The sequence below is a fragment of the Halomonas kalidii genome, assembly GCF_030010475.1.
GTDB classification, from domain to species: domain Bacteria; phylum Pseudomonadota; class Gammaproteobacteria; order Pseudomonadales; family Halomonadaceae; genus Halomonas; species Halomonas heilongjiangensis.
This window is the reverse complement of record NZ_JASCQN010000021.1, coordinates 1-57038: the sequence shown is the minus strand read 5'-3', so window position 1 is coordinate 57038 and position 57038 is coordinate 1. Positions and strand designations below refer to the sequence as shown.

Below are 57038 nucleotides of genomic sequence, written 5' to 3'. Positions count from 1 at the left end.
TTCGACGAGTTCGCTGAGCACGTCGCCGACTTCACCCTGGAGCGCGCGGCCCGGGAGTCCGGGGTTCCGGAGAGCCGCCTGGAGCGGCTCGCCGAGCTCTACGCCGATCCCGACGTCAAGGTGATGAGTTTCTGGACCATGGGGGTCAACCAGCACACCCGCGGGGTCTGGGTGAACAACCTGATCTACAATCTGCACCTTCTCACCGGCAAGATCTCCGAGCCCGGCAACAGTCCCTTCTCGCTGACCGGCCAGCCCTCGGCCTGCGGCACCGCCCGCGAGGTGGGCACCTTCGCCCACCGCCTGCCCGCCGATCGGGTGGTCACCAACCCCGAGCATCGCCGCTTCGCCGAGGAGGTCTGGAAGCTGCCCGAAGGCACCATCCCCGAGAGGGTCGGCTTCCATGCGGTGGAGCAGAGCCGGCGGCTCAAGGATGGCGACATCAAGGTCTACTGGACCCAGGTCTGCAACAACATGCAGGCGGGCCCCAACACCCAGCAGGAGACCCTGCCGGGCTGGCGCAATCCCGAGGCCTTCGTGATCGTCTCGGATATCTATCCCACGGTATCGGCCCAGTCCGCCGACCTGATCCTGCCGGCGGCGGGCTGGGTGGAGAAGGAGGGGGCCTTCGGCAACTCCGAGCGCCGCACCCAGTTCTTCCACCAACTGGTCGAGGCCCCCGGCGAGGCGCGCTCCGACCTCTGGCAACTGGTGGAGTTCTCCAAGCGTATCCGCGTCGATGAGGTGTGGCCCGTGGAGCTGCTGGAGCGAGCCCCGGAGTATCGCAACAAGACCCTGTTCGAGCTGCTCTACGCCAACGGCCAGGTGGACCGCTTCCCGCTCGCCGACATGGAGGAGGGCTATGCCAACCGGGAGGCGGAGGACTTCGGTTTCTATATCCAGAAGGGGCTGTTCGAGGAGTACGCCCGCTTCGGCCGCGGCAAGGGCAAGGACCTGGATGATTTCGACGTCTACCACCGGGTGCGCGGCAAGCGCTGGCCGGTGGTCAATGGCGAGGAGACCCTGTGGCGCTATCGCGAGGGGTTCGATCCCTATGTCCAGCCCGGCGCCGGGGTGCAGTTCTATGCCAAGCCCGACGGTCGGGCCCTGATCTTCGCCGTGCCAGACGAGCCCGCCCCCGAGCGGCCCGATGACGACTATCCCTTCTGGCTCTGCACCGGGCGGGTGCTGGAGCACTGGCATACTGGCTCCATGACGCGCCGGGTGCCGGAGCTGCACCGGGCGGTGCCCGAGGCGCTGCTCTACCTCCACCCGGAGGACGCCCGGGAGCAGGGCATCCGGCGTGGCAGCGAGGTGCGGGTGCTGAGCCGGCGCGGCGAGGTGCGCCTGCGTGCCGAGACGCGGGGGCGCGTCAGGCCGCCTCGGGGGTTGGTCTACGTGCCCTTCTTCGATGCCAACCGGCTGATCAACAACCTGGTACTGGACGCCACCGATCCGATCTCCAAGCAGACGGACTTCAAGAAATGCGCGGTACGGCTGGAGCTGGTCAGCCTGGCCTGAGGCCGGGATGCAAGGAGAAATGCGATGAAATGGCTCACTATCCTCAGTCTCTCGTTGGCGCTGGTCATTGCCGGCCTCGTGGCGGCTCAGGAGCGCCAGGACGCCTCGGCGCCGGACGGCCTGCGCCCCGGCGGCACCGTCGGCCAGAGCCTGCCGGCGCCGCCGATGGCCGGGCAGTCCCGGGAGTCCGGGCGCGAGGTGCTCAACTATCCCGAGCAGCCGCCGGTGATTCCGCACAACATCCGCGACTACCAGGTGGACCTGCGCAGCAACCGCTGCCTGACCTGCCACAGTCGCGAGAACGCCGTGGACGCAGGGGCGCCCATGGTCAGCACTACTCACTTCATGGACCGCGACAAGCAGGTGCTGGCGGCGGTCTCGCCGGATCGCTACTTCTGTACCCAGTGCCATGTGCCCCAGACCGACGCCTCGCCGATCGTGGGCAACACCTTCCGCACGGTGGACGAGGTGCTCACCGAGGCGCTGGAGCGTGAGGGAGGTGGGCAATGAAGCGTTGGCTCTGGCGCTACTGGAGGCTCCTGACCCGCCCCAGCCTGCATTTCAGCCTTGGGTTTCTGACCCTGGGCGGCTTCATCGCCGGGGTGCTGTTCTGGGGCGGCTTCAACACCGCGCTGGAGGCCACCAACACCCAGCAGTTCTGCGTCTCCTGCCACGAGATGGAGCGTAACCCGCTGCAGGAGATGCAGGACACCATCCACTACAGCAACCGCTCCGGCGTGCGGGCCCAGTGCGCCGACTGCCACGTGCCCCACGACTGGACCCACAAGATGGCGCGCAAGATGGAGGCCTCCAAGGAGGTGTGGGGCTGGGTCTTTGGCTCGATCCGCACCGAGGAGCAGTTCGAGGCCAAGCGTCGCGTGCTGGCCGAGCGGGAGTGGGCGCGGCTCAAGGCCAACGACTCCCTGGAGTGCCGCAACTGTCACGAGTTCGAGCACATGGACTTCACCCAGCAGAGCTCGCGGGCCGCCAGGGCCCACTCCACCAGCCTGGCCAGCGGCGAGGCGACCTGCATCGATTGTCACAAGGGCATCGCTCACGAGCTGCCCGACATGGGGCCGGACTTCCAGGCCGGCAGCCCGGGGCTGCCGGGGGTCGACTCCTGGGTGGCTCACCTCGAGCGCGATTGACGAGGCGGGCTGAAGCCGTCGTTAGCCGCGCCGGGTGGCGAGGAAGATCCCGGCGCCGATGATCAGTACGGCACCGAGATAGGTCTCGAGCAGCGGTACGTCGCCGAAGACGAGGTAGCCCGAAACGGTGGCCCAGACGATCTGCAGGTAGAGGAAGGGGGAGACCAGGGACGCGGGAGCGCAGCGCATGGCCATGATCAGGCCGAGCTGGCTGACGGCGCCCAGGGTGCCGACCACCAGGAACAGGGGGATGTCGCCGAGGGCGATGGGCGACCAGAAGAAGGGCACGGCCAGGGAGCTGACCAGGGCGCCGGCCAGGCCGGCATAGAACAGCGACGCCAGCGGGTGGTCGTTGCGCCCGAAGCGGCGCGTGGCAAGCTGGTAGAGCGCAAAGCAGAAGGCCATGCCGAAGGGCAGCAGCGCCGCCGGCTGGGCGCGCCAGTCCACCGGCCCCACGGCGATCACCACGCCGACAAAGCCCACCGCTACAGCCAGGCCTCGTGCCGGGGTCACCCGCTCCCTGAGCAGCGGGATGGCCAGCAGGGTTACCAGCAACGGTGCGCTGAAGTTGATCACATAGACCTGCAATAGCGGAAGCTCGCGGAAGGCCAGGAAGGCGAAGGTGCTGGCGGCGAGCAACAGCAGGCCGCGCACGAACTGCCCGGGCAGCGACTCGACGGAGGCCATGATCGCCCGACAGCGGGGCCAGCCGAGCATCAGCAGGTAGGCGCCCAGCACCAGCATGTGGCCCGTATAGCGTGCCCACACCACCTGCACGGGGGAATAGCTCTGGGTGAGCCACTTCACGCCGGTGTCGAGCAGGGTGAACAGCAGGCCGGCGGCGAGCATGAAGGTGATGCCGAGGAGCGGTCGATCCGCGGGTAGTGCAGGCGCCAGGGTTGGAGAGGTGGCCATGGGGCTCCAGGGACGTGGGCGAGGATACAATACTAGCAGGCTAATGATGTTCGCGTTAAGTGCCGGCGATCAGGCCCCCACCACTCGTCGTGCTTTCTGCAGTGCCAGACAGGCGCGCTCCAGCGCGCTGATACCCTGGCGGCGAAGCCCCTCGGCGGGAATCTCCAGGCTCAGTGGCAGGTCTCGGGGTAACGTCGTCAGCAGGGCCGACAGGTCGATATCACCGTCACCTGGGAAACAGCGCTCCTGACGTGCCTCGCGAAGGATCTCCGCCATGTCGCCGGGGATCGGGCCGGCCACGTCGCATAGCTGCATATAGCGCATCCACTTCCGGGGAACCTGGGCCAGGTCCTTCAGGCGGCTGGCGGAACGGTTGAAGTGGAAGGCATCGACCAGCAGGCAGGCGTTGTCGTGGCCGGCCTCGCGCACGGCCCCGACGATATGGTGTGCCTCGACGAGGTTCTTCACGCCAGTCCAGGGCATGAACTCCAGATGAGGGTTAAGCCCGAGTGGTTTGGCCAGTTCACACAGGCCGGCGAAGTTGTCGATGGTCCGTGCCGTATCGTCATCGTTGCCAGCCACCAGTACCTCGCTGGCGCCCAACTCGGCGCCGATCTCGAGCACCCGGCGGAAGTCCCGGGCCACTTCGGTCTCCGGCTTGAGACGCAGGATCTCGATATCCACGACCTTCAGGCCGGTAGCGGCGAGGCGCTGGCGGGTTTGCGCCAGCAGGCCGGCATCGTTGGCCAGGGGGAAGTGATGCTCCTCCGAGGTGGCGGGAATCAGGCGCAGGCCGACACCGTCGTAGCCTGCCCGGGCGGCCACCTCGACCATCGCGGGGGGAGATAATTCCAGCACGGTCAGGGCAGCCAGGGAGAAGGTGCGGTCATGCATCGGCGTTCTCACTGCGAGTCTCGGGTGAGCCGGTATCGCGCTGGCCGGCGGCGTGCAAGCCGGCGATATGGCCGAAGGTCATGGCCGGGCCGAGGTTGATGCCGCCGGCCGGGTAGTAGCCGCCCATGATGCTGGCCATATCGGTGCCGGCGGCGTAAAGGCCGGGGATCGGTGTGCCGTCGCCATCGAGCACCTGGGCGTGCTCGTTGGTCTTGAGGCCGGCGAAGGTGCCGAAGCAGCCGGGCACCACCTTCACCGCGTAGAAGGGGCCCTGGTCCAGGGGGGCCACGCAGGGGTTGGGGCCATGGGCCGGGTCGCCGTTCTTGCGGTTGTAGGGGGTGGCGCCGCGGCCGAACTCGGGGTCCTCGCCCCGGGCGGCGTGGCGGTTGTAGTCGGCCACGGTGGCCGCTAGCCCGTCCCGGTCGATACCGCACTCTTGCGCCAACTCGGCGAGCGTCCTGCCATGCTTGAGATAGCCCTTCTTGATCCAGTGCTTGAAGGGCAGCGGTGCCGGGCGGGTGATGCCGATGCCGTAGCGGCGCTGGAAGCGGTGGGTGCAGACCAGCCAAGAGCAGACCTCCTCGCCCTCCGGTACTGCCTTGACCATGGCATCCACGTAGTCGTAGTAGCCTCCGGCCTCGTTGACGAAGCGCCTGCCGTTGCTCAGCACGCCGATGAGGCCCGGCTTGCCGCGATCGATGATATGCGGGAAGTGACCGACCCGGCCGTCCCGGTAGGGCACCAGCGACACCGGCGCCCAGGCCACCGGGGAGTAGAGGCTGGTGTCGACCTCGCCGCCTGCCGATTCGCCCAGCCGCAGGCCGTCGCCGCTGGCCGAGGGTGGCGGCAGCGGCCAGTGTTCCTCGCCGGTCGGGGTGCGGGGAAAGAGCTCCCGGCGGCGCTCGATGTCCCAGGGGAAGCCGCCGGCGGCCAGCACCACGCCGCGCCGCGCATTGAGGGTCACCTCGCCGTCCCGGGTTTCCACCACCACGCCGGTGACCCGCTCGCCTTCCTTGATCAGGCGTTTCGCCGGCGAGGAGACCCGGGTCTCGACGCCCAGGTCGTCGGCGGCCTTGGCCAGCCGGCCGGTCAGGGCCACGCCGTTGACCAGCTGCATGGCACGGCCGTAACGGGCCAGGTCATAGAGGTGCCGGGTGAAGCGCTTCGTTACATGGAGGAAAGACTGGAAGGAACGGGTGACGGTCAGGAAGGCCATAAGGTCCGGCCCGGCCTGGATCGGCATGCCCAGGAAGGCGGTCCCGGGCATGGTCGTGCGCAGCTTCTTCAGGGTGCGGCGATCCAGCTCGCGGGCGTCGAAGGGCGCGGCGATCACCGAGCGGCCGCCGGTGCCGGCGCCGGGGGTGTCGCCGTGAATGTCGGCGATGGCATTGCCGTCGGCGAACCGCAACGCGGTCTTCTCGTGGAAGAAGGCGACCATCCTGGGGGCGGCATCGAGGAAGGCGTCGATCTTGGCCGGATCGTAGCGCTCGCCCAGCTCGTGGCGCAGGTAGGTGCGCACCGTCTCCGGGTCCTCGTCGATGCCGGCGGCCTTGGCCAGGGGATTCAGCGGCGTCCACATCCAGCCGCCGGACCAGGCGGTGGCGCCGCCCAGCGTCTCTGATTTCTCCATCACCGCCACCTCGAGGCCCTGGTAGGCGGCGGTGACGGCGGCGGAGAGGCCGGCGGCGCCGGAGCCCACCACCACCAGGTCGTAGTCGTGCTGCATGTCGGCCAAGTCGAGCCTCACTGGAACTGTGTTCCAGAACAATCTAGAACATGGTTCCAGTTTTTTCAATGGCCAGGCGAATATATCGCCACGTCGCTGGAGGGGACGCGCCAGGGAGATCCGCGGTCATGTCCGATACGTCGGCGAGCTAGCCGGTCGGCAGCAGGCCGTAGCTCTTCATCAGGCCGATGGCCAGGTTCAGGGTCACGAAGGCGGCCAGGGTGGCGACCATCAAGGCGGCGGCGCTGACACCGGCCATGCCGTAGCGCTGGCCGAGCAGCGGGTAGACGCTGATCATGGGCGCGCAGGCGAACAGCAGGGCCCCGGCCAGCAGCATCGGGTCCGTCTGGGGCATCAGCAGGAAGAAGCCGAGCACCGCCAGGGGGTGCAGGATCAGCTTGCCGCCGACGATCTGCCCCACGTCCCCCAGCATGCCGCGCACCTGGAGCCCGAACAGGGTGCCGCCGATCACGAACAGCGCCGCGGGGCCGGCGGCGTTGGCCAGCATGTCGACGACCTGGGCCAGGGGGCGGGGCATGGCGATCTCGGTCACGGCCAGCAGCAGGCCCAGTGCCAGGCCGATCAGGATGGGATTGCGCGCCAGCCGCACGAAGGTCTTGCGGGCGGCGGTGACGATCCCGGCGCCGCTTTGGCGCCCCGCCTCGGCGAGGATCAGCGCCGTCGGGATGATCAGCAGGTTCTCGATCAGCATGTTGAGGGCCAGGAAGACCGCGGCCGGCGAGGTGCCGAGCACCATGGCGGCCAGGGGGTAGCCGACGAAGCCGCTGTTGGAGGCGGCCATGCCCAGGGCGTGGATGGCACCCTCGCTGAGCGGCTTGCGCTGCAGGGCCAGGGTCAGCAGCAAGGCGAAGGCGAACACCGCCACCGAGCCGAGGCCATAGGCCAGCAGGTAGTGGGGCTGGAAGACCTCGTCCAGGGGATTCTGGGTCAGGGCCCGGATCACCAGGGCCGGCAGGGCGAAGTAGAGCACGAAGGTGGCCACGCCCTGCATCTGCTCGCGATTGATCAGGCGGGTGCCCATGGCCAGGTAGCCGGCACCGATCAGCAGGAAGATCGGCGTGGTGATGGCGAGTATCTCGAACATGGGGGCCTCCTTGCCACGGGAGCCGGGCCGGGACGAGGAGGGGATCCTGTGGCCCGGCCGTGCTCAGCGGGGTTGGCGATTCAGGTGAAGAGTCGAGAGGTGGGGGTGGCCTGGGAGAGCTCCTCGGCGGCGGTCACCAGCGCCGGCCCCAGTGTCATCACCCGCTCGGCGTCGAGGCGCACGCTGGGGCCGGCGATGCTCAGCACACCCTGGGGATGGCCATCCAGGGGATGGCGCACCAGGGCCGCCATGGCGGCGGTGCCGGGCCCCATACTGTCGTGGGTCCAGCTGTAGCCGCGCTCACGGGCCTGGCGCAGGTGTTCGAGAAGTGATTCCTTGCTGCGCGGGGCATTGGGCCCCAGCGGGTGGTCGGTCTCCATGCCCTGGGTATCCACCAGGGCCAGGGCCTCCTCGTCGCTCAGGTCGGCCAGCCAGGCGTGGCCGCTGGCGGTACAGAACAGCGGCGCCTCCTTGCCCATGTCGGGGTCGTAGCGCAGGCCGCTGCGCGCTCCCTGGGCCTTGGCGATCCAGGTCAGTCGGTTGCCCTCGATCACCGAGAGCCGCACCAGTTCACCGCTCTGCTCGGCCAGGCGGTCGAGGATCGGCTGGATGATGTCGCTGGTGCCGGTGCTGGCCAGGTAGCGAAAGCTCATGGCCACCAGCCGCGTGGTCAACTGGTAGCGCTGGCTGACCGGATCCTGGCGCACGTGGCCCAGGCGGATCAGCTCGTTGCAGATGCGGTGTGCCGCACTCTTGGGGATCCCCAGTCGCTCGGCGATGACCAGCAGTGGCAGGCCGCCGGCGTCTGCGGAGAGGGCTTCCAGCACCCCCAGGGTGCGTTCGATCAGGCTGCCCGCCATGGTGACGTCTCGCTATCCAAAATTGTTATTCTAGAATCTTGTTCAAAAAAAATCAGCGTGCGCGTCGGACGCTCAGCTGATGGTGGCGCGGATCTCGCGGGCCTTCCGCTGCAGCAGCGGCAGGTACTCCTTCATCAGGGTGTCGAGATCGACCCGGGCGGCGTTGGTGCTGATGTTGATGGCGCCGAGCAGCTTGCCGTTGGCGTCGAAGGCGGGAACCGCCAGGGAGCGCAGGCCGGAGTCCAGTTCCTGGTCGGCGATCGAGTAGCCCTGCTGGCGCACCTTGAGGATGCACTTCTTCAGCTCGGCCTTGTCGGTGACGGTCTTGTCGGTATAGGCCTCGAGCACCACCCGCTCGAGATAGGCCTCGAGGTCGGCATCGCTCAGCTGGGCCAGCAGCACCCTGCCCATGGAGGTGTGCGCGGCGGGCAGGCGGGTGCCCACCGACAGGGTGATGGCCATCAGCCGGTGGCGCGAGGAGGAGCGGGCGACGTAGATGACATCGTCGCCGTCCAGTACCCCCAGCGATGAGGACTCGCCGCTCTCGGCGGTGATGTCCTCCAGCACCTGCTGGATCACGCTACGATAGTTGTTGGCGGAGAGAAACGCATAGCCGAGCTGCAATACCCGGGGCGCCAGTTCGAACGACCGGCCCTGCTTGCGCACGTAGCCGAGTGCATGCAGGGTCAGCAGGAAACGCCGCGCCCGGGCGCGGTTCATGCCGGTGCGGGTGGCCACCTCGCTCAGTGTCATGCGTGGGTGGGCCTCGTCGAAGGCCAGGACCACCTCGAGGCCGCTGGCCAGCGCGGTGACGAAGTCACGGTCGTCCGGGCTGAGAACCTCTTCCTGTGCTGCATCCATCCCGTCTTGTCCTTGGTCGAGTTGCTCGTGATCTGGCCTACAATCTAGCATAGTGTTCGAATTGCGAACACTTGTGCGACTATTGGAGGGGGCGTCGAGCCGCCTCCCGAGGCCCATCAGGAGAGACCCATGCCCGCCGCCCTGATCCAGCACCCCTTCATGAGTCAACCGGCCCTGGCCCAGTGCAACGCCCAGGCCATGGTCGATGCCATGCTGGCCTTCGAGCTGGCCCTGGCCGAGGTCCAGGAGGCCAGGGGGGCGGTGCCCGAGGGGGCCAGCCGCACCATGCGCGCGACCCTGGAAGCCTACCCCTTCGATTGTGACGCCATCGCCGCCGGCATCGCCAGCGGCGGCAACGCCGCCATTCCCTTCGTCAAGCAGGGGCGGGCCGCCCTGCCGGAGGCGTTGAAGCGCTACTGGCACCAGGGCGCCACCAGCCAGGACGTGGTCGACAGTGCCCTGATGCTGCTGCTGGGGCCGCGGCTGGCCTCCCTCGACGCCCTGCTGGTGCGCTGCCGGGCCGCGGCGATCGACCTGATGGCCGCCCATGAGGGTACCGTGATGGTGGGCCGCACCCTGATGCAGCAGGCGCTGCCGATCACCTTCGGCGTCAAGGTCGCCCACTGGGCGCTGGGCCTGGAGCAGGCGCGCCAACGGCTGGCGGCGCTGGCCGAGACCGGCCTGCCGGTGCAGTTCGGCGGCGCCGTGGGGGTGCACTCCGGCTGGGACGACCTGGGGCTCGACTTCATGGACGCGTTGGCCGAACGGCTCGGCTTGGGTCGTCCTGTGCTGCCCTGGCATACCGATCGCCAGCCGGTTCACGCCCTGGGTACCGCCCTGGATGCGGTGGCCGGTGCCGCCGAGAAGCTGGCCCTGGATATCGCCCTGCTGACCCAGACCGAGCTGGGCGAGGTGGCCGAACCGGCGGCTCCCGGCATGGGCGAGTCCTCGTCGATGCCCCACAAGCGCAACCCGGTGCGCTGTGCGCTGATCCGCGGCGCGGCCCGTCAGGTCCATGGCCACACCACGGTACTGCTCAACGCCGCCGCCCAGCCGCTGGAGCGGGGGCTCGGCGAGTGGCACGCCGAGTGGGCGCCACTGATCGACAGCGCCCTGCTGCTCGAGGGGGCGCTGGAGCAGGCGGCGGTGCTGCTCGAGGGGCTGGAGGTGCACCCCGAGGCGATGCGGCGCAACCTGGCGGTGACCGGTGGCGGCATCATGGCCGAGCCGGTGTCGCGGCTGCTGGCGCCGGTGGTCGGCCCGGACGCGGCCAAGCGCATCAGCGCCGAGGCCGCGGAGACGGCCCGCCGCAGTGGTCGCGGCTATGCCGAGGTATTGAACGAGCATGCCGAGGTGCAGGGGCGTCTCGACCCCGCCGCCGTGCACCGCGCCACGGATCCGGCCTTATACCTTGGTAGTAGCAGGGCCCAGGTGAAACGCACGGCCGAGTGGCTCAGACGATGTTAATCAATTGATTTGACTGATACATCGCTCCGCGATGCATGAAAGGGAAGGCTCTGCCTTCCCTTTTTCGTGGATTTGACGGTAGCGTGCCAAGGGATTAGTTTGTTCGTATCACAAACCTATGTTCACATAGCGAACTATCGATGATCGGCTCTTCCGGCATCGGCTTGAACCCCCAGGAGGCGAACCAAGATGGCCGAGTTTCTCAGCCTGCATGATGCGGTCGCGCGCTACGTCGAGGACGGCGCCACCGTGGCCATGGAAGGCTTTACCCACCTGATCCCCTTTGCCGCGGGTCACGAGGTGATCCGCCAGGGCAAACGCGACCTGACCCTGATTCGCATGACCCCCGACCTGGTCTACGACCAGCTGATCGGTGCGGGCTGCGCGAAGAAGGTGATCTTCTCCTGGGGCGGCAACCCCGGCGTGGGCTCGCTGCATCGCCTGCGCGATGCCGTGGAGAAGGGCTGGCCGCACCGGGTCGAGATCCTCGAGCACAGCCACGCCGCCATGGCCTGTGCCTTCGAGGCCGGTGCCGCCGGCCTGCCGCTGGCCGTGCTGCGGGGCTATGTGGGCAGCGAGCTGCCCAACGTCAACGACCAGATCAAGTTCATCGAGTGCCCCTTCACCGGCGAGCGCCTGGCGGCGGTGCCCGCGGTGCGCCCGGACGTCTCCATCGTTCACGCCCAGAAGGCCGACCGGAAGGGCAACGTGCTGGTGGAAGGCATCGTCGGCGTGCAGAAGGAAGCGGTGCTGGCGGCCAGGCACAGCATCGTCACCGTCGAGGAGATCGTCGACGACCTGAGCACCGAGCCGGACTATCACCCCAACGCCTGCGTGATCCCGGGCTGGGCGATCAGCGCCGTGGCCGTGGCCGAGAAGGGCTCCTATCCCTCCTACACCCACGGCTACTACCCGCGCGACAACCGCTTCTACAAGGAGTGGGACACCATCGCCCGTGACCGCGACGCCTTCAGCCAATGGCTCGACGAGAACGTCTACCAGCAAGTTGCCAACCCGGCAGGAGGAGCATCCTGATGAGCCTCGACTACACCTCCTCGGAGATGATGACCGTGACCGCCGCCCGGGCGCTGGAGAACGGCATGACCTGCTTCGTCGGCATCGGCCTGCCCAGCGAGGCGGCCAACCTGGCGCGCCTGACCCATGCCCCGGACGTGGTGCTGATCTACGAATCCGGCACCCTGCAGACCAAGCCGGACGTGTTGCCGCTCTCCATCGGCGACGGCGAGCTGTGCGAGTCGGCGCTGACCACCGTTTCGGTGCCGGAGATGTTTCGCTACTGGCTGCAGGGCGGCAAGGTCAGCGTCGGCTTCCTGGGCACCGCCCAGATCGACCGCTTCGCCAACCTCAACACCACCCTGATCGGCGACTACCATGATCCCAAGGTGCGCCTGCCGGGCGGCGGCGGCGCCCCCGAGATCGCCACCAACGCCGGTGAGGTGTTCATCACCCTCAAGCACTCCAGGCGCGCCTTCGTCAAGGACGTGGACTTCGTCACCACCCTGGGCTTCGGCCGCGACGGCAAGGGCCGCGACGGCGTGCCCAATATCGGCAAGGGCCCCACTCGCGTCATCACCGACCTCTGCGTGATGAAGCCCGATCCCGAGACCCGGGAGCTCACCGTGGTCTCGCTGCACCCGGGCGTGACCCGCGAGGATGTGGTCGAGGCCACCGGCTGGGAGATCCGCTTCGCCGAGCACCTCGAGTCCACCCCGGAGCCCTCGGCCCATGAGCTCGAGATCCTGCGCGATTTGAAAGCGCGTACCGATCGCAAGCACGCGGGTGAATGAACCAGGAGTTGTTATGACCGACGTCTACCTTTGTCATCCGCGGCGCACCGCCGTGGGCCGCTTCGGCGGCACCCTTTCCGGCGTGCGCCCCGACGACTTCGCCGCCGCCATCTTCAAGGCGGTGCTGGCCGAAGCGCCGCAGCTCGACCCGGCCGCCATCGACGAAGTCTTCATGGGCTGCGCCAACCAGGCCGGCGAGGACAACCGCAACGTGGCTCGCATGTCGGCGCTGCTGGCCGGCCTGCCGGTATCCATACCCGGCACCACGATGAACCGCCTGTGCGGCTCCGGCATGGACGCGGTGGGCACCGCCTTCCGTGCCATCAAGGCCGGCGAGATGGACCTGGCGCTGGCCGGCGGCGTGGAGTCCATGTCCCGCGCCCCCTTCGTGATGGGCAAGGCCGAGAGCGCCTTCTCTCGCACCCAGAAGATCGAGGACACCACCATCGGCTGGCGCTTCGTCAACCCGCTGATGAAGAAGGCCTATGGCGTCGACGCCATGCCCGAGACCGCCGAGAACGTGGCCGAGCAGTACAATATCTCCCGCGAGGACCAGGACGCTTTCGCCCTGCGCTCCCAGCAGAAGGCCGCCGCCGCCCAGCAGGCGGGCCGCTTCGCCATCGAGATCACCCCGATCGAGATCCCGCGGCGCAAGCAGGCGCCGCTGCTCTTCGACCGGGACGAGCACCTGCGCGAGACCACGCTCGAGAAGCTCGCCGGCCTGCCGACGCCGTTCCGTGAGGGCGGCAGCGTCACCGCCGGCAACGCCTCGGGGGTCAACGACGGCGCGGCCGCCATGCTGGTGGCCAGCCGGGCCGCGGTGGAGCAGCACGGCCTCACGCCCATGGCCAGGATCCTCGGCATGGCCACCGCCGGCGTCGAGCCGCGCATCATGGGCTACGGCCCGGTGCCGGCGGTGAACAAGCTGCTCGAGCGCACCGGGGTGTCCCTCGACGAGATCGACGTGATCGAGCTCAACGAGGCCTTCGCCGCCCAGGCGCTCGCTTGCCTGCGCGACCTGGGACTCGAGGACGACGACCCGCGGGTCAACCCCAACGGCGGCGCCATCGCCCTGGGGCATCCGCTGGGCATGTCCGGCGCGCGCCTGTTGATGACCGCCGCCCACGAGCTGCAGAAGAGCGGCAAGCGCTATGCTTTGTGCACCATGTGCGTGGGCGTGGGGCAGGGCATCGCGACCCTGATCGAGCGGGCGTAAGCGCCCGCGGTACCGGCCTCGTGACGCATCCATGACCGCCGAACGAGTCCTTAAGCTTTGTCCGAAAAGTCGTCGAGCGATGGTCAGACAAGGCAACAATCGGCGAAAAGACGGAGTTTACGCGGTGTAAATGAGTACTTTGAGCCGATTTTTAACGCCGTATGACCGAGCGCAGGCAGTTTTCAGACAAAGCGTAGGCATTACGCGAGGTTCCCATGTCAAATCCCTGCATTATCTGCGTTGCCATCACCGGCAGCCTGCCACGCAAAGAGAACAACCCGGCGGTTCCGATCACCATCGAGGAGCAGATCGAGAGCACCCAGGCGGCCTTCGAGGCCGGGGCGACCATTGCGCACTGCCATGTCCGCAACGAGGATCAGACCCCGACCTCGGATCCCGAGAAGTTTGCCCGTTTGCTGGAAGGACTGCGCAAGCACTGCCCGGGCATGATCGTCCAGCTGTCCACCGGCGGCCGCTCTGGTGCCGACCGTGAGCGCGGCGGCATGCTACCGCTGAAGCCCGACATGGCCAGTCTGTCGGTGGGGTCCAACAACTTCCCTACGCGCGTCTACGAGAATTCCCCCGACCTGGTGGACTGGCTCGCCTCCGAGATGCTGACCTATGACATCAAGCCCGAGATCGAGGCCTTTGACCTGTCGCATATCCATCAGGCGGTGAACCTGATGAAGCAGGGCAAGATCAAGGCGCCGCTGTACGTCCAGTTCGTGATGGGCGTGAAGAACGCCATGCCGGTCGACAAGCCGACCTTCGACTTCTACATCGAGACCCTCGAGCGACTGGCGCCGGGTTCCCAGTGGTGCGGGGCCGGTGTCGGCGCCAACCAGTTAGTGCTCAACGAATGGTCGATCGCCGCCGGAGGCCACACTCGCACTGGCCTCGAGGACAATGTCCGCTGGGACAAGGAGCGCTTGGCACCCTCGAATGCCGCCTTGGTCGAGCGGGTGGCGGAGCTTTGCGAGAAATACGAGCGTCCGGTGGCTACCTGGCAACAGGCTCGCGAGATCCTGGGGCTCAAGGCGGTTTAACGACTCTCCATCGGGTCCATTTCGGGGGCCACTAACGGACGGTACGGACCGCCGTCGAGGGGGAAAACATTGAATTTTGACGTTAGGCGTCAGGAGAGACTTCCATGGCATTTCTGAACATCAACGGCCGCAGCGTGGCCTATCGCCTGCTCGGAGCCGAGGCGCTGCCGCTGGTGGTGCTGGCCCATCCGCTGGGCATGAGCCAGGCGGTGTGGGACGACCTGCTGCCGGCGCTGCTGCCACGCTACCGCGTGCTGACCTGGGACCTGCCCGGCCATGGCGCCAGCCAGGCCTGGGGCGAGGGAGCGATCACCCCGGCCGACCTGGCAAGCGAGGCCCTGGCCCTGGCCGATCATGCCGGCGCCGGCCGCTTCCACTTCGCCGGCACCTCCATCGGCGGCGTGGTGGGCCAGCAACTGCTGGCCGAGCACGCCGAGCGGCTCTACTCCGTCACCCTGACCAACACCGGGGCGGTGATCGGCACCACGGAGCTCTGGACCACCCGCGCCGGCCGGGTGCGTAGCGAGGGCCTGGGAGCGATCAGCGACGAGATCGTGCCGCGCTGGTTCTCCGCCGGTCGCATCGAGGCCAATCCGGCGCTCAAGAACGGCTGGATGACCCAGATGGGGCGTGGCGACGACGAGTCCTATGCGCGCCTGTGCGAGATGCTGGGCAGCCACGCCTTTACCGGCAAGCTGACCAGGAAGGGAGTGAAGGTGCAGTTGCTGGGCGGCAGCGAGGACCTGGCAACCCCGCCGGCGACGCTGGAGGCCCTGGCGGCCGAGTGCGACGGCGCGCCGCTGGAGATCCTCGACGCTGTCGGCCATGTGCCTTCCGTGGAGGTGCCGGCCCTGTTCGCCGAGAAGCTGCTGGCGGTGCTGGCGGTGGACCTGGGCGACGTGGGTGAGCGGGGCGTCGACTACGCCACCGGCCTGACGACCCGCAAGCAGGTGCTGGGCGAGGAGCACGTGGCTCGCTCCACCGAGAACGCCACCAGCCTGGATGCCCCCTTCCAGCAGATGATCACCCGCCTGGCCTGGGGCGAGCTGTGGAGCAACGACGACCTGACCCGTCGCGAGCGCAGCATGATCACCACTGGCATCCTGGCCGCCCTGGGCCGCGATGGCGAACTTGCGCTGCACCTCAAGACGGCGAAGCGTATCGGCCTCACCGAGGCGGAGCTGCGCCAGGTGCTGATGCACGTGGCCATCTATGGTGGCGTACCGGCGGCCAATCACGCCTTTGGGTTGGCCAAGCAGCTGGGCTGGGGCGGGGAGCAGGCCTAGATCCACGCCAGCGATTTCCCGGAGCATTGCTGAGAAATCAGCGGGTTGAAAGTGCTCTGGCGGTGAGCTGCCGGCGCTGGGAGGCCCTAGGGGCGGGCCTCGGTGCCGTTGAGGGGCGATCCGCTTGGACCTTTTGTTAGGGTGCTAAGAAGGTGTGCCTCATGGCATGATGCCGAACCGGCCTGCGGGCCGGTTTCGGCTTTCGGGAGACGGGGGAGGGGCATGAACCAGGACGCGGCGACCATGGCATCCTCGGACAGGCTGCGCCAGGCCCTGCTGGCCTATGGCCTGCTGTGGTGCCTGGGGCTCTATCTGCGCCTGACCGTGCTGGTGGTGCCGCCGCTGATCCCCCAGCTCAAGGCGGTGCTGGGCTTCACCGGCGGCGAGGTGGCCATCGCCACCAGCCTGCCGCTGGTGACCCTGGCGGTGGGCGGCCTGGCGACGGGCTGGCTGCTGGCTCGGCTCGGGGTGCGCCACTGCATGCTGGGCGGCCTGGGAGTGATGGCTTTGGGCAGCGGCCTGCGCAGCCTGCCGGAGGGTTTCCCGCCCTTTATGCTGGCGACCCTGCTGATGGGCGCCGGCATCGCCCTGATGCAGGCGGCGATGCCGGTGCTGGCCAAGCTCTGGGCGCCCGAGCGCATCGGCCGCGCCTCGGCGGTCTACACCAACGGCCTGTTGGTGGGCGAACTGCTGGCCGCCGGGGCCACCGGGCCCCTGGTGGCCGCCTGGCTCGGCGCCCAGTGGCAGTGGGCCTTCGCCCTCTGGGTCGCGCCGGTGCCGCTGCTGATGCTGGCCCTGGTGGTGGGCGGCCGACGCCTGCCGGCCATGACGAGCGGTTCCCGGGCCGCCGGCCTGATCCTGCCGGATATTCGCGACGGTCGCATGTGGCGCCTGGTGGCGCTGCTCGGCGCGGCGGCGGCGCTCTACTTCACCGGCAACGTCTTCCTGCCGCCGCTGCTCGAGGAAAGCGACCGCCTGGCACTGCTGGCGCCCAGCCTGACGGCGCTCAACGGCGCCCAGATGGTCTCCTCGGCGCTGCTGATCCTCTACGCCGACCGCCTGATGGGGCGGCCGCGGCCCTTGATCGCCATCACCGCCCTGGCCCTGCTGGCGCTGCCGCTGATGCTCTGGCTGCCGGGCAGCGGGGTGGTGTGGGCCGCCGGGGTGTTCGGCTTCTTCACCAGCGCGCTGTTCATCTTCGTGCTGGCGCTGCCGGCCTGGCTGGTACGCCTCGAGGCGCTGCCGCGACTGATGGCCGGCATGCTCTGCTTCGGCTATCTTCTGGTCTTCGCCATCACCGTGGTCGGCGGCTGGTTCAATGATCTCTCGGGGACCGTGGCGCTGGCCTTCCTGCCGACCCTGCTGATCAGTCTGGTGGCCATGGCGAGCACCCGCCGACTGCTCGCCTCCCGCCAGCAGGAGACCTGAATGCTCAATGCCCGGATCAAGCTGCGCCACCTGCAGGCCTTCCTCGAGGTGGCCCGGCAGCGCAGCTTCGCCCGAGCCGCCGAGCGGCTGGCGATCACCCAGCCGGGCATGTCCAAGACCATCCGCGAGCTCGAGGAGGTCCTCGACACCAGCCTGTTCGAGCGCACGCCCCAGGGCGTGGCCCTGACCCAGGCGGGCCTCACCCTGCTGCGCCACGCCGGGCCGGCACTGCGGGCCCTGGAGGAGGGCGTGGGGGCGATCGGGGATACCCATCAGGGGACGCGCTGGCTGCGGGTGGGGGCGCTCTCCACCGTGGAGAGTCGGCTCTTGCCCAAGGCGCTGCGCCGCTGGCACGCCGAAGGCTCGACGCACGGCGAGGTGGGCGTCAACGTGGTCACCGGCCCCAGCGCCTTCCTGCTCTCGCGGCTGCGCCGCGGCGAGCTGGACCTGGTGGTGGGGCGCATGACCGAGGCCCGCGAGATCCAGGACCTGGCCTTCGAACACCTCTACTACGAGCGACTGCTGCTGGTGGTGCGGGCCGGCCACCCCCTGGACGGCGTGGATCCCCTGCCGCCCGAGGCGCTGACCGATCACCCCTGGGTGTTGCCACCGCCCCAGACCACCCTGCGCCAGCAGGTGGACAGCTTCTGCGTGCGCCACGCCCTGAGCCTGCCGTCGCGCCTGCTGGAGACCCTCTCGCTGCCCCTCAGCCGCCACTATACCCTCGAGAGCGAAGCGATCTGGGTCGCCCCGGAGGAGGCCGTCGCCGAGGATCTCGCCGCGGGCCGGCTGTGCCGACTGAGCCTGGATCTCGAGTCCCACGGCGGCTCGGTGGGGCTGTGCACCAACGCCAGCATGCAGCCCTCGCTGGCCCTGGAGGCCTTCTGCGAGATCCTGCGCCAGGTAGCGACGGGATCCCTCAGGGTATAACCACTGGGTTATGAGCGTGGCGCGAGACGTCAATTGGCAGCCCTGCGACAAGCCGCCACACTGATCCCGATCAACTCCAGCCCAGAGACGACTCGATATGCAGCAGGATAACAAGCGCTACGTAGAGCGCGACCGTGACTGGCACCCCGCCGCCTATACGCCCGGCTACAAGACCTCAGTGGCCCGTTCGCCCAGCCAGGCGCTGGTCAGCCTGCAGACGCCCAGCGTCTCCGAGCTGACCGGCCCGGACTTCCGCCAGCTGCGCATGGGACCCCACGACAACGACCTGCTGCTCAACTATCGTGAAGACCACGCGTTGGCAGGGGCGGCTGGCCTGCCGGTCGGCGAGCGCATCATCATGTTCGGCCGGGTCATCGACCAGTTCGGCAAGCCGGTGCCGCACACCCTGGTGGAGATGTGGCAGGCCAATGCCGGCGGTCGCTATCGCCACAAGAAGGACGCCTACCTGGCACCGCTGGACCCCAACTTCGGCGGGGTGGGGCGCTGCCTCACCGACGACCAGGGCTGGTATCGCTTCCGCACCATCAAGCCCGGCCCCTACCCTTGGGGCAACGGCATCAACACCTGGCGCCCGGCGCATATCCATGTCTCGGTGATGGGGCCGGCGATCTCCACCCGCCTGGTGACCCAGATGTACTTCGAGGGCGACCCGCTGATCCCGATCTGCCCCATCGTGCAGACCCTCAACGACCCGGAGGCCGTCGAGACCATGATCGGGCGCCTCGACATGGCGCGCAGCCGCCCCATGGACTGCCTGGCCTACCGCTTCGACCTGGTGGTGCGCGGCGAACTGCAGACCTATTTCGACAATCAGTAACCGCTTCGAAAACCAGTGACAGGATGGGGTAACCAGACCATGCAACAGCCGAATTCCCGACCCTGCAGCGAGTTGATGCTGCGCGAGACCGCCTCCCAGACCGCCGGCCCCTACGTGCATATCGGCCTGGCCCTGCACGTGGCCGGCCTGCCCGAGCGCGACGAGGAGATCTGGAGCCGGATGGCCAGACCCGAGGCCGAGGGCGAGTCCATCGAGGTGGTCGGCACCGTGATCGACGGCAACGGCGACCTGGTGCGCGACGCCCTGCTCGAGGCCTGGCAGGCCGACGCCCAGGGCCAGTACCGGCCCGAGTACGACCTGCACAAGCCCTTCAACGGCTTCGGCCGCACCGCCACCACCGCCGAGGGTGGCAGCGAGTGGTCGCTGACCACCATCAAGCCCGGCGCGGTGACGCGCGGCGACGGCAAGGTGATGGCACCGCACATCAACCTGGCGGTCTTCGCCCGGGGCATCAACATCCACCTGCAGACCCGCCTCTACTTCGAGGACGAGGCGGAGGCCAACGCCGCCTGCCCGGTGCTCAATGCCATCGAGTCGCCGGCCCGCCGCCAGACCCTGATCGCCAAGCGCGAGGAGGCCGACGGCAAGGTGCGCTACCGCTTCGATATCCGCCTGCAGGGCGAAGGTGAGACCGTGTTCTTTGATTTCTAAACGCTTCGATTTCTGATTGGTCGTCACGACGGTGACGTCAGCCCCGCCTTGGCGGGGCCTTTTCATTTGTTCTGACGGGCCGCGATGATGCGATCGAGGATGTCGAGCAGCCACTCCCGCTCCCCCTCCTTCATGAAGGTGTCGAAGGCTTCCTCGCCCGCGACCGACTTGCGGTTGAGGCGCTCGGTGAAGGTCTTGCCCTTTTCCGTCAGATAGAGGGCGTAGGAACGGCGATCGTTCTTCGACTTGCGGCGTTCCACCACCTCCATGCTCTCCAGCTTGTCGATGGCGGCCACCATGGCCGAGCGGTCGACGTCCAGGGCCGCCGAGACCGCCGACTGGGTGAGCCCCGGGTTGTGGTAGATGATGGCGAGGATACTGAACAGGCCCGGCGTGATGCCTTCCTGGGCGCAGGCCTCGAAGAAGACATCGAAGTAGACGAGCTGGGCGCGTCTCAGCTTGTAGCCGAGGCGCGATTGCAGCATCGAGTAGTCGATTCCATTCCTGTCGTCGCTGTTCATGTGTCTGCCTGCCCCTCATAGACCAATGTTTAACACGCATAATGTTTTGTGGTTAAACAGTTTGTGAAAGTATTGAGGTGCATGCTATCAAGGCGCCGCTGTCTAGGGTAGCGCACGCCATCACCGATCCTGACAACGATCACAACCCGCAGGAGCGCCCATGTCCCACCCCTTCCGCGATGTCCGTTTGGGCACTGCTACCGCCAAGTTGATCCCGCGCGCCGATGGCACCCAATTGCTCAATGTCGAGGAACCGCTGGGCGACTACCCCGCCACCCTGCTCGAATGCCTGCATCGCTGGGCCCGTGAGGCGCCGGACCGGACCTTCGTGGCGCGGCGCGATGCCCGTGGTGAGTGGCAGCGCCTGAGCTATGCCGAGACCCTGACCCGGGTACGCCATCTGGCGCAAGGACTGTTGAATCACGGCCTGAGCCCCGAGCGGCCCCTGGCCATCCTCGGTGGCAACTCCATCGAGCACCTGCTGCTGGCGCTGGCGGCCATGTACGTGGGCATCCCCTTTGCCCCCGTCTCGCCGGCCTACTCGCTGGTCAGCCGGGACTTCGGCAAGCTGCGCCATATCGTCGAGCTGCTGACCCCGGGCCTGCTGATGGTCGATCGGGCGGAAGACTTCGCCGCCGCCCTGGCCGCGGTTCGCCCCGACGACTGCGCCTGCCTGGCGGTGGTCCCCGATGGGGTGTCGGGCGTGCAGGACGTCGCCGAGCTGCTGGCGACGCCGGTGACCGAGGCGGTCGATGCCGCCCAGGCGGCCGTCACCCCCGATACCATCGCCAAGTTCCTGTTCACCTCCGGCTCCACCGGCATGCCCAAGGGGGTGATCAATACCCACCGCATGCTGTGCGCCAACCAGGAGATGCTGGCGGCACAGATGCCCTTCCTGCGCGACGAGCCCCCGGTGCTGGTGGACTGGCTGCCCTGGAACCACACCTTCGGCGGCAACCACAACATCGGCATCGTGCTCTACAACGGCGGCAGCCTCTACATCGACGATGGCCGTCCGGTGCCCGGCGAGTTCGAGAAGACCATCGCCAACCTCCGCGAGATCTCGCCGACGGTCTACTTCAACGTGCCCAAGGGCTTCGAGATCCTGGTCGACTACCTGAAGCGCGACGATGCCCTGCGCGAGACCTTCTTCTCGCGACTCAACCTGATGTTCTTCGCTGCGGCGGGGCTCTCGCAGCATATCTGGGACGAGCTCGACCGCCTGGCCGTCCAGACCCTGGGCTGCCGGGTGGGCATGCTGACCGGCCTGGGCGCCACCGAGACGGCGCCCTCGGCGATGTTCGCCTCGCTGGAGGAGTCGCAGTCCGGCGTGGTGGGCCTGCCGGCCCGCGGGGTGACGGTCAAGCTGGTGCCCAATGGCGGCAAGCTGGAGTGCCGGGTGAAGGGGCCCAGCGTGATGCCGGGCTATTGGCGCCAACCCGAGGTCACCGCCAGGAGCTTCGACGAGGAGGGGTTCTATTGCCTGGGCGATGCGGTCAGGTTCATCGACCCGGACGATCCCCAGCGCGGCATGCGCTTCGACGGGCGCATCTCCGAGGACTTCAAGCTCGATACCGGCACCTGGGTCAGCGTCGGGCCGCTGCGCGCCCGCATCATCGAGGCCGGGGCGCCCCATGTGAAGGATGCGATGATCGCCGGGCTCGACAAGCCCTATGTCTCGGCCATGGTCTTCCCGGACCTGGAGAAGTGCCGAGAACTGGCGGGACTGGACGGCACGGCCGAGGCCGCCGCGGTGCTGGCCAGCGAGCCGGTGCGCGAGCGATTCCTGCAACTGCTGCGCGACCTGGACGCCCAGAGCACGGGCAGCTCGACCCGGGTGCGTCGGCTGGTGCTGCTCGACGCGCCGCCACGCCTGGATGCCCACGAGGCCACCGACAAGGGCTCGATCAACCAGCGTGCCGTGCTGGAGAACCGGGCCGAGGTCGCGGCCGGCCTCTACCGCGACGCGCCACCGCCGGCCGTGCTGCGGCTCGACTGAGTGCCCACGGGGAATCACCCATGCTGATCCATACCCATACCCGGCTGATCGAGTGGGGCGACTGCGATCCGGCGGGGATCGTCTTCCACCCCCGCTACCTGGCCTACTTCGATAGCGGCACCAACCTGCTGTTCGCCAAGGCGGGGTTCGACACGACGACACTGCAGGCGCGCTTCGAGGTGATCGGCTACCCCGTGGTCGATCTGCGCACCCGCTTTCTCGCCCCCTGCCGCCACGGCGACGAGGTGCGCATCGAGACGCGGATCGCCGAGTTCCGCAACAGCAGCTTCGATGTGCAGCATGTCCTGCATCGCGGCGACGCCGTGGCCGTGGAGGCCAGGGTGACCCGCGTCTGGGCGGGGTGGCACCCGGAGGATCCCCGGCGCATGCAGGGCAGGCCGGTACCGGAAGAGGTGCGGGCGGCCTTGAGGCACGACGGGGGGTGATATGACAAGGCGATGGAATAACCCCGGCATGTGGCCCGAGCCGCTCTGATCCAAGCGCTCTTACCCATACGCTCTTATCCATGGTAAGAGTAACGTGTAGCTGATCCAGGGAGAGGAGATACCCAACATCAGGTGACAATATGAACAATAATAGCAAGGCGCGGAACCCAAGGCTGGATGAGAATGACCTCAAATGCTTCAGCCGTGAAGTGCTGAAGTTGTCAGAACTGTCCGAGGATTCGTCTGCCGAAAGCTGGTTACATGAAGCCATTCTGATCTTCAGTAATGTCGTGAGCTTCGATTCGGCATGGTGGGGCCAAGTCTATATTCCAACGGATAACTCACCACCGAAGAATTTGATGCATGGAAGTCACGGCTTGAGCGCATCCTTTGCAGAGGAATGGAATGGCATCTCCGGGATAGACTGCTATGCGAACACCTCGATTTCCTGCCTGGGGAGGGCCGTGAGGGACAACAATAACGAAGCATCGAAAGGTGGAAATGAGGAGGTGGAGGCATTCTGCAAGCGACATGACATCTTCCATAGCATGGCCGTGACGCAGGAGTTTCCTTCCAGTGGCATGCTGTTCTTCGTGTCTATAAATAGAGGAAATTCAGGCGTTGGCTTCGACGATGCCGAGTCAATATTGATGGAAGAGTTTTTTAATCATTTGACCTGTTGTTGGCGAGCCCATCTGTCGACGATCCGATCCGATGGTCTACCGAGTGTCTGGGATAGTTATGCGCTGGCCAGCATGCAAGGAAAGTTGCTCTATATTGGCAGGGATGTCGGTACAGCACTCAGTGAAAAGTATGCTGGCTGGCAAGGGTCCAGCTTGCCGGACAGCATATCCAGCCTAGAGAGTCGTGTGCCCTGTACGATGTATCCTGATGGCAAGCAGGGGATCATCGTTCAGCAGTGTGGAGACCTGGTCTCTCTGGTTCTATCTTCGCGTCAGCAGTCCTCCTCTCTATCGCCTCGTGAACTCAGTGCGGCGAGGCTATATTCACTGGGCAACTCCTACAAGGAAGTGGCCCGTGCTCTCGGCGTTACCCCTGCAACTGCGAGGACCTACCTCCGCAGTGCCTATATCCGGTTGGGCGTCAGCAACAAGGTAGAGCTGATCTCGGCTCTTCGCCAGCCTGGTAGCAGTTGAGGAGTGGGCATGATCCCTTGCCCAAGAAGAAAAAGGCCCCCATAGTTTGTTGAGACTGGTTGTTGAGATATTTCTATGGGGGCGCTGAGGGTGAGCCATCGCACCGGGATGCCTTATGGCTCGTGTCTGAAAGTGACTAGAATCTTTTGGATATTGAACCTACAAAGGTCGATGAACAAATATCATCGGCTCCGAAGGAAGAGGCGCACTCGGATTTCGATAAGTCGGTGTCTATATAGGACAGGCGAAAGTCCAGTCCCCATTGTTGTTTGCCTATGCCAATCTCCCAGTCGTAATAGGTGCTGCGGCTGGATCCCTCGCTGTCGATATATATATCATTCTCAGTGTCTGTGAGACCGTAGCGGACATCAATAGATAAGCCGTGCGGGAGCTTGTGTTCATACTCCACCCAGGCGATAGTGCGTTTTTCATTGAATGGCTTGATGTCGTCAGTATACTTTACTCCAAGGGTGGCGCCATATGCGCTGAGTGTCCCAATCCACTCCCCGAAGTTGAATTGGCTGCTGCTGGGGTATTCGTACTCGAGCCGGCTGAAGGAGGCGAAAATATTCTCTGAGAGCGGTCGTGCGATACCGAGGTAGTAGGCAAATTCTCTATTGGCTGCAGTGCCGAAATCTATGTTGGAAGTAAATATTCCGACATGCCCCCCGCTTTTCTTGTGGACCAAGGTGGCATCCATCCATAAGGCAGAGTTGTTGTTCGTCATTGAAATTCCGCCGGCACGATAATCGCTTAATCCCTTGATATCAAGTGCTAAATCAAGTTCTTCAGTGAGCTCCACGGCATGAGCCGATAGAGTGAAGGTGAAAGCGATTCCCGCAACAATCAGAATTGTTGATTTCTTCATCATTATATTTTTCCTTGTTTTAGGAGATGACATAAGGGGGCGTGAAGTCCTGCGATCCTGTCCACCTTTAAAGGTTGTGGAAGGAATCGCAGGCGTTAAAGTGGATTCAGATGTGGATTATTCTGAGAAGAGGTGTGATATCTTCTCAAGGAACTCGAGGTTGACTTCCTCCCAGCCAAGTGGATCGGGGGTGTGGCTAAGTTTTACGATCACGGTTTGGGTTTGAGGGTCAATGTAGATGAACTGGTTGTAGAGGCCGATGGCAGAATAGGCATCCGACTCAGGTAAGGTCCACCACTGATACTGATAACCGATGGGTGAGCCTTCCTCAGTGCGTTCATAGCCAGGATCGGAAACGGTAGATTCTTCTACCCACGCTTCAGAGATCACTTGGGTGCCATTAGCCTCGCCCATATTGAGCATCAAGAGTCCCAAGCGGCCGAGATCGCGTAGCGTAGCATTGAAGCCGGCACCATAGAATTCATTGCCGACAGGCTCGGGGCCATCCATGATCCAAAAGGCATCTGATTCCATGCCGGCGGGCTTCCAGATCTTCTCCGACATGTACTCTGCCGCCGTCGTGCCCACTGCACTCTCCAGCAAGCAGCCGAGTACACTGGTGTCCAGGGTGGAGTAGTTGAACTGATCTCCGGGTTCGTGCAGCTTCTCTGAAGACGTCACAGCATAGTCGCACCACCGATACTTGTAAGCGACCAGAGAATTGTCATGAACCTCTGTGAGTTGCGTGTCTCCTCCAAATTCGTAGTGCTCATCCCAAGCCACACCTGAGCGCATCCGGAGTAGATCAATTATTCTGGTACCTTCGAAGCCGGTCCCCACCAGCTCCGGAAGGTAGTCGGTTACCTTGTCGTTTAGACTGGCGATCTTGCCATCTTCGACAGCCAGGCCAATCAAGGTTGCAATAATCGATTTGGACACTGAGAAGACGGCATGCGGATGCGTTTCGCTTAACCCGTTACGATAGTGCTCATAAGAAATTTTGCCATCGTTGATGACTAGCAGTGCATTGGTCCGGGTTTTTTCTAGGAACTCCTCAAGAGACAGCTCTTCCCCCTCCATCGAGAAGGTTCCATTGATCTCGACCAGGTCTTCCTCCAGTCGCCATGGGGTGGACGATGCCTCCACAGTGCGGGTGGAAAACATTTTGTTAAAGTTCTGGAAAGTCAGGTAATTGAGGTCGGGGTGAAACATATTGGCCCGGGCATTGATCATGGTGTCCGTGGTCCACTTTTCCTCGTTGTGATCAAGAGGGGATGCCAGGCAGGTTGCCGAGTAAAGAGAGGCGATAGCGGCAATGACAATGGCATTGCTGTTTTTTTTGAATGTCATGGTTAGACCCTTATTCTGTGTTGGTCAGGCGAGAAGGCTCGAGGCAGCGCTATCTATGAGCGATACCCATACTAGAAAGGAATGTTGAGAAAAAAACCTCTGCAGATGCAGAGGGGGTAGTAGAAGCTGTACTGGCGACGGTCATGGAAGCCCCAGCCAGCATGCTGGCAAGCCGATACCGTAAGAGGTGAACGTGGCCCTGCGGTAGGGGTAGGGACGCTTTGTCCCGGTCATGACGTCGACATGCAGGGCGACGTGGTCGTGGTAAAGCTCCACCTCGGCGACGACCCTCAGGAGCGATTCGACTTTAGGAGGGCAGGGGGAGACACGATACAGCCGCCGACCCATGTCATTTCGTACCTACCCCTTTGTTTTCATGACTTTTTTCCTGGCCTCTCCATCTGTTCGTATTTCGAGTGTTTTGCAGGAGATAATACTGTTCATGACAACAAGGTGTCAGAAGAAAGTATTATTTATCAGCATTCTAGCGCTGAGCAGCATCAAGACACATAACGGGAACATACAAGGACAACAGCAACACGACTGGCGCTAGCGCCTCTGATCCTCTCTGTTGGTAGCCTTCTTCGGCACGGCGGTGACCGACGATCGTACCGACTACAACGTAGCGGCGGGCCGCATCGTCAGCATCTGAGATCGCTGCTCGCGGGAAGGCTTGACTAGCTTACTCGGCTCGACAGGCCTGGCGCCTGCCGAGTTTTCATGCCGGCGGTACCGCAGTGGCCGCTTCCAGGGTCTCCATGAAGGCGCGGGCGACGGCGTCCAGCATGGCATCGCCGGCTAGGGCGGGGGGGTGCCAGAGGTGCATGTTGCGCTCGCCGAAGTCGGCCGCCACCGGCAGGCTCTGCAGGCCGTAGTGTGGGGCGGCGATGTTGGTGAGGCGCTCGGGCATGATGCTCAGGTAGTCGCCGGTAGGCAGGATGTTCAGGCAGATCATGGCATCGCCGGCCAGGGCGATATGGGTGTTCACCTGCTTGAGCCCGGCCTTCTGCAGGCGTTCCACCGGTGACTCCTCGAACTTGGCGTAGGTGGCGATATTGACCCAGGGGTAGCCGACCAGTTCGCCGATCTCGATGCGCTGCTGCTGGGCCAGGGGGTGATGGCGGGAGGCGAAGATGGCCAGGCGATCCTCGAAGAGGGTGATGCGGTCGAGTTCCTGGCTCGCCGAGATCACCGTGGGGGCCACGGCGATATCCAGCTCGTCATCGTTGATCTTCTCGAACAGCCGGTAGGGGGTATCCACCTGGATCAGCAGTGACAGGCTCGGGTAGTCGCGCAGCAGCGCCTCGGTGACGGTGTGCATCAGCAGGCTGGCCATCAGGGGACCGACCCCGATGCGCAGCTCGGTCTGCATGCCCAGGCCGAAGCGGGTGGCGGACTGCTCGGCCGCCCACACCGACGTGGCGATGGCGCGCCCCTGGCGTGCCAGCGTGCCGCCGAGGGACGTCTGGCGCACCCCGTGACGGCTGCGGGTGAAGAGGGAACCGCCGGCCTGCATCTCCAGCGTCTGCATGTTCTTGGTCAGGGTCGGCTGGCTGATGTGCAGCTTGCCGGCGGCCTGGCTGATGGAGCCGCAGTCGAGAATGATGGCCAGCTGCATCAGGTGCTTGGCTTCCAAGGCGGTGTCCTCGTCGCTGTATGTATTCAAAAATTTTGCTCAAGCATATTAAAAATGAATTTTTGGAATCGCAATGCCTGAGGCAGGATAGGACACCCAGCGTGATACGAGGCGGCCCGGTGCTGCTTCGTCTTTGCTCTCGAGTCTTGCCACGGAGGTAGTCGATGTTCGAAGTCACGGCCCTGCTGTTCGGTGTCCTCTGTGGCCTGTTGATCCTGCTTTCCGGGGTCGGCGCCGGGGTGATCATGGTGCCGGGCCTGATGCTGCTGTTCGGCGTGGCGCCGGCCACGGCGGTGGGCACCGCCAGCCTGGTCTCGGTACTGATCAAGGTGGTAGCGACCTATGCCCACGGGCGCGACAGCCGCGTCGACTGGACGCTGTTCAAGCGTTTCTCGCGCTGGGCGGTGCCCAGTTGCCTGCTGCTGGCCCTGGTCATCACCCTGCTGTTGCGCACCTCCTGGGGGGGGAGCGTGCAGCATGGGCTCAAGCTGGCGGTGCTGGCCGCCGCCGGCTTCGCACTGCTGGCCAGCTTCCGGCCCCAGGTACTGCAGCACGTCGGCCAGTGGCTGGGCGGGCTGATGCCCTCGGCCTGCGGGGCCATGGTGGGGGCGACCGGGGTGGGGGGCGGCGTGCTGATCGTGCCGACCCTGCGCGCCATGAGCGGCGCCGACATCAAGGTGGTGGTGGGCACCTCGACGGTCATCGGCCTGCTGCTGTCGGCCTGCACCGGGCTGGTGTTCAGCGGCGGCGGCCATCTCGAGCCGCTGCTCGCCCTGCTGGTGACCCTGGGCGGCGCCGTGGGAGTGATGCTGGGCCGGCCCCTGGTCGCCCGGCTGTCGAGCCGTGCCGTCAGCGGCCTGGTCTATACCCTGATCGGCGTCTCGCTGCTCAACATGACCTACGATCTCCTCCTGGTGTGATCGGTAGATCCCCTGAGCGAGGAAGCGCACCGAGAGCGCCTCGGTGACCTGCGGGGTGTCATCGCATCGGAGCGACCGGCGGATCGCATGCGACTAAAGGCGAGTGAATTGGACTAAAGTCTAAGGATCGGCTATTCTGTTAGCATCCTTATGAAATGACCGAGGTCCCATGCCATGACCACCCAGACGCTCTCCTATAGCGCGCCCGCCACTGCGCCCGAGATCCCCCTGATCAAGCGTATCGGCCTGACCGCCCTTCGGCTGCTCGAGCGGATGACCGAGAGCGCCTACCGTCAGCACCAGGTCCGCTTGCGCAACAATTTTTATATTTAACTGAAGATATATCTAACGGAAGAGGTCTCGCCCGCATCGAGGCGGGAGGGCAACGCGATACAACGAGAAGAGCCAGCGCTGTGCGCTGGCTCTTTTCGTTGTGGGGTGAGGGCTGGCTCAGGCGATGCGCTTGGGCCAGGGACTCGTCTCGCTGGCGGCGAGCATCTGGCGCAGCAGCGCCTCGGTCAGGGCGTGACGCTGCTCGCGATGGGCCGGATCGTCCCAGAGGTTGCGGGTCTCGTGGGGATCGCGCTCCAGATGGTAGAGCTCGCCCCACGCCTGGTCCTGGTAGAGCGTCAGCCGGTAGCCGTCCCGGAGCAGGGTGCGCGAGTGGGCCGGCTCGCTGAAGCCCCAGTGGGCGATATTGTCCTCGTGTTCGATCAGCAATGAGCGCCGTTCCCACGCCTCGCCGTGCAGCAGCGGCAACAGGCTGGTGCCCTGGATACCGTGATAGGGGGTGATGCCGGCGCACTCGAGAATAGTCGGCGCCATGTCGATGGCCGAGGTCAGGGCCGCGGTGCGGCGCGCCTCGCCCGCCCCGGGCTCGGCCCAGATCAGCGGCACCCGGGTGATGCTGCGCAGCGGGGCGGGGCCCTTCAGCAGCAGGTTGAAGTCGCCCATGTAGTCGCCGTGGTCGCTGGTGAAGATCACCACGGTATCGTCGGCGAGCCCGTGTGCCTCGAGGCTCTCCAGCAGGCGGCCCACGGCGTCGTCGATCATGGTGATCATGCCGCAGGTCAGGGCCATGGCCTCGCGAATCTCCCGCTCGCTGGCCATGAAGGCCTTCTCGGTGCGCGCGTTGCGCTCCCCGCGGCGGTACTGGTCGGCGACGAAGCGCAGGTGCGGGGGTGGATTGCGGTGGGCGTCATAGGGCACCTCCACCTCGAAATCGTCGGGATCGTAGAGGTCCCAGTACCTGCCCGGCGGACAGAAGGGATGGTGGGGGTCGGGGAAGGAGACGAAGGCGAAGAAGGGCGCCTCCTCGCCTTGTCGCGAGGCCAGGTAGTCGCAGGCCTGGCGCTCCACGTAGCGGGTGGGATGCAGTTCCTCCGGCATGGCGGTGCGGTAGGCCTGGGGGCAGATGTAGTCATGGGGCAGCTGATGGGCCGGCCCCTGCAGGCGCTCCGGGTCCTCGACCTGGCGGCGCAGCCACCGGTCGTAGTGGCCGCCGCAGTTGTCGCCGTGCCGGGTGACGATGTCGGCATGGGCGAAGCCGTAGTAGGGCAGCTCGACGCGGTACTCCGCCTCGTCGCTCCAGCGCTCCGGCTCCTCGTTGCGCCAGTCCTCGTCGCTCTCCTGGTGGGCATCCGGCACGCGGGCCCCGGCCGCGGGGTTCTGCTGCGGGACGTCGCGGCCGGTGAAGGGCTGCAAGTGGGACTTGCCGATCAGCGCCGTATGGTAGCCCTCCAGGCGCAGCGCCTCGACGAAGGTGCTGTTGTGCCGGGGCAGGTGCAGCCCGTTCTTGCGCAGGCCGTGCACGCTGGGGTAGCGGCCGGTGACCAGGGAGGCGCGGTTGGGCATGCAAACCGGGCTCGCGGTGTAGAACTCCTCGAAGCGGGTGCCCCGCGCCGCCAGGCCGTCGATATGCGGCGTCTTCAGCCGCGGATGCCCCATGCAGCCGAGGTAGTCGGCGCGCTGCTGGTCGGTGATGATGAACAGGAAGTTGGGTCTGCGGGTCATGCCAGGGCTCCCTTCTTGAGGCTGGTTTGGCGGTGCACCACCAGCAGGGCGACACCGAGGAAGAAGGCCGGCCAGTGCACCAGCGGGAAGGTCACCAGCATGGCGATGGCCACGCCCACCCGCAGCGCGGCCTCGACGAGCGAGAGCCGGCAGCGGTCGTGGCAGGCCAGTCCCGAGGCGATCAGCAGCACCGCCAGGGAGAGGCGCAGCAGGATCGAGGCCATGTCGTACCAGGCGCCCGAACCGCCCGCCTCGGGCACCAGCAGGAGCTCCGGGTAGAAGGCGAAGGTGAAGGGCAGCAGGAAGATCACCAGGCCGATGCGGGTCGCCTCCAGGGCGGTCTTGAGCGGCGAGGCCTGGCTGATGGAGGCCGCCGCGAAGGCCGCCACCGCCACCGGTGGGGTGATCGCCGAGGCGACCCCGAAGTAGAACACGAACATATGGGCGACCAGCGGCTCCAGGCCCAGGCGCAGCATGGCCGGGCCCATGATCAGGATGATGGTCAGGTAGGCCGGCAGGGTCGGCATGCCCATGCCCAGCACCAGCGCCGCCATCATGGCCAGCAGCAGCGAGACCAGCAGGCTGCCCCCGGTGGAGGCGCCGATCACCTGGGCGAACTTGATCGGCAGGCCGGTGGAGGAGAGCACGGCGACGATGATGCCGACCACGCCCACCGCGATCAGCAGGGTGGCGAAGCTATTGCCGCCATTGGCCAGGGAGCGGACCAGGGTCAGGGGAGACCGGCGAATCTCGGGGTTGAGCGCCAGGCTCAGCGGCACCACCGAGAAGAGCGCCAGGATGCCGGCGCCGGCCGGGGAGAAGCCGGCGATCAGCGCGACCACCACCACCGTCAGCGGCACCGCGACCATGATCAGGTTGATGAAGTCCTGGCGCTCGGGCCGGTCGGCCGGGTCGAGGTCGACCGGCCGGCTCTCGATGCCCAGGCGGCGCGCCTCGTAGACCACGGCGGCGAACAGCGAGCCGTAGTAGAAGAGCGCGGGAATCAGCGCGGCGACGATGATGGTCAGGTAGGAAATGCCGATGAAGTCGGCCATCACCAGGGCCGCGGCGCCCATGATCGGCGGCATGATCTGGCCGCCGCTGGAGGCGGTGGCCTCGACGCCCCCGGCGAAGGCGGGGCTGAAGCCGCGGCGTTGGATCATCGGGATGGTGATCACCCCGGTGCCCACCACGTTGGCCACGGCGCTGCCCGAGACCGAGCCGAACAGCCCGGAGGAGAGGATGGCGGCATGGGCCGGGCCGCCCCGGGCCCGCCGGAAGGCGTGCAGCGAGACCTTGATCAACGAGCCGCCGGCGCCGCTGCCCTCGAGCAGTGCCCCCAGCAGGATGAAGGGCAGGATGGTGTTGATGACGATGGCCAGCAGCGAGCCCAGCACGCCGTTGGTGCTGTTGTACCAGAGGGTATCCGCGGTGCCCTCGATGACGTCGATGGGGGCCATGCGGAACAGCCCCGGCCAGTGGTGGCCGGTGTAGAAGTAGAGCAGCGCCACCCCGGCCACGGCGGTCAGCGCCAGCCCCCACTGGCGCAGGCAGATCAGCAGCAGGGCGGCCACGCCGGCCAGCGCCGTCCAGGCGTGGGCGGCATCGAAGAAGAACAGGCCGCCCTTGAGGCGCTCCATGGTGACGTAGTAGTCGTGCAGGGCCACGATCAGCGCGACGAGCACCCCGACATCCAGCAGGCCGCCCGCCAGGCGCCAGACGGGGCCAGCGCCGTCGGGTGTCTTCAGCAGCGTCTGGCGGCCGACCACCGCCAGGCACGCCAGGCCCAGCATCAGCGGGTGCATGTACTCGTAGCCGAAGGGCCCCAGGCGAGGGATCGGGCCGAAGCTCGGCATGCTGTTGACGATGCCCAGCAGGGCGATGCCGAGGCCGACCGCGTAGGCCAGGACCGCCCGGAGGCGGACCTCGGAGTGCGGGAAGAGTGCGTGAGTCATGGGCAAGCCTGTCGAGTCGGATCAGGGGATCAGCTGCTCGGGCACCTCGACGCCGCGCTCCTGGTAGTAGCGGTAGGCGCCGGGGTGTAGCGGGGCATCGACGCCGATGAAGGCTTCCTCGATCGTCAGGCCGTCGAAGATCGGGCTGGAGTCGCGGATCTCGTCGATGTTGTCCCACACCGTGCTGGTCAGCCGGTAGGCGGTCTCCTCGTCGAGGCTCTGATTGACCAGCGCCATCATGGTGAAGGCCAGCAGGGTGATGGTCTCCTCCTCGTTGACGGTGTTGGCGTAGGTGTCGTTGGTGATCTCCACCGGCAGCATGCCGGGAGTGGCCATCAGTTCCTGCCAGGTATCGCTCGCCAGGCCCTCCTCGCTCATGCCGAGGAAGCGGATCGGGTTGACCAGGGAGTACTGCTCGATGGAGGCGGAACCGATCTGCGAGCCGCTCACCAGCACGTCCACCTGGCCGTCGGAAAAGGCCTGGCCGGAGCCGCCCCAGCCGAGGGTTACCGCCCGATAGCCCTCGTTGGGGCGCATGCCGGTGTTGGCATGGATCACCTGCTCGATGGCGGTGCTGGCGGCGCTGGCGGCCGGCCCGATGTAGACGTTCTTGCCGGCGATGTCGTCCCAGCTCTCGATGCCGCTGTCGGCCCAGGTAAAGACATGGTAGGCGCCGTGGACGAAGCCGAACAGCGAGTGCAGGTTGTCCGCCGCCTGGACGGCCTGGTCGCCCATCTCGCCATACATGCGGGTGCCTTCCCCCATGTAGCCGTAGAGCTCGGTGGGAATCATCGTCATATCGATGCGCCCGGCGCCCAGCTTGACGCCGGTCATGGCCAGGTTCTGGCCGGTGCTGAGCTGGATGTCGAGGTCGTGGTCGCGGCTGGCCAGGGTGCTCATCAGGGTGGCCAGCTGGGAATTGAAGGTGGCGGGGTTGCCGCTTTCGGCGCGCAGGGTCTGGGCCTGCGCCTGGGCGGTGGTGAGGGCCAGGGCCCCGGCCAGCGCGGTGGTGGTGAGCAGTGTCTTGAGCGTCATGGGTGGCTCCGGGCGTGTCGTTGTGGGGTTGTTATTGCCGCGGCGACGGGGTGAGCCGCCGGCGTCACGGTTGGCCTCAGTCTGGGCTGGCGCGGTGCCCGAGGACCAATGCCATTCCACGGCGTGGGTATGCGTTTTTTCTATCAGGGGCTGGACGGGAGCGCCCGGCTGACCGTCAACAGGGTGTCGCGCAGGGCACTCAGGGCCGGGCTGGGGGCACTGTCCTCGCGCATGGTGAGGCCGATGGCCCGGGGTGGGCCCTGCAGGCGCAGCGGCAGATAGGCGAGGTGCCCATCCTGCACCTCGTAATGCACCTGGTAGGGGGAGATCAGGGCGAGGCGGTCGCTGTCCCGCAGCAGGACGCGGATGACGCCCAGGTTGCCGGCCTCCACCACCGGCGTCGGCGGGGTGATGCCCAGGGTATTGAACTGCTGGTCGAAGCTGTGGCGGGCGGGTGTGCCCCTGGGGGGAGCGATCCAGGGCCAGTCGAGCAGTGCCTCCAGGGCCAGGTCGCTGTGCCCCATCAGGGGGTGCCCGGGACGCGCCACGGCGACCAGGCGGTCATGCAGCAGTACCTGCTGGGTCATCTCCTCCTCGGGATCGATGCGGTGCAGCACCCCGACCAGGACATCGATCTCGCCGCTGCGCAGCGCCTCGAAGAGGACGTCATAGGTGCCCTCGTGCACGACGACGGTGAGCCCCGGGCGCTCGCGCAGCAGGGCGTCCACGGCGCGCGGCACCAGCAGGGAACTGGTCAGCGGCAGGGCGCCGATGACCACCCGCCCCTGGGCCTCGCCCCGCCAGGCGGCGATATCGTCCTGGAGCAGCGCCATCTCGCGCAGGGCCACCTTGGCGTGTCGGGTCAGCAGGGTGCCGCCGGGGGTGGCGATCAATCCGCGCTGGGTGCGCAGGAACAGCGGCGTGCCGACGCGTCCCTCCAGGTCGCGCAGGCTGGCGCTGACGGTGGGCTGGGTGAGCGCCAGGCGCCGGGCGGCCTGGCGCTCGTTGCGGGTCTCGGCCAGGGTCACCAGCACGCGCAGATGACGCAGGGAGAGGCGCTGGGCCAGACGGTGGAAGTGGCCCTTGAGCGGCAGCTGGGCCAGTTGCCGCTCGGCGCGGGCGAACTGGTGGAGAACGCGACGGCAGCGGTGGGTCACCAGCTCGCCGGCCTCGGTACAGAGCATGCCGCCGTGGTGGCGCTCGAACAGCGACAGGTCGAGGGTCTTCTCCAGGTCGCGAATCGCCCGAGAGACCGCCGGCTGGGAGAGGTTGAGGGCCTCGGCGGCGCCGAGCACGCTGCCATGCTCGGCGACGGTGGCCAGGGCGCGCAGGCAACGCAGGCTGGGCAGGCTGTCCATGGCCTCAGCCGGCGCGGCGGATCGGGCCGAGGTGGGGATCTCTCCCGGGTCGATCATTGTCGCTGAGCTCCAGCAGCCGATCGATGCTCATGTCTTCAATACGCATTCGATAGAGTCTCGGGCGCCGGAGTGGGCGATGCAAGGGCCATCGCACCCTTGGGCTACCAGACGTCCTGCAAGCCCGGGAACCGAAGGCCACGGGCTCTGGGAGCATCGCCTTCCGCTTGGGGGTGTCGATTCCACAAGCACCCGCTCGACTGGATCAGGAGACAAGTGAAATAGCGGGTGTCTGCAAATCGACGGAGCTGGAAATGATGAAACTATACGGAACACCCCCGACCCGTGCCCTGCGTGCCATCTGGTTGCTCAACGAACTGGGCCTGGAGTACGAATTGCTCCCGGTGAACCTCTTGCAAGGAGAGAACCAGCAACAAGACTTCCTCGCCCTCAACCCCGCCGCCAAGGTCCCCGTGTTGGTCGACGGGAGCCTCGTGGTAACCGAATCGGCCGCGATCCAACTCTACCTGGCCGAAAAGTATCCACAGGCGGTATTCATCCCGGAGACGGTGGAGGATAGAGCCCAGATGTATCGTTGGATTTTCTTCCTGGTGACCGAGATCGAGCAGCCTCTGTGGCGTATCGCTCGTCACACGTTCATTTATCCGGAAGAGAAGCGATTGCCTCAGGATGTCGACTTGGCGAGGCAGGAGTGTTTGGAGATGGTGGCAGTGCTCGAGAGACACATGAAAGAACGCGAGTTCATGGTTGGCGACCGACTCAGCGTGGCCGACTTCAATGCCGCGTATACCCTGGACTGGGCGAACGAAGAGAAAATGCTCGACGGCGCACCGCGGTTGAGAGAGTACCTGAAGACGATGTACTCCCGCCCTACTGCCCCGCCAACCATCGCCGAGGCGTTCGCGGCGATAAAAAGCTAGACCGTCACCGGCGACGTGCTCTTCAACCCGCAGGCCCTCCACGGCCGCTGATCGACAGCCGGTTCGCGGCCCATACAGCGGGACCGCTGATGAGAAGCGGGGAAGGTCCCGTTACAGCGTCTCTTCCAGAAGCATGGCGAGCCGCTTGTGATGCAGGGCGTCGGCGATCGCGTCGTAGGCGGGGGCGTCCTTGGCCGTGAAGCCGTGGGCTGCCCCCTTGTAGAGCTCCGTGGTGAAGTGCACGCCGGCCTTGGCCAGTGCCTCGTCCAAGCGGGCGATCTGCTCGGGGGGCAGAAGCTCATCCTGGTCGGCGTGGCCGAGATAGACGCGCCCCTCGATGGTGCCGACCACCTGGACGGGGCTGTACGGGTCGTCGGCGCCCGCCAGCCGGGCCGAGTGAAAGCCGGCCGCGGCGGCGACGCGGTCGGGGTGTTCGGCCGCCATGCGCAGCGCGAAGGAGCCGGTCATGCAGTAACCGACCACGCCTACCTGGCCGTCCGCGAACTCGGCCTCGCTATCGATGCAGTCGAGGAGGGCGACGAAATCGCGGGATTGCGCCTCGGGCGTCAGGCGGCCGGCATACTCGAACAGCGTCGGACGCACGTCCGGGTCGCGGAAGGACTTGCCCTCCGGCACGACGGGGCCGCGCGCATTGCGGTAGTAGACGTTGGGCATCAACACGGCATAGCCGTTGTCGGCTATCTGCTGGGCCTTCTCGTGATAGCAGGGGCGCAGCCGCCGATATCGGTGAACAGCACCACGCCTGGCAGCGGGCCTCCGGCGCTCCCGGGCGTGAAGAGATGGGCGTCGATGGTGCCGTCGGCGGCAGGAATGTCGATAGCGCGAGACATGAGCGGGCTCCGGGGTGTCGATGGGGATGGAGGTCGTCAGGGACGCAGGTCGCCCAAGACGCATCTAACCAGAGACAGGCCCCGTTGACGAGGGTCGTGACTCTCCCGCCCCGATGCCGAGCTGTTCGGTACCTCGCTCTGGTTCAGCGCCAACAGCGCGGCGGACGACCTGATGCGCACCTGGCACGTCATGGCGCGTCTTTGATGCTCAGCCGGTGTTGCGCACCGGCACCCGGCTCAGGTGGTTGTTCTCGTCGGCCAGGGTCTGCAGCAGCCGGCACAGCGTCTCACGCTCGTCCGCTTCCAGGGGGGCGAGGATCTCCTCCTGCACCTCGGCCACGGAAGGCTCGGCGGCCCGGCGCAGTTGCCGGCCCGCTTCCATGAGGGTGACCAGCATGGAGCGGCGATCCTCGGGGTTGCGGTGGCGGGTCACCAGGCCGCGCTCTTCCAGCTTGCGCACCACCACGGCCACGGTGTTGCGATCCAGGGCCGTATGGCCGCCCAGGGTGATCTGGTCGATGGCCCCATGCTCCTCCAGCGCGCAGAGGATGATGTACTGCAGTTGGGTCAGGTGGTAGGCCTCGCACTTGCGCAGGAAGATGGCGACGCTGATCTGGTGGCAGCGCCGGAGCAGGTTGCCGGGAAATCGGCTGGCCTCTGAGAAGGGAGCTGCGGTCATGGTCGCGTTCTATTCGAGGGTGGAAGGGGAGCGATCGACGGCCACTCGCCGTATCCGGCAGGTGGCCCCGTCGCTAACTTAGCAGAGTGCGTTGCCCCGGGCATCCGCCGGCTGTTCGAGCGGTGAGCGCTAACGGAAAACGCTGACCAGCCAGGGATTGAAGATGGTGACGAGGATCACCAGGCAGGCCGGAGTCCGCGGTGAGGGCGGCGGCGAATCCCTTGTCGTAGCCGTCACGCTCCAGCTCCGGGGTCATCACCCGGCTCATGATGGCGATCTGCGCCGTGGCCGAGCCCATGATCGACACCAGCATCAGGTTCAAGGGGATGATGCGCATGTTCTTGCCGGCGAAGGCGTGCAGCCCCTTGCTCTCCAGGTTGGCCAGCACCGGGGTGCTGGCGGCCAGCAGGGAGGCCGAGAGCAGCGTCAGGGCCAGGGGATGACGGATAGGGTCGACACCCTTCCGGAACATCGATGCCGGGGCACAGGACGCCGGGTCTTGGCGGAAAGTCGTATTGTTCGCCGCGATATTGATCACAATACTGATTATTATCACCGTAGCGGATTGCCGCAGCGGACCCTACCCCTGATGGTTTATCAACAACGACCCGTAGAACACGGGATGGAGTGAACAGATGCAGTACTTCCTCGACGGTTACCGCAGTGGCGACCCGCGGATTCAGCCCGCGGCCGAAGGACGCGGCGACGAGCAGGGCCCGCTGCCGGAGGAGGTGGATGTCCTGATCGTCGGTACCGGTCCGGCCGGTCTGCTGCTGGCCGCCCAGCTCTCGACCTTCCCGGACATCGTCACCCGCGTGGTGGAGAAGGCCGACGAGCCTCTCGAGGTGGGACGCGCCGACGGCATCGCCTGCCGCACGGTGGAGATGTTCGAGGCCTTCGGCCTGGCCGAGCGGATGACCAGCGAGGCCTACTGGGTCAACGAGACCCACTTCTGGGGCCCGAGCCCCGGTGACAAGTCGCGGATCACCCGGCTCGGCCGCGTGCAGGACGTGCGCGACGGCCTCTCCGAGTTCCCCCACGTGATCGTCAACCAGGCCCGCCTGCTCGACTTCCTGCTGGAATACATGCACAACTCCCCCAGCCGCCTGCGGGTCGACTACAGCCACGAGACGCTCAAGGTGGCGGTGCCCGAAGACCCCGACGAGTGCGTCACGGTGACGCTCAAGACACCGGAGGGCGAGAAGAGCGTCCGCGCCAGGTACGTGGTCGGCTGTGACGGTGCGCACAGCGTGGTGCGCGAGTCCATCGGCCGCGTGCCCCAGGGCCACGGCGAGGACAAGGCGTGGGGCGTGATGGACGTGCTAGCGGTGACCGACTTCCCGGACATCCGCTTCAAGTGCACGATCCAGTCCGCCGAGGCGGGCAACATCCTGCTGATCCCCCGCGAGGGCGGCTACATGGTCCGGCTCTACGTCGACATGGGCAACATCGCCCCGGACGCCTGGCTGACCAAGGAGGAGGTGTTAGCCAAGGCCCAGGCGGCGCTGGCCCCCTACACCTTCGAGGTGAAGGAGGCCGCCTGGTTCTCCGTCTACCGCGTCGGTCACCGGGTCACCGACAAGTTCGACGATGTCGACGACGACCAGATGGAGAGCCGCACGCCGCGGGTCTTCATCGCCGGCGATGCCTGCCACACCCACACCGCCAAGGCCGGCCAGGGCATGAACGTGTCGATGCAGGACACCTTCAACCTCGGCTGGAAACTGATCTCGGTGCTGGAGGGGCGCAGTCCGGCCAGCCTGCTGCACACCTACAACGCCGAGCGCCACGTGATCGCCGAGAACCTGATCGAGATGGATACCCGCTGGTCGCGGGCGATCGGCGCCGCCCAGGACTCCGACGACCCGCAGGCGGCCATGAAGGGCCTGGCCGAGGTGCAGCGGCAGTTCGTCACCAACAGCGAGTTCACTGCGGGCTTCGCCACCCACTATTCGCCGGACCTGCTCACCGGGGACGACACCCACCTGGGGCTCGCCACCGGCTTCCCGCCTGGTCGCCGCTTCCATTCGGCCGAGGTCATCCGGCTCGGCGATGCCAAGCGGATCCACCTCGGGCATGTCCATCGCGCCGACGGCCGCTGGCGGCTCTATGCCTTCGCCGACATGGTAGACCCGAGAAGCCCGGGGTCGCGGTTCAACCAACTGATGGACTTCCTCGCCAGCGAGGAATCACCGATTCGCCGCTTCACCCCGCAAGGGGCCGATCCGGACGCGATCTTCGACGTCCACGGCATCATCCAGCAGTCGCACCTCGAGGTGGACTGGGCCGACATGCACGACGTCCTCAAGCCGCACAAGTGGCCTCTCGGGCTTCAGGACTACCAGAAGGCCCACGCTCCGGTGCTGGGTACCGACCAGGACATCTTCGACCTGCGGGGCATCGATCGTGGGGCCGGTGCGCTGGTGGTGGTGCGACCGGACCAGTACGTCTCCCTCGTGCTCCCGCTGGATGGCTTCGACGAACTCACCAGGTTCTTCTCCCGTTTCATGGTGGAGCCCGACTGAGTACGCCATCTCGCCCTTACACCAGACTCGCCCCCGGTCAGCTCGCCTGGCCGGGCTGCCGAGTCGGAGTGTGAAGCAAGCGTTGGTGTGATCGGTGGGTTGAAGGTGCCTCGGCTTAGCGCGCCGGAGGGTCGCCAGGCGTCATACCAAAGTCGGGTATCGGGAATGGTGGTGGACTGGACTATAATCCGGAGTCAAATAGATTGTCATCACCACTGTTTAATAAATAAACAAATACAACCCGACCGCTGAGGTGACTCATGACGACCCGCCCCCTGTTCAAGACCCTCGCCATCGCCGCCACCGTGGGCAGCCTGGCACTCGCCGGCCATGCCCAGGCCCGGGACCTGCGCATGGCTCCCGGGGTCCCCCCGGCCCACCCCGCCCACACGCCGCTCTACACGGGCTTCGTGGAGCTGCTCGCGGCCGAGTCCGATGGCCGGTTGGGGGGACAGATCCTCGGCGCCGAGATCGCCTCGATCGGTAACATGCGCAACGCCATTCGCAGCGGCCTGGTGGAGACCGGCCTGTTCCTGCCGGCCTACTTCCCGGCCGACCTGCCCGAGATCAACCTGGTCGGCGACATGGCCCTGCTCGGTACCAATCCCTATGCCATGGGCGCGGCCATGACCGAGTACATCGCCACCTGCGAGGCGTGTCAGGAGGAGCTCAAGCAGCTCGGCGTCGTCTACACCAGCTCCCACTCCACCGATACCTACCAGATCCTGACCACCCGTCCGGTCAGCTCGGTCGAGGACCTGCGCGGCCTGCGCCTGCGCGTCGGCGGGCCCCAGTACTCGCGCTGGGCCGAGGCCATGTCCGCGACCCCGGCCTCGATCCCGGTGGGAGACACCTTCGAGTCCCTCTCCCAGGGCGTCATCGACGGCACCGTGGGCTCCATCGCCGACATCATCTCCTTCCGCCTCGAGGATGCGATCGATCACGTCACCATGCTCGACCTGGGGACCTTCCACAGCACCATCTCCCACGCCGTGGGGCAGCCGGTGTGGCAGTCGCTTTCGCCCGAGGATCGCGAGGCGGTGGTGCGTGCCTCGACCCGAGCCAGCGCCCGGGCGATCCAGCGCTGGGGCTACGAGATGACCGACGAGGCGTACGAGCTGGCCGGCGAGCACGGCATCGAGATCCTCGAGCCCAGCGACGACCTGATCGAGGCCAGCCGGGCCTTCGGTGAGCAGGACCTGGCGTACGCCGCCGAGCAGGCGGAGGAGCGCTACGGGGTGAGCGATGCCCGCGCCAAGCTCGATCGCTTCGTGGCACTGGTCGACAAGTGGAATGCCATCGTCGAGGAGGCCGGCGAGGATCCGGAGCGGGTCGCGGACGCCGTGAATCGCGAGGTCTGGGACGGAGTGGACTTCTCCACCTACGGGACCTGATGCCACGCCGCCCGACGCCGGCTCCCCGGCTTCGGGCCCGCCCAAGATGCAGGAGATTCCCCCATGGCCGCTTTGTATCGCCTGTCGAACCGGGCCGCCGTCGGTCTGGCGCTGCTGGGTACCCTCGGCATCCTGCTGATGGTGGTGCACGTCACCCTGGATGTGGTGCTGCGCTCGACCCTCTCGGTCTCGATTCCCGCCACCGTGGAACTGGTGACCCGCTACTACCTCATCACCCTGGCGCTGCTGCCGCTGGGCTGGGTGGAGTGGCGCCGCGAGATGATCGCCGTGGAGGCCCTGGAAGGAGTGATGGGGCAGTGCCTGGTGCGCATCTCCGATGTGCTGGTGTCACTGCTCTCGGCGGTGGTCTATGCCGTGCTGGCCATCGCCACCTGGGGCAAGGCCATGGAGCAGTACGCCATCGGCTCCTACGTGATGTCGCTCAATTTCCCCATGCCGGTATGGCCGACCTACTTCGTGCTGCCCATCGCCTTCGCCCTGGCGGCGGTGGTCTGTGTCGTACGGGTGCCGTTCCTGGCCAGGGGCGCGGCCCACCCCGCCGCCGCGCCAGATGAAAGGTAATCCCCATGTCCGTTGATGTCGGCTTCTACGGTCTCGCCATCCTGCTGCTGCTGCTGGCGCTGCGGGTGCCGGTCGCGCTCTCGCTGATCATCGTCTCGCTGGGCGGCATGACGGTGATGTTCGGCTGGCAGACCACCATCGGCATGCTCTCGTCCACGCCCTATGAGTTCATCGCCAAGTGGACGCTCAGTGCGGTGCCGATGTTCCTGTTGATGGGGTTCGTCTGCTACCACGCCGGGATCACCAACGGCCTGTTCAATGCCGCCAAGGTGGTGTTCCGCTGGTTGCCGGGGGGCGTGGCGATCTCGAGCATCTTCGCCAGCTCCGGCTTCGCCGCGGTGAGCGGCTCCAGCGTGGCCTGCTCGGCCGCCATGGGGCGCATCGCCATTCCGGAGATGGTCAATGGCGGCTACAAGCCGAGCTTCGCCTGCGGCACCATCGCCGCCGGTGGCACCATCGGCGCGCTGATCCCGCCCAGCATCCTGATGATCGTCTACGGGGTCTTCGCCCAGGTGTCGATCACCCAGGTGTTCCTGGGCGGCATCACCATCGGGCTGCTGACGGCGATCAGCTACAGCATCGTGATCCTGCTGGTCAGCTGGCGGCGGCCGGATATCGTGCCCCGGCAAGCGGCCGACGTGCGCGATATCAGCGCCCGCCAGGCGCTGGTCGAAATCTGGCCGGTGCTGGTGCTGGGCTCACTGGTGTTCGGTGGGCTGTTCTCGGGGGTCTTCACCGCCACCGAGGCCGGGGCCGTGGGGGCCGCCGGGGCGATCCTGATCGCCCTGGTCCTGGGGCGCCTGAGCGGCAAGGCGATGAAGGCCGCGCTGCTCGAGACGCTTTCCACTACCTCGGCGCTGCTGATCATCGGCGTCGGCGCGAGCATGTTCACCCTCTTCCTGAGCCTGAGCGGGCTGGCCGGCCACATCACCGGCATGGTGACCGGCTGGGATCCCACTTATCTCGAGCTGATGCTGGTGGTGGTGCTGATCTACCTGTTCCTGGGGCTGTTCATGGAGCCCTTCGGCGCCATGCTGGTGACCCTGCCGGTGCTGCTGCCCGTCTTCGAGCTCTACGACGTCAGCCTGATCTGGTTCGGCGTGGTGCTGGTGAAGCTGCTCGAGATCGGCATGATCACCCCGCCGGTGGGCATGAACATCTTCGTCATCAAGGGTGTGGCGGGCCAGTACGCCTCGCTGATGGACATCTTCAAGGGTGTGGCGACCTTCCTGGTGGCCGACATCGTCGTGGTTGCCCTGGTGATCTTCTTTCCCCGGATCGTGCTGGTGCTGACCGGCGGCTGATCCGGGCAGGCCCTGCGCCGCGGGGCCCCTCGGCATGCGCCACGCAACATAATGTTTGTTGTATATATAATATATATGTCAACAGATTAAATATCCCACGCAAGAGGGTCGAGAGAGTGAACAAGATCATCGACAGCGCTACCGCGGCGAGCCTGATCCGGGATGGCGACACCGTCATCTGGACCACCGCCGGCCTGTGTGGCTTCGCCGAGGCCGTGGCCACGGCGTTGGAGGCGCGCTTCCTTGCGACCGGCGCGCCCCGCGACCTCACCCTGGCCCATAGCTGCGGCTGTGGCGATGGCAAGACCCGCGGCATGAACCACCTGGGGCACCCCGGCCTGGTCAGGCGGCTGATCAGCGGCCACACCGGCCAGGCGCCGCGCATGGGCGAGCTGATCCGCGAGAATCGCCTCGAGGGCTACCTGCTGCCCCAGGGCGTGCTGGCCCACCTGTGGCGACACATCGCCGGCAGGAAGCCCGGGGTGCTCAGCAAGGTGGGGCTCGGCACCTTCGTCGACCCGCGCCTCGAGGGCGGCAAGGCCAACGCGGCCGCCGCGGAGGACCTGGTCAGGCTGGTCGAGCTCGAGGGCGAGGAGTGGCTGCTCTATCGCACCTTCCCGGTGGACGTGGCGGTGATACGCGCCACCACCGCCGACGAGCGCGGCAACCTCAGCCTGGAGCGCGAGGCGATCTTCCTCGAGCAGCTCTCCATGGCCCAGGCGGCGAAGAACAGCGGCGGCATCGTCATCGCCCAGGTGGAGTACCTGGCCCAGCAGGGCAGCCTGCACCCCCAGCGGGTCAAGGTGCCGGGCGACCTGGTGGACCATGTGGTGGTGGCCGAGCCCGAGCAGCACATGCAGACCATGGCCACCGGCTACAACCCGGCGCTCTCCGGCGACCTCAGGGTGCCGCTGGGCGGCATCAGGCCGATGCCCCTGGACCCGCGCAAGGTGATCGCCCGGCGCGCCGCCATGGAGCTGGTGCCGGGCGGCATCGTCAACCTCGGCATCGGCATGCCCGAGGGGGTCGCCAGCGTGGCGGCCGAGGAGGGCGTCAGCGACCTGATGACCCTGACCACCGAGCTCGGCACCTATGGCGGCGTGCCCGCCAGCGGCGGCGACTTCGCCACCTCCTACAACGCCGAGGCGATCATCGACCACGGCTACCAGTTCGACTTCTACGACGGCGGCGGCCTCGACGTCTGCTTCCTGGGCCTGGCCCAGACCGACCACGAGGGCAACCTCAACGTCAGCAAGTTCGGCGACAAGGTGGTGGGTCCGGGCGGCTTCATCAACATCAGCCAGAACGCCCGCAAGGTGGTGTTCTGCGGCACCTTCACCAACGGCGGCGAGGTGGTGGTCGAGGAGGGACGCCTACGAATCCGCCAGGAGGGGCATCGCCGCAAGTTCGTGCAGCGCGTCGACCAGATCACCTTCAGCGGCCGCTACGCCCGGGAGACCGGCAAACCGGTGCTGTTCGTCACCGAGCGCTGCGTCTTCGAGCTGCTCGACGGCGAGGTCACCCTCACCGAGGTGGCGCCGGGCATCGACATCGAGCGCGACATCCTGGCGGCCATGGACTTCGTACCGCGCATCGCCGATGAGCTGCGCGAGATGCCGGCCGGCCTCTTCCAGCCCCGCTGGGGGGACCTGCGCGAGCGGCTGACGCGCGACTGAGCATCAGGGTTGGGGCCGCGTTGCCGTGCTATCGGGACGGGCCCCCTTTTTCCCTTCCATCACGGTAATGGTTTCAGAGGTGAGCATGTTCAAGAACGCCTATATCCCCTACGGCGGTTACTACTCCAGCCCCTTCTGCAAGTGGATGGGCAGTCTGGCCGACGTGAACTCCATCGAGCTGGGCGCGGCCACCAGCAAGCGCTGGTTCGCCAGCCGCGACATCGATCCCGCGATCATCGACTACCTCTACCTGGGGGTCTCGGTGGGGCAGAAGTCGATCTTCTACGGTGCGCCCTGGGCGGCGGCCATGATGGGCGCCGGCCAGGCCCCGGGCCAGAACGTCACCCAGGCCTGCGCCACCGCCACCACCTCGGTGTTCAATGCCGCCCTGGCGGTGGAGAGCGGCAGTTTCGACACCACCTACTGCCTGCTCGCCGACCGCACCTCCAACGGCCCCCACACCATCTGGCCCAACCCCAAGGGGCCGGGCGGCGAGGTGATCGCCGAGAACTGGAACATGGACAACATCGCCGCCGACCCGGCCACCGGCAAGGACATGCTGACCACCGCCGAGAACGTCGCTCGCGAGCATGGCTTCAGTCGCGAGCAGGCCGATGAGCTGACCCTGCGCCGTTATGAACAGTACGCCGAGGCCCTGGTCGACGAGCGTGCCTTCCAGAAGCGCTACATGTTCCCGCTGGAGGTGGCGGTCTCGCGCAAGGAGACCCGGCTCGTCGAGGCCGACGAGGGCGTGACCGCCACCAGTGCGGAGGCCCTGGCCAGGCTGCGCACCGTGCAGCCCGCGGGCATCCACACCTTCGGCGCCCAGACCCACCCGGCCGACGGCAACGCCGGCATCATCGTCACCACCCGCGAGCGGGCCGCCGAACTCGGCACCGACCCCCGGCTGGCCGTGCAGGTAGTGGCCTACGGCCATGCGCGAACCCAACCGGCGTATATGCCCATGGCGCCGGCCACCTCGGTGCAGCGTGCCCTGGACCAGGCCGGCCTGACCCTCGACCAGATCAAGACGGTCAAGAACCACTCGCCGTTCATCGTCAACGACCTGCACCTGGCCAAGGCGCTGGGTCTCGACGCCCACGGCTTCAACAACTACGGCACCTCCCTGGTGTTCGGCCACCCCCAGGGCCCGACCCTGGCGCGGCTGCTGATCGAGGCCATCGAGGAGACCGCGCTGAAGGGCGGCGGCTACGCCCTGGTCACCGGCTGTGCCGCCGGCGACTCGGCAGCCGCGCTGATCGTCAAGGTGGGCTGAGTCCTCTCCGGTCATTCCGACCGGGATCGCCCGCCAAGGGAGCCGGCGGGCGTGGACACAAGAAAGCAAGGGACACGAGTTGCACGTTGCAGGTATCGGTTTCCATGTCTTTCCGAGATATCGAAGCCGCCTTAATGAAAACAATACGGAGATTGAAAAGGATGGTAAACAAAAAAAGACTTGCCATGGCGGTCGCGCTTTCGGTCGTTTCTGCGCAGGCCTGTGCCCTGGATCTTGGAGAGGTTGGCGGTGCGAGACTCAGTATCGGTGGCTATATCAAGGCAGAGGGAATCTTTGCCGATCCGGATGGTGATGACAGCTCCTTCGATGCTACTGCTCGGCAGTCACGGCTCAATTTCAAGGTCGACAAGGAGGTCGAGGGTCATCGTGTGACGGCCTTCGTGGAAGGTGACTTCTGGGATAATGCTACGGACGTCGACGATACCAGTTACGCCATGCGGTTACGCCATGCCTACGTCCAGGTCGACGACCTGACCCTCGGGCAGACCTGGTCCGGCCAGTTCTTTGCCAATGCGCCATTCGATGTCGAAATTCTCGACTTCTATGGCACGGGTGTTGGTAGCGTTTCCGGTAGCGGTGCGGTCGTCCGGCCTGACCTGGTCCTGCACTATACGCCGGGTGGCTTTCGTTTCAGCCTACAGGATCCGATCTACCGCGATGCCGACTTCCCGGACATGGTGGCAGCCTATACGCATCGAACTCAGGCGGGGCACGCCTTCAACGCCGCAGTCACTGGTCGAGAGGTCGAAACCGGCGTAGAGGATTCGAAATTTGGCGCCGCGTTCTCCCTGGCAGCGAAGCTCAATTTCGGCGACACCTCTCTTGCCCTGAGCGGCTACTCGGGGAAAGGTAATAATGTATATTCCGGGTGGGGGTTCAACGGCGCGACAAGCCCGCGGACCCTAGCCTCGAGTGGGGAGGTCAATACCGCTGGCGATCTGGTGAGCACCACAGGTTTTACTGCTGGTGTGAGCCATAGATTCAATGACCGATTCCGGGGAAATATTCGCTATGCCCAAGTGGAAGCGGATGAGGTGGCGCCGACCGTTGCTGACGACACCCTCGAGATGATGAACGTCAATCTGATCTATACCTACTTGCCAAACCTGGACTTCGGTATCGAATGGCGTGACCGTAATGCGCCGACCATGCCGCTGCGTCCGGGTGGGCAGCAGGTAGAGTTGATGGCGATGTACAGGTTCTAACTCGGGGCTTCAAGTTCTCTGTTCTGTTTTGATCGCTTGTATCAAGTAAGGCGAACCATCGGGTAGTTTGATGGTTCGCCTTTTTTTATATGATTTATAGGCCGGCTTCCGGAAAGCGAGTCAAGACCGCGCCGGCCTGGCGCAGAGTATGCCCATGGGCCCGGGCCTGGGGGGCCTGGGTGGCCATATAGAAGCGGGCCAGCTCGATGAGCCCCTGCAGGTAGTCGGCGTCGCCGTCGTCGGCCTGGCGGCGGGTGTCGGAGGCGAGCGCCAGGCGCGCCATCTGCCAGGCGCCGCAGGCGATGCCCAGCAGGTGCAGCAGCGGCACGGCGCCGGCGTAGAGCTCGGCGGTGTCGGCGCGGTGCTCGAGCAGCCAGTCGGTGGTCTCGTCGAGCAGGGTGGCCTGGTCGCGCAGCGCCTGCGCCAGGTCGCCGAGTCGCTCATGGCCATCGAGACGGGCGGCGGTCTCGCGGATATCACTGATCAGCTCGCGCAGGGTGGCGCCCTCCTCGCGGAGGATCTTGCGGCCCAGCAGGTCGTTGGCCTGGATGCCGGTGGTGCCCTCGTAGATGGTGATGATGCGGGCGTCGCGGAACAGCTGGGCGACGCCGGTCTCCTCGACGAAGCCCATGCCGCCGAACACCTGGATGGCCTCGTCGCAGAGGTCGTTGCCCACCTCGGTGCACCAGCCCTTGGCCACCGGCATCAGCAGGTCGACGTAGCGCCGGTGCTTGTCGGCGACCTCGGCGTCGGGGTGGTGGCGGGCGATATCGAACCAGCCGGCGGCGGTGTAGAGCAGGCCGCGCATGGCCATCAGCCGGGCGCGCATCGACACCAGCATGCGCTTGACGTCGGGGTGGACGAGGATCGGACGGCCCGTCGCGCCGCTGACGATATCGCGGCCCTGGACGCGCTCCCGGGCGTAGGCGAGGGCCGCCTGGTAGGCGCGCTCCCCCAGGGCCACGCCCTGCACCCCCACGTTGAAGCGGGCGTCGTTCATCATCACGAACATGGTGGCCAGGCCCTGGTGCGGTTCGCCGACCAGGTAGCCCAGGGCGCCGCCCTGGTCGCCGTAGCTCAGGGTGCAGGTGGGGCTGCCGTGGATGCCCATCTTGTGTTCGATGGAGATGCAGCGGATATCGTTCTGCTGCCCCGGCTCGCCCCGCTCGTCGAGCAGGTACTTGGGTGCCAGGAACAGCGACAGCCCCCTGACCCCGGGCGGGGCGTCGGGCAACCGGGCTAGCACTAGGTGCAGGATGTTGGGGGTGAGTTCGTGCTCGCCGTAGGAGATGAAGATCTTCTGCCCGAACAGGCGGTAGGCCCCGTCGTCCATGGGTTCGGCGCGCATGCGGGTGGCGGCCAGGTCGGAGCCGGCCTGGGGCTCGGTGAGGTTCATGGTGGCGGCCCACTCGCCGCTGACGATCTTCTCGAGCCAGGTGGCCTTCTGCGCCTCGCTGGCGGCGATCATCAGCGCCTCGGTCTGGCCCACGTTGAGCTGGGGCAGCATGGCGAAGGCCATGTTGGTGGAGAACCACATCTCCCACACCGGGGTGGAGACCAGCTTGGGCAGGCCCTGGCCGCCATGTTCCGGGGGCAGGGAGAGGCCGATCCAGCCGGCATCGCGGAACTGGTCGTAGGCCGCCTGCCAGCCGTCGGGGGTGATCACCCGCTCGCCCTCCAGGCGACAGCCCTGCCGGTCGCCGGTCTGGTTGAGGGGGGCGAGCACGCCGGCGGCGAACTTGCCGGCCTCCTCCAGCACGGCGCCCACCAGGTCGGGCGAGGCATCCTCGCAGCCGGGCAGCTCGGCGATTCCCTCGAGCCCGGCGAGCTCGTCGAGGATGAACTGCATATCACGCAGTGGCGCTTGGTAATCGATCATAGTTTCCTTACCGCGGGGCCATGCGAATGGCACCATCCAGGCGGATGGTCTCGCCGTTGAGCATGGCGTTGTCGACGATATGGCAGGCCAGGCGCGCGAACTCGTCGGGCTCGCCCAGGCGGCTGGGGAAGGGGATGGCGGCGGCCAGGGACTGCTGGGCCTCCTCCGGCAGGGCCTCCATCAGCGGGGTCTTGAACAGCCCCGGGGCGATGGTCATGACGCGGATGCCGTGGCGGGCCAGCTCCCGGGCGATGGGCAGGGTCATGGCGACGATGCCGCCCTTGGAGGCCGCGTAGGCGGGCTGGCCGATCTGGCCGTCGAAGGCGGCCACCGAGGCGGTGTTGATGATCACCCCGCGCTCGCCGTCGGCCTGGGGCTCGCCCCTGGCCATGGCCGCGGCGGCCAGGCGCAGCATGTTGAAGCTGCCCAGCAGGTTGATGTTGACGATGCGCGAGAAGGCGTCCAGGGGCAGGGGGGCGCCGTGGCGATCGACGACCTTGGCGGGGTCGCCGACCCCGGCGCAGTTGACCAGCCCCTGCAGGCCACCGAAGGCCTTGAGGGCGAGGTCCACCGCGGCCTGGGCATCGGCTTCGCTGGTGACGTCGGTGCGCCGGAAGCGGACGCGCTCATCCGAGCCCTGGGCATTGAGCTCGGCGGCCAGGGCCTCGCCGCGCTCGGTATTGAGATCGGCGATCACCACTTGGCTGCCAGCCGCATGCAGGGCGCGTACGGTGGCCTCGCCGAGACCCGAGGCGCCGCCGGTGACGATGAAGGTGTTGTCCTGGAATTTCATGGTGTTCTCCTTGAAGCGTTCAGGTGCGTGGGCCCTGGCCCTTGCTCTTGAAGAAGCTGCCGATGCGCTCGGCGACCTCGGGGCTGGTCTGGGTCAGGGCGGCGGTCAGTGACTCCACGAACAGGCCGTCGTCGCTGGACATGTTGTCGATGCGCGAGATGGCGGAGACCATCGCCCAGTTGGCCATGGGGGCGTTCTCGGCGATGCGGGAGGCCAACTGGCGGGCCTTGTCGAGGCTCTCGCCCTGGCCGACCACATAGTGGGAGAGGCCGAGGCGCTGCCCCTCGTCGGCCTCCATGACGCGGCCGGTGAGCATCATCTCGCACATGCGGTCGGGGCCGATGATGTTGGCCACTCGCACCGAGGCACCGCCGCCGACGAAGATGCCGTGGCGCCCCTCGGGCAGCTGGTAGAGGGTGCTGGATTCGGCCACCCGCACATGGGTGGCGGTGGCCAGCTCCAGGCCGCCGCCGATCACCGCGCCCTGCATGGCGCTGACCACCGGGACGCCGCCGTTCTGCAGGCGATCGAAGATACGGTGCCAGCTGCGGGAGTGCTGCATCACGCCGAAGGGGTCGCGATGCTGGTGCTCGGCCAGGTCCAGCCCGGCGCAGAAGTGCTTGCCCTCGGCGGTGAGGATGATCACCCGGGTGCCTGCCGGGGTGGCGACCAGCGCCTCCTCCAGGGCGCCGAGCAGGCGGTCGCTGACGGCGTTGCGCTTCTCCGGCCGCGCCAGGGTGATGGTGTAGATGCTGTCGTCCAGCGATGTCTTGACCAGGGTGTCGCTCATGGTGTTCCTCTGCATCAATGCTCGGTATTCAGGGTGATGACACGGGGATCGCCCGTGTCTTCGTAAAGGGCGTGGACCAGGTCGGCGCGACGATCCAGGACCCTGCGCTGGTTGATGTAGCCCTTGTCGGTGATCTCGCCGGCCTCCATCGACGGCGGCTCCTCGAGCAGCAGGGCGCGGGTCGCATAGGTGGAGCTGCCGCCGCCGCTCGCCTTCAGGGCGCGCATGGCCTCGCGCACGCGCTCGACGACCTCGGGCCGCGACAGCACGCTCGCCGCCGAGACGTCCTCGGGGAGGGCCGGGCAGAGGCGGCGGCACTCGGCCAGGTGGGGGACGATCAGGAAACCGATCTCGTCGCGGTCGTGGCCGGCGACCACGATGTCCTGGGCGACGGGCTTGAGGGCATCCAGGCCGGCCATGCGCAACGCGCCCACATGCACCCAGGTGCCGGTCAGCAGCTTGAAGTCCTCGCTGACGCGGCCATCGAAGAGCAGGCCCAGCTCGGGACGCTCGGGATCCACGAAGCGCAGCGCGTCGCCGATCATGTAGAAGCCCTCGTCGTCGAAGGCCTTGGCCGACAGTTCGGGCTGTTTCCAGTAGCCGGTGAAGACGTTGGGCCCCTTGACCCGCACCTCGAGCTTGCCCGCCGTGGGCACCAGCTTGAGGGTGCAGCCCGGCACCGGCACGCCGATCACTCCGGAGCGCTCCGCCGGGAAGTGGCAGTCGGTGCAGATCGGGGCGGTCTCGGTGGAGCCCCAGGAGGAGGCGATCAGCACCTCGCGGCCGGCGGTCTCCCGGGCCATTTCCTCGAGCTCGGTCCAGAGATGCTCGGGAAGCGCCGCGGCGGCGTAGAAGATCAGCTGCAGGCGCTGGAAGAAGGCCCGGCGCAGCTCGGCATCGTCGCGCAGCAGGGGCACCAGCATGTCGTAGGCGCGCGGCACGCTGAAGTAGTGGGTCGGCGAGACCTCGCGCAGGTTGCGGGCGGTCTTCCCGATCAGCTCCGGGGTCGGCTTGCCGTCGTCCAGGTAGAGGGTGCCGCCCCAGCGCAGGATGATGTTGAAGTTGTGGTTGCCGCCGAAGGTGTGGCTCCAGGGCAGCCAGTCGAGCAGCACCGGCGCTCGCTCGGCCAGGGTCGGCCAGAGCAGGGCCTTGGCGTGCTGGTTGGAGCAGAGCATGCGCTGGGTGTTGGGGACCGCCTTGGGGGCGCCCACCGAGCCGGAGGTGAACAGGAACTTGGCGATGGTGTCCGGGGTGATGGCGGCGAAGGCGGCCATCACCGCCGCGTCATCGGCGCGCTTCTCGAGCTCGGCGAAGGGAGTGGCGCCCTCGCTGGCGGCGCTGCGGCTGCCGGCCACCACCACCCCGTCGTGGAGCCCGGCGATGGCCTCCAGCGCCGGCCGATAGGGCTCGATGGGGTCGGCGTAGACCACCCCGGGCTGGAGCAGCCGGATCTGGCTCTTGAGCTTGGCATGGTCCCTGGACATCAGCGAGCTGCCCGGCGAGATCGAGCAGGAGGGCACGCCGATGTGCATGGCGGCGGTCATCAGCAAGGCATGCTCGATGCTGTTGTCCGAGAGGATCACCAGCGGGCGTTCGGCGGAGAGTCCCTGGCTCAGCAGCCAGCCGGCGATGGCGACCACCCGCCGGTGCGCCTCGCCGTAGGTGAGCTTGTTCCAGGCGCCCCGGGTGTCGCGCTCAGCCAGCCAGACGCGGTCCGGTGCCTCGCGGGCCCAGTGTTCCAGCCACTCGCCGCTGCAGCGGGCGTAGTCGTCGTTCAGCGAGATCGCGGAGTGCAGGAGCAGGGTGCCGTCGCCCCGGCGTTCCAGTCGAACTTGGGGGGCGGTGAAGGCAGGGGCTTGTGGTTGGTCGAGCGTGGAGGCTGTCATTATTGGCTCCTTGCCGTCAGGCTGAGCATTTATGTTGTTAGAAAATACTGTTGTGTGACTAAACAATATAGAGGTTACAACAGCTCTCCGAGCGGGTCATCACCCGGGGCTACGTCTTTGGTCGAGTGCGGGATCTTGGGTCGCGTGTGGGCCATGCCCGGCGAACGAACGAAAACGGCGGCTCGGGGGCCGCCGTGGGGCAGGGGGAGCGTCGTTACTCGGCGAACATCTCGAAGACCAGGCCGCGCAGCCAGCGGTTGCCGGCATCCTGATGGAAACGCCGGTGCCAGAAGAGGTTGATCGGGATCTCGGGGAAGGGCACGGGATGCTCGCGCATCGCCAACCGGAACCGCTCTCGGGTCACCTCGGCCAGCTTGTCGGTGACGGTCACCACCAGGTCGGTGCTGCTGACGATGTAGGGTACCGCGGCGAAGTGGGGAAGCTCGAGCCTGACCGGCCGGCTGACACCCGACCGGGCCAGCTGCTCCTCGACGATGCCATGGCCGGTGCCCCGGGCCACCACCACGGCATGCTGGGCGGCGACGAAGGCCGCCAGGTCGAAATCCCCCGTCGCCAGGGGGTGGTCCGCCCGCATCAGGCAGACATAGCGTTGCACGAAGAGCCCCTGCTGGTAGAAGCCGGCGCCGAGCTGGGGAATCAGGCCAATGGCCAGGTCGATCCGCCCCTCCTCCATCTCCCGCTTCAGGTCCTCGTTCTGGCTGCGTACCGTGCTCAGGCAGATGCCCGGGGCCTCCCGGGCCAGGCGTTGCAGCAGGCGGGGCAGGAAGATGATCTCGCCGATGTCGGTCATGGCGATGTTGAAGGTACGCTCGCTCACGGCCGGATCGAAGTCTTCCGGTCGGTTGAGGGTCTCCTGGAGGCGGGCCAGGGCCTCGGCGATGGGGGGATGCAGACGAGTGGCCAGCGGCGTCGGCATCAGCCCCCGCGAGGTGCGTTCGAAGAGCTTGTCGCCGAGCAGGGTGCGCAGCCGCTTCAGGGCGTGGCTGACCGCCGGCTGGGTGATGCCGAGACGCAGCGCCACGCGCTGGGTGTTCTGCTCCTGGTAGAGGAGGTCGAACACCACCAGCAGGTTTACGTCGATCTCCGACAGTTTGATCATGGCGTGCTCGTCGTCAGGGGCGGTTTTCTGGCCGACCCTGGTATTGGACAAAGGTCGAGTTCGGCTGAGCGAAAAATGATCCAGGTCATTGTTTCATCGATTTATTAGTCGTGCTTATGCAGTGAATGCAGGGGGCTGTGTGGTCGCCGACGAGCGGCGCGCCTAGCGTGAGGGCACATCCCCTGTCAGTTCACGAGAGCACGACCATGGTAGCCAACACCCAGCAAAAACGCCTTTCCATCGGCATCATCGGCGGCGGCATCGGCGGCGTGGCCTTCGCCGTGGCCCTGTCGCGGGATCCCGGCCTCGACGTCCAGCTCTTCGAGGCCGCACCGCAGTTCTCCGAGATCGGCGCCGGCGTCTCCTTCGGGCCCAACGCCGTGCGGGCCATCCAACTGCTCGGCCTGGAAGCCTCCTATCGTCGCATCGCCGACGCCTCCCCGGCGCCCTATGAGGACGTCTGGTTCGAGTGGCGGCGCTGGCACGACGACGCCTATTTGACCGCCTCCCTGGCACCCGGCTGCGGCCAGTCCTCGGTTCACCGGGCCGACTTCCTGGATGCCATCGTCGCCAATCTGCCCGAGGGGATCGCCCACTTCGGCAAGCGCTGTGTCGAGGTACAGCAGGATGGTGAGGGCGCCACCGCGCGCTTTGACGACGGTACCTCCTTCACTGCCGATATGCTGATCGGCTACGACGGCATCAAGTCGGCGGTGCGCGAGCATGTGTTGCCGCCGGCCCAGTACGGCGACCTCGGTCCGTTCTGGAGCGGCACCTATGCCTATCGCGGAATGATTCCCACCACACAGCTGGAGGCGGCGCTGGAAGAGCGGGGTGCCGACAGGCGGCTGGCGCTGGTGCCGCAGATGTACCTCGGCCCCGATCGCCACATCCTGACCTTCCCGGTGAAGCAGTCCGAACTGATCAATGTGGTGGCCTTCATCACCGACCGCTCCACCCCCAATCCCTGGCTGCCCGAGGGCGAGGCCTGGGTCACTGCCGTGAGCCAGGAGGAGATGCTCAGCGTGTTCGAGGGCTGGGGCGTGGCATCCCAGGCCATCCTGGCCTGCATTCCCGAGCCGACTCGCTGGGCCCTGCATGAGCTGCCGGAGCTGCCCTTCTATCACCGCGATCGGGTGCTGATTGTGGGGGATGCGGCCCATGCCATGGTGCCCCACCAGGGCGCAGGGGCCGGCCAGGCGCTGGAGGATGCCTATGTGCTGGCCAGCCTGCTCACCGACGAGGCCTGCGATCGGCACAACGCCCAGCAGGTCCTGGCGGCGTTCGAGGCGGTTCGCCACGTGCGCACCTGCCAGGTGCAGCGGACTTCCCACCAGGCGGGAGACCTCTACGAGTACAGCGCCCCAGGAATCGGCGATGACGAAGCGAAGATATCTTCCGAGCTGGAGACTCGTTTCGACTGGCTCTGGAATCACGATCCGCAAGACGACGTGGTCGCGGCCAGAGAGCGTTTGGGGTGGGAGTCCACCTCACTCACTGCCTTGGCCTGATGCCCTCCAGTAGGCATGGCATGCATGAATCACTATAGAAAATCCACAATGGAGCCTCCCCAATGACGATCAAGATCTTCGATACCCCGGAAGTCCAGGACTTCCTCAAGACCGTGGCCGGTTTCGACCAGGCGGGCGGCAACGAGCGCGCCAAGCAGGTCATGCACCGCCTGCTCTCCGACCTCTACCGCCTGATCGACGACTTCGACGTCACCCCCGACGAGTTCTGGTCCGCCGTCAGTCTGCTCAACGCCCTGGGCCACGAGACCCAGTTCGGCCTGCTGTCGCCGGGGCTCGGCTTCGACCACTTCCTGGACATGCGCCAGGACGCCATCGACGCCGAGGCCAAGCGCACCGGCGGTACCCCGCGCACCATCGAGGGCCCGCTCTACGTGGCCGGCGCCCCGGAGGCCGAGGGCTTCGCACGCATGGACGACGACGCCGACCCGGACGCCGAGGTGATGTGGCTGACCGGCCAGGTACGTGACGTCGACGGCACGCCCATCGCCGGGGCCAAGGTGGAGGTGTGGCACGCCAACTCCAAGGGCGGCTACTCCTTCTTCGATCCGACCCAGAGCGAGTACAACCTGCGCCGCACCATCGTCACCGACGGCGAAGGCCGCTACTGCGCGCGCAGCACCATCCCCTCCGGCTACGGCGTGCCGGAAGGCGCCCCAACCGACGTGGTGCTCAAGGCGCTGGGCCGTCACGGCGAGCGTCCGGCGCACATCCACTACTTCGTCTCGGCGCCGGGTCACCTGCACCTGACCACCCAGATCAACCTGGCCGGCGACCCCCACACCTGGGACGACTTCGCCTTCGCCACCCGCGAGGAGCTGGTGGTGGAAAGTAAGCGCATCGAGGACCAGGGCGAGATCGCCAAGCGCGAGCTGGACGGTGCGTTCGCCGAGGTGGTGTTCGACGTGGAGCTGGCCAGGACCGACAAGCCCGAGCTACAGACACGTCACGCCCGCCCGCGGGCCAAGGAAGACGTCCAGGATCAGGCCAGCCAGTTGGCCGGTACTGCCAAGGTCTGACGCGCGGACGAACCTCCCCGTTCGCTCCTTCCCCTCGACACGGCGCAAGACCACCGGCACCCGGGGGCCGGGCCAGCCCCTGCCCCGAATGCCGATACCAACGACAATAATCCCTGGAGCACACCATGAAGCATATCGAAAAGGGCGTCGGTCTCAGGTCCGCACCCCGCGACTTCATCCGAGACCTCAACGTCGATAACGTCAGCGCGGGTCTCGTCGCTGGCATCTTCGGCCTCAGTGCCGGCATCATCCATATCAGTGCCGGCACCGCCGCGGGGCTCGATTCCCACTTCATCATGATCTGGGTCATCAGCTACCTGATGATCAACGGCCTGTTCGGCCTCGTCATGCCGGCCTACTACCGGCTGCCCCTGCCCATGGCCAACTCCATCCCCGGAGCCCTGCTGTTCGCGGCGATCATTCCCGTGGTCGGGCTCGAGGCGGCCCTGGGCGCCACCCTGATCGCCGGCGCCATCTCGCTGGTCGCCGGCCTGGCCGGGGTGATGGGCATCGTCATGAAGCTGATCCCGATGCCGATCGTGATGGGCATGGTGGCCGGCATCCTGCTCAAGTTCGGGCTCAACATGGTGGC

General features: G+C 66.5%; 51 protein-coding genes (1 of these 51 running past the window's edge). 29 read left to right on the top strand and 22 right to left on the bottom strand.

The features are described 5' to 3' along the window. The 3 genes in view from napA to QLQ85_RS03900 are tightly spaced (at most 24 nt apart) and all read left to right on the top strand, a layout consistent with a single transcriptional unit that may run on beyond the window. Positions 1-1521, top strand: the 3' portion of a protein-coding gene (napA, locus tag QLQ85_RS03910) for a nitrate reductase catalytic subunit NapA (protein ID WP_282737801.1). It extends 984 nt beyond the left edge of the window; only the last 1521 of its 2505 coding nucleotides appear in the window; its start codon lies beyond the left edge, outside the window; its stop codon occupies positions 1519-1521. 24 nt (positions 1522-1545) lie between these two features. Next, a complete protein-coding gene (locus QLQ85_RS03905; protein WP_282737800.1) occupies positions 1546-2031 on the top strand; it encodes a nitrate reductase cytochrome c-type subunit in 486 nt (161 codons plus the stop codon). Beyond that, positions 2028-2669: a NapC/NirT family cytochrome c gene (locus QLQ85_RS03900; RefSeq protein WP_282737799.1), complete on the top strand. Its 642-nt coding sequence runs from the start codon at positions 2028-2030 to the stop codon at positions 2667-2669. Before QLQ85_RS03905 ends, QLQ85_RS03900 begins: the two co-directional genes overlap by 4 nt. A gap of 21 nt (positions 2670-2690) precedes the next feature. Here QLQ85_RS03900 and QLQ85_RS03895 read toward each other — a convergent pair whose 3' ends face one another. The 6 genes from QLQ85_RS03895 to QLQ85_RS03870 all read right to left on the bottom strand — a co-directional run bounded on the left by QLQ85_RS03895 (position 2691) and on the right by QLQ85_RS03870 (position 9030). Then, positions 2691-3584 carry a DMT family transporter gene (locus QLQ85_RS03895; RefSeq protein ID WP_282737798.1) on the bottom strand — a complete coding sequence of 298 codons (894 nt, stop codon included), beginning with the start codon at positions 3582-3584 and terminating at the stop codon, positions 2691-2693. A 69-nt stretch (positions 3585-3653) separates the two neighbouring features. Beyond that, positions 3654-4478 carry a sugar phosphate isomerase/epimerase family protein gene (locus QLQ85_RS03890; protein ID WP_282737797.1) on the bottom strand — a complete coding sequence of 275 codons (825 nt, stop codon included), beginning with the start codon at positions 4476-4478 and terminating at the stop codon, positions 3654-3656. Next, positions 4471-6204: an FAD-dependent oxidoreductase gene (locus QLQ85_RS03885; RefSeq protein ID WP_282737875.1), complete on the bottom strand. Its 1734-nt coding sequence runs from the start codon at positions 6202-6204 to the stop codon at positions 4471-4473. The genes QLQ85_RS03890 and QLQ85_RS03885 overlap by 8 nt, the downstream gene beginning before the upstream one ends. 148 nt (positions 6205-6352) lie before the next feature. Beyond that, a complete protein-coding gene (locus QLQ85_RS03880) occupies positions 6353-7309 on the bottom strand; it encodes an AEC family transporter (RefSeq protein WP_282737796.1) in 957 nt (318 codons plus the stop codon). An 80-nt stretch (positions 7310-7389) separates the two neighbouring features. Continuing rightward, positions 7390-8169 carry an IclR family transcriptional regulator gene (locus tag QLQ85_RS03875; protein ID WP_282737795.1) on the bottom strand — a complete coding sequence of 260 codons (780 nt, stop codon included), beginning with the start codon at positions 8167-8169 and terminating at the stop codon, positions 7390-7392. Between the two features lie 72 nt (positions 8170-8241). After that, complete coding sequence (locus tag QLQ85_RS03870) at positions 8242-9030, bottom strand: IclR family transcriptional regulator domain-containing protein (protein WP_282737794.1); 789 nt, start codon at positions 9028-9030, stop codon at positions 8242-8244. Positions 9031-9159: 129 nt separating this feature from the next. Between QLQ85_RS03870 and QLQ85_RS03865 the strand changes: the two genes are divergently transcribed. The 10 genes from QLQ85_RS03865 to pcaG all read left to right on the top strand — a co-directional run bounded on the left by QLQ85_RS03865 (position 9160) and on the right by pcaG (position 19721). After that, positions 9160-10497: a class-II fumarase/aspartase family protein gene (locus tag QLQ85_RS03865; RefSeq protein WP_282737793.1), complete on the top strand. Its 1338-nt coding sequence runs from the start codon at positions 9160-9162 to the stop codon at positions 10495-10497. Positions 10498-10686: 189 nt separating this feature from the next. Continuing rightward, entirely contained in the window at positions 10687-11532 is an 846-nt protein-coding gene (locus tag QLQ85_RS03860; RefSeq protein WP_282737792.1) for a CoA transferase subunit A, read from the top strand. Next, positions 11532-12305, top strand: a complete 774-nt coding sequence (locus QLQ85_RS03855; protein ID WP_282737791.1) for a CoA-transferase subunit beta — start codon at positions 11532-11534, stop codon at positions 12303-12305. Before QLQ85_RS03860 ends, QLQ85_RS03855 begins: the two co-directional genes overlap by 1 nt. 13 nt (positions 12306-12318) lie before the next feature. Continuing rightward, positions 12319-13521: a 3-oxoadipyl-CoA thiolase gene (gene pcaF, locus QLQ85_RS03850; RefSeq protein ID WP_282737790.1), complete on the top strand. Its 1203-nt coding sequence runs from the start codon at positions 12319-12321 to the stop codon at positions 13519-13521. A gap of 215 nt (positions 13522-13736) precedes the next feature. Continuing rightward, positions 13737-14567 (top strand): BKACE family enzyme, encoded by an 831-nt coding sequence (locus QLQ85_RS03845; protein WP_282719969.1) that lies wholly within the window; start codon positions 13737-13739, stop codon positions 14565-14567. 104 nt (positions 14568-14671) lie between these two features. After that, a complete protein-coding gene (locus tag QLQ85_RS03840; protein ID WP_282737789.1) occupies positions 14672-15853 on the top strand; it encodes an alpha/beta fold hydrolase in 1182 nt (393 codons plus the stop codon). Between the two features lie 222 nt (positions 15854-16075). Next, entirely contained in the window at positions 16076-17281 is a 1206-nt protein-coding gene (locus tag QLQ85_RS03835; protein ID WP_282737788.1) for an MFS transporter, read from the top strand. Continuing rightward, the gene (pcaQ, locus tag QLQ85_RS03830) at positions 17282-18211 is read left to right on the top strand and encodes a pca operon transcription factor PcaQ (RefSeq protein WP_282737787.1); all 930 of its coding nucleotides are present in this window, start codon (positions 17282-17284) and stop codon (positions 18209-18211) included. It abuts the gene before it with no gap. Positions 18212-18308: 97 nt separating this feature from the next. Next, positions 18309-19049 (top strand): protocatechuate 3,4-dioxygenase subunit beta, encoded by a 741-nt coding sequence (gene pcaH, locus QLQ85_RS03825; protein WP_282737786.1) that lies wholly within the window; start codon positions 18309-18311, stop codon positions 19047-19049. A gap of 39 nt (positions 19050-19088) precedes the next feature. Continuing rightward, on the top strand, positions 19089-19721 hold the full coding sequence (gene pcaG / locus QLQ85_RS03820) for a protocatechuate 3,4-dioxygenase subunit alpha (RefSeq protein WP_282737785.1): 633 nt from the start codon (positions 19089-19091) through the stop codon (positions 19719-19721). 62 nt (positions 19722-19783) lie between these two features. On the opposite strand, the gene QLQ85_RS03815 is transcribed toward pcaG, so the two are convergent. Then, positions 19784-20242, bottom strand: a complete 459-nt coding sequence (locus QLQ85_RS03815) for a MarR family winged helix-turn-helix transcriptional regulator (protein ID WP_282737784.1) — start codon at positions 20240-20242, stop codon at positions 19784-19786. 160 nt (positions 20243-20402) lie between these two features. Here QLQ85_RS03815 and QLQ85_RS03810 point away from each other — a divergent pair, with 160 nt between their 5' ends. The 3 genes from QLQ85_RS03810 (at position 20403) to QLQ85_RS03800 (ending at position 23844) form a co-directional block, all read left to right on the top strand. After that, on the top strand, positions 20403-22241 hold the full coding sequence (locus tag QLQ85_RS03810; protein WP_282737783.1) for a feruloyl-CoA synthase: 1839 nt from the start codon (positions 20403-20405) through the stop codon (positions 22239-22241). 20 nt (positions 22242-22261) lie between these two features. Next, positions 22262-22687: an acyl-CoA thioesterase gene (locus QLQ85_RS03805; protein ID WP_282737782.1), complete on the top strand. Its 426-nt coding sequence runs from the start codon at positions 22262-22264 to the stop codon at positions 22685-22687. 140 nt (positions 22688-22827) lie between these two features. Beyond that, complete coding sequence (locus tag QLQ85_RS03800; RefSeq protein ID WP_282737781.1) at positions 22828-23844, top strand: helix-turn-helix transcriptional regulator; 1017 nt, start codon at positions 22828-22830, stop codon at positions 23842-23844. A gap of 136 nt (positions 23845-23980) precedes the next feature. On the opposite strand, the gene QLQ85_RS03795 is transcribed toward QLQ85_RS03800, so the two are convergent. From QLQ85_RS03795 to QLQ85_RS03785, 3 genes are all read right to left on the bottom strand, one after another. Beyond that, the gene (locus tag QLQ85_RS03795) at positions 23981-24715 is read right to left on the bottom strand and encodes a TorF family putative porin (RefSeq protein ID WP_282737780.1); all 735 of its coding nucleotides are present in this window, start codon (positions 24713-24715) and stop codon (positions 23981-23983) included. Positions 24716-24829: 114 nt separating this feature from the next. Beyond that, entirely contained in the window at positions 24830-26062 is a 1233-nt protein-coding gene (locus QLQ85_RS03790) for a serine hydrolase domain-containing protein (protein ID WP_282737779.1), read from the bottom strand. A gap of 718 nt (positions 26063-26780) precedes the next feature. After that, on the bottom strand, positions 26781-27698 hold the full coding sequence (locus tag QLQ85_RS03785; protein ID WP_282737778.1) for a LysR family transcriptional regulator: 918 nt from the start codon (positions 27696-27698) through the stop codon (positions 26781-26783). Positions 27699-27862: 164 nt separating this feature from the next. Between QLQ85_RS03785 and QLQ85_RS03780 the strand changes: the two genes are divergently transcribed. Together QLQ85_RS03780 and QLQ85_RS03775 are read left to right on the top strand one after the other, a co-directional pair. Then, positions 27863-28618, top strand: coding sequence for a sulfite exporter TauE/SafE family protein (locus QLQ85_RS03780; RefSeq protein WP_282737777.1), 756 nt, complete (start codon positions 27863-27865; stop codon positions 28616-28618). Between the two features lie 174 nt (positions 28619-28792). Further along, positions 28793-28951: a hypothetical protein gene (locus QLQ85_RS03775; protein ID WP_282737776.1), complete on the top strand. Its 159-nt coding sequence runs from the start codon at positions 28793-28795 to the stop codon at positions 28949-28951. 117 nt (positions 28952-29068) lie between these two features. Here the strand turns inward: QLQ85_RS03775 and QLQ85_RS03770 are convergent, their stop codons facing one another. From QLQ85_RS03770 to QLQ85_RS03755, 4 genes are all read right to left on the bottom strand, one after another. Beyond that, complete coding sequence (locus QLQ85_RS03770) at positions 29069-30631, bottom strand: sulfatase family protein (protein WP_282737775.1); 1563 nt, start codon at positions 30629-30631, stop codon at positions 29069-29071. Beyond that, a complete protein-coding gene (locus QLQ85_RS03765) occupies positions 30628-32586 on the bottom strand; it encodes a TRAP transporter permease (RefSeq protein WP_282737774.1) in 1959 nt (652 codons plus the stop codon). The genes QLQ85_RS03770 and QLQ85_RS03765 overlap by 4 nt, the downstream gene beginning before the upstream one ends. Positions 32587-32607: 21 nt before the next feature. Next, complete coding sequence (locus QLQ85_RS03760; RefSeq protein WP_282737773.1) at positions 32608-33621, bottom strand: TAXI family TRAP transporter solute-binding subunit; 1014 nt, start codon at positions 33619-33621, stop codon at positions 32608-32610. A gap of 143 nt (positions 33622-33764) precedes the next feature. Beyond that, the gene (locus tag QLQ85_RS03755) at positions 33765-35036 is read right to left on the bottom strand and encodes a LysR family transcriptional regulator (protein WP_282737772.1); all 1272 of its coding nucleotides are present in this window, start codon (positions 35034-35036) and stop codon (positions 33765-33767) included. 254 nt (positions 35037-35290) lie between these two features. On the opposite strand from QLQ85_RS03755, the gene QLQ85_RS03750 reads away from it, so the two are divergent. Further along, positions 35291-35917 carry a glutathione S-transferase family protein gene (locus QLQ85_RS03750; RefSeq protein WP_282737771.1) on the top strand — a complete coding sequence of 209 codons (627 nt, stop codon included), beginning with the start codon at positions 35291-35293 and terminating at the stop codon, positions 35915-35917. A 111-nt stretch (positions 35918-36028) separates the two neighbouring features. Here QLQ85_RS03750 and QLQ85_RS03745 read toward each other — a convergent pair whose 3' ends face one another. From QLQ85_RS03745 to QLQ85_RS03735, 3 genes are all read right to left on the bottom strand, one after another. Beyond that, a complete protein-coding gene (locus QLQ85_RS03745; RefSeq protein ID WP_282737874.1) occupies positions 36029-36592 on the bottom strand; it encodes a dienelactone hydrolase family protein in 564 nt (187 codons plus the stop codon). A gap of 384 nt (positions 36593-36976) precedes the next feature. Beyond that, on the bottom strand, positions 36977-37447 hold the full coding sequence (locus QLQ85_RS03740) for a MarR family winged helix-turn-helix transcriptional regulator (RefSeq protein ID WP_282737770.1): 471 nt from the start codon (positions 37445-37447) through the stop codon (positions 36977-36979). A 73-nt stretch (positions 37448-37520) separates the two neighbouring features. Continuing rightward, a complete protein-coding gene (locus tag QLQ85_RS03735) occupies positions 37521-37919 on the bottom strand; it encodes a TRAP transporter large permease subunit (protein ID WP_282737769.1) in 399 nt (132 codons plus the stop codon). 163 nt (positions 37920-38082) lie between these two features. Here QLQ85_RS03735 and QLQ85_RS03730 point away from each other — a divergent pair, with 163 nt between their 5' ends. The 7 genes from QLQ85_RS03730 (at position 38083) to QLQ85_RS03700 (ending at position 47430) form a co-directional block, all read left to right on the top strand. Further along, on the top strand, positions 38083-39972 hold the full coding sequence (locus QLQ85_RS03730; protein ID WP_282737768.1) for an FAD-dependent monooxygenase: 1890 nt from the start codon (positions 38083-38085) through the stop codon (positions 39970-39972). Between the two features lie 260 nt (positions 39973-40232). Further along, positions 40233-41366 (top strand): C4-dicarboxylate TRAP transporter substrate-binding protein, encoded by a 1134-nt coding sequence (locus tag QLQ85_RS03725; RefSeq protein WP_282737767.1) that lies wholly within the window; start codon positions 40233-40235, stop codon positions 41364-41366. 63 nt (positions 41367-41429) lie between these two features. After that, entirely contained in the window at positions 41430-41948 is a 519-nt protein-coding gene (locus QLQ85_RS03720) for a TRAP transporter small permease (RefSeq protein WP_282737766.1), read from the top strand. 5 nt (positions 41949-41953) lie between these two features. Next, on the top strand, positions 41954-43252 hold the full coding sequence (locus tag QLQ85_RS03715) for a TRAP transporter large permease (RefSeq protein WP_282737765.1): 1299 nt from the start codon (positions 41954-41956) through the stop codon (positions 43250-43252). 116 nt (positions 43253-43368) lie between these two features. Next, positions 43369-44928, top strand: coding sequence for an acyl CoA:acetate/3-ketoacid CoA transferase (locus QLQ85_RS03710; protein ID WP_282737764.1), 1560 nt, complete (start codon positions 43369-43371; stop codon positions 44926-44928). Between the two features lie 85 nt (positions 44929-45013). Beyond that, complete coding sequence (locus QLQ85_RS03705; protein ID WP_282737763.1) at positions 45014-46204, top strand: thiolase family protein; 1191 nt, start codon at positions 45014-45016, stop codon at positions 46202-46204. Between the two features lie 161 nt (positions 46205-46365). Next, positions 46366-47430 carry a hypothetical protein gene (locus QLQ85_RS03700; RefSeq protein ID WP_282737762.1) on the top strand — a complete coding sequence of 355 codons (1065 nt, stop codon included), beginning with the start codon at positions 46366-46368 and terminating at the stop codon, positions 47428-47430. Positions 47431-47524: 94 nt separating this feature from the next. Here the strand turns inward: QLQ85_RS03700 and QLQ85_RS03695 are convergent, their stop codons facing one another. From QLQ85_RS03695 to QLQ85_RS03675, 5 genes are all read right to left on the bottom strand, one after another. After that, positions 47525-49309: an acyl-CoA dehydrogenase gene (locus tag QLQ85_RS03695; protein WP_282737761.1), complete on the bottom strand. Its 1785-nt coding sequence runs from the start codon at positions 49307-49309 to the stop codon at positions 47525-47527. Positions 49310-49316: 7 nt separating this feature from the next. Further along, positions 49317-50102: a 3-hydroxyacyl-CoA dehydrogenase gene (locus QLQ85_RS03690; RefSeq protein ID WP_282737760.1), complete on the bottom strand. Its 786-nt coding sequence runs from the start codon at positions 50100-50102 to the stop codon at positions 49317-49319. Positions 50103-50121: 19 nt separating this feature from the next. After that, entirely contained in the window at positions 50122-50892 is a 771-nt protein-coding gene (locus QLQ85_RS03685; protein WP_282737759.1) for a crotonase/enoyl-CoA hydratase family protein, read from the bottom strand. A 14-nt stretch (positions 50893-50906) separates the two neighbouring features. After that, positions 50907-52778: a feruloyl-CoA synthase gene (locus QLQ85_RS03680; RefSeq protein ID WP_282737758.1), complete on the bottom strand. Its 1872-nt coding sequence runs from the start codon at positions 52776-52778 to the stop codon at positions 50907-50909. Between the two features lie 214 nt (positions 52779-52992). Further along, positions 52993-53898 carry a LysR family transcriptional regulator gene (locus QLQ85_RS03675; protein WP_282737757.1) on the bottom strand — a complete coding sequence of 302 codons (906 nt, stop codon included), beginning with the start codon at positions 53896-53898 and terminating at the stop codon, positions 52993-52995. A gap of 206 nt (positions 53899-54104) precedes the next feature. On the opposite strand from QLQ85_RS03675, the gene salA reads away from it, so the two are divergent. The 3 genes from salA to QLQ85_RS03660 form a co-directional block, all read left to right on the top strand. Further along, on the top strand, positions 54105-55409 hold the full coding sequence (gene salA, locus QLQ85_RS03670; protein WP_282737756.1) for a salicylate 1-monooxygenase: 1305 nt from the start codon (positions 54105-54107) through the stop codon (positions 55407-55409). 62 nt (positions 55410-55471) lie between these two features. Next, complete coding sequence (gene catA, locus QLQ85_RS03665; protein ID WP_282737755.1) at positions 55472-56446, top strand: catechol 1,2-dioxygenase; 975 nt, start codon at positions 55472-55474, stop codon at positions 56444-56446. A 125-nt stretch (positions 56447-56571) separates the two neighbouring features. After that, positions 56572-57038 (top strand): benzoate/H(+) symporter BenE family transporter (locus tag QLQ85_RS03660; protein WP_282737754.1); only part of this gene is annotated, 467 nt, incomplete at its 3' end.

Coding starts and splice junctions, on each gene's coding strand:
- QLQ85_RS03905 (WP_282737800.1), top strand. CDS start 1,546: ATGAAATGGCTCACTATCCTCAGTCTCTCGTTGGCGCTGGTCATTGCC.
- QLQ85_RS03900 (WP_282737799.1), top strand. CDS start 2,028: ATGAAGCGTTGGCTCTGGCGCTACTGGAGGCTCCTGACCCGCCCCAGC.
- QLQ85_RS03895 (WP_282737798.1), bottom strand. CDS start 3,584: ATGGCCACCTCTCCAACCCTGGCGCCTGCACTACCCGCGGATCGACCG.
- QLQ85_RS03890 (WP_282737797.1), bottom strand. CDS start 4,478: ATGCATGACCGCACCTTCTCCCTGGCTGCCCTGACCGTGCTGGAATTA.
- QLQ85_RS03885 (WP_282737875.1), bottom strand. CDS start 6,204: ATGCAGCACGACTACGACCTGGTGGTGGTGGGCTCCGGCGCCGCCGGC.
- QLQ85_RS03880 (WP_282737796.1), bottom strand. CDS start 7,309: ATGTTCGAGATACTCGCCATCACCACGCCGATCTTCCTGCTGATCGGT.
- QLQ85_RS03875 (WP_282737795.1), bottom strand. CDS start 8,169: ATGGCGGGCAGCCTGATCGAACGCACCCTGGGGGTGCTGGAAGCCCTC.
- QLQ85_RS03870 (WP_282737794.1), bottom strand. CDS start 9,030: ATGGATGCAGCACAGGAAGAGGTTCTCAGCCCGGACGACCGTGACTTC.
- QLQ85_RS03865 (WP_282737793.1), top strand. CDS start 9,160: ATGCCCGCCGCCCTGATCCAGCACCCCTTCATGAGTCAACCGGCCCTG.
- QLQ85_RS03860 (WP_282737792.1), top strand. CDS start 10,687: ATGGCCGAGTTTCTCAGCCTGCATGATGCGGTCGCGCGCTACGTCGAG.
- QLQ85_RS03855 (WP_282737791.1), top strand. CDS start 11,532: ATGAGCCTCGACTACACCTCCTCGGAGATGATGACCGTGACCGCCGCC.
- pcaF (WP_282737790.1), top strand. CDS start 12,319: ATGACCGACGTCTACCTTTGTCATCCGCGGCGCACCGCCGTGGGCCGC.
- QLQ85_RS03845 (WP_282719969.1), top strand. CDS start 13,737: ATGTCAAATCCCTGCATTATCTGCGTTGCCATCACCGGCAGCCTGCCA.
- QLQ85_RS03840 (WP_282737789.1), top strand. CDS start 14,672: ATGGCATTTCTGAACATCAACGGCCGCAGCGTGGCCTATCGCCTGCTC.
- QLQ85_RS03835 (WP_282737788.1), top strand. CDS start 16,076: ATGAACCAGGACGCGGCGACCATGGCATCCTCGGACAGGCTGCGCCAG.
- pcaQ (WP_282737787.1), top strand. CDS start 17,282: ATGCTCAATGCCCGGATCAAGCTGCGCCACCTGCAGGCCTTCCTCGAG.
- pcaH (WP_282737786.1), top strand. CDS start 18,309: ATGCAGCAGGATAACAAGCGCTACGTAGAGCGCGACCGTGACTGGCAC.
- pcaG (WP_282737785.1), top strand. CDS start 19,089: ATGCAACAGCCGAATTCCCGACCCTGCAGCGAGTTGATGCTGCGCGAG.
- QLQ85_RS03815 (WP_282737784.1), bottom strand. CDS start 20,242: ATGAACAGCGACGACAGGAATGGAATCGACTACTCGATGCTGCAATCG.
- QLQ85_RS03810 (WP_282737783.1), top strand. CDS start 20,403: ATGTCCCACCCCTTCCGCGATGTCCGTTTGGGCACTGCTACCGCCAAG.
- QLQ85_RS03805 (WP_282737782.1), top strand. CDS start 22,262: ATGCTGATCCATACCCATACCCGGCTGATCGAGTGGGGCGACTGCGAT.
- QLQ85_RS03800 (WP_282737781.1), top strand. CDS start 22,828: ATGAACAATAATAGCAAGGCGCGGAACCCAAGGCTGGATGAGAATGAC.
- QLQ85_RS03795 (WP_282737780.1), bottom strand. CDS start 24,715: ATGATGAAGAAATCAACAATTCTGATTGTTGCGGGAATCGCTTTCACC.
- QLQ85_RS03790 (WP_282737779.1), bottom strand. CDS start 26,062: ATGACATTCAAAAAAAACAGCAATGCCATTGTCATTGCCGCTATCGCC.
- QLQ85_RS03780 (WP_282737777.1), top strand. CDS start 27,863: ATGTTCGAAGTCACGGCCCTGCTGTTCGGTGTCCTCTGTGGCCTGTTG.
- QLQ85_RS03775 (WP_282737776.1), top strand. CDS start 28,793: ATGACCACCCAGACGCTCTCCTATAGCGCGCCCGCCACTGCGCCCGAG.
- QLQ85_RS03770 (WP_282737775.1), bottom strand. CDS start 30,631: ATGACCCGCAGACCCAACTTCCTGTTCATCATCACCGACCAGCAGCGC.
- QLQ85_RS03765 (WP_282737774.1), bottom strand. CDS start 32,586: ATGACTCACGCACTCTTCCCGCACTCCGAGGTCCGCCTCCGGGCGGTC.
- QLQ85_RS03760 (WP_282737773.1), bottom strand. CDS start 33,621: ATGACGCTCAAGACACTGCTCACCACCACCGCGCTGGCCGGGGCCCTG.
- QLQ85_RS03755 (WP_282737772.1), bottom strand. CDS start 35,036: ATGATCGACCCGGGAGAGATCCCCACCTCGGCCCGATCCGCCGCGCCG.
- QLQ85_RS03750 (WP_282737771.1), top strand. CDS start 35,291: ATGATGAAACTATACGGAACACCCCCGACCCGTGCCCTGCGTGCCATC.
- QLQ85_RS03745 (WP_282737874.1), bottom strand. CDS start 36,592: ATGCCCAACGTCTACTACCGCAATGCGCGCGGCCCCGTCGTGCCGGAG.
- QLQ85_RS03740 (WP_282737770.1), bottom strand. CDS start 37,447: ATGACCGCAGCTCCCTTCTCAGAGGCCAGCCGATTTCCCGGCAACCTG.
- QLQ85_RS03735 (WP_282737769.1), bottom strand. CDS start 37,919: ATGTTCCGGAAGGGTGTCGACCCTATCCGTCATCCCCTGGCCCTGACG.
- QLQ85_RS03730 (WP_282737768.1), top strand. CDS start 38,083: ATGCAGTACTTCCTCGACGGTTACCGCAGTGGCGACCCGCGGATTCAG.
- QLQ85_RS03725 (WP_282737767.1), top strand. CDS start 40,233: ATGACGACCCGCCCCCTGTTCAAGACCCTCGCCATCGCCGCCACCGTG.
- QLQ85_RS03720 (WP_282737766.1), top strand. CDS start 41,430: ATGGCCGCTTTGTATCGCCTGTCGAACCGGGCCGCCGTCGGTCTGGCG.
- QLQ85_RS03715 (WP_282737765.1), top strand. CDS start 41,954: ATGTCCGTTGATGTCGGCTTCTACGGTCTCGCCATCCTGCTGCTGCTG.
- QLQ85_RS03705 (WP_282737763.1), top strand. CDS start 45,014: ATGTTCAAGAACGCCTATATCCCCTACGGCGGTTACTACTCCAGCCCC.
- QLQ85_RS03700 (WP_282737762.1), top strand. CDS start 46,366: ATGGTAAACAAAAAAAGACTTGCCATGGCGGTCGCGCTTTCGGTCGTT.
- QLQ85_RS03695 (WP_282737761.1), bottom strand. CDS start 49,309: ATGATCGATTACCAAGCGCCACTGCGTGATATGCAGTTCATCCTCGAC.
- QLQ85_RS03690 (WP_282737760.1), bottom strand. CDS start 50,102: ATGAAATTCCAGGACAACACCTTCATCGTCACCGGCGGCGCCTCGGGT.
- QLQ85_RS03685 (WP_282737759.1), bottom strand. CDS start 50,892: ATGAGCGACACCCTGGTCAAGACATCGCTGGACGACAGCATCTACACC.
- QLQ85_RS03680 (WP_282737758.1), bottom strand. CDS start 52,778: ATGACAGCCTCCACGCTCGACCAACCACAAGCCCCTGCCTTCACCGCC.
- QLQ85_RS03675 (WP_282737757.1), bottom strand. CDS start 53,898: ATGATCAAACTGTCGGAGATCGACGTAAACCTGCTGGTGGTGTTCGAC.
- salA (WP_282737756.1), top strand. CDS start 54,105: ATGGTAGCCAACACCCAGCAAAAACGCCTTTCCATCGGCATCATCGGC.
- catA (WP_282737755.1), top strand. CDS start 55,472: ATGACGATCAAGATCTTCGATACCCCGGAAGTCCAGGACTTCCTCAAG.